Genomic DNA, 56486 nt, shown 5'->3' on the forward strand with positions numbered 1-56486 from the left:
CAACGGGCCTAAGGTGGCGTGATCGTGCAGCCGGATCTTTCCAACCGGCTCGATCGCATAATCGATCTTCTGCTGGTGCGGCAAAGGCAGGGCATGGTCAGAGTGGTGATCACGGGAACGGATCCACGCGTCCTGCCGGAAACGCTGGCTGCGCTGGAGGCGCTGAGCCAGGCCGGATACGGCCTGCGGGTCACGCTTTCCCACAGCGCCAGCCTGTCTGCCGTTTACGGGGCATTTCAATGCTGGCGGGAAGGGTTCGCGCCTGAACTGCTTTACGACACGCGAATGCCGCAGGCGGAAGAAGAGTACGGCGAGCTGTTTCTCCCGGCGATCTCAGGCAACAGCCTGGCGAAAATCGCGTTATGCCTTAGCGACAACGTTGCCAGCGCCTGGGCTTTTCATGCGCTGTGCCACAGCCGGAAAATCATCGTCACGCTGGGCGACGAGTTTACCCATGCGGCGCTGCCGGAGGCGATGCGGGAGCAGCTGCATCGCTATATCGCCACGCTGGAAAGCTTGGGGATTGTTTTTCCCGGCGCGACGGCGCGGAGCAAGGGTAAGCAACTTATTTCACTGGCGGATATCCGTCAGCAGCCCGCAGGCACGGCGCTGCGGCCAGGCCGAAACGTACTGATCACGCCAGCCGCTCAGGACGAGATACGGCGGCGGCACATCATTTTATACAAGGACTGACTATGTATCTGGCTAAAGTCACGGGCGCGCTGGTATCGACCAGCAAGCATCCCTCGCTGAATGGCGCCAAGCTGCTGATCGTGGCCCGCCTGAACGAGCATCATCAGCCCACGGGCAGCGCCCAGGTCGCGGTTGACTGCGTGGGCGCCGGCAACGGGGAAACGGTTATCGTCAGCTCGGGAAGCTCGGCACGCATGAGCAACGGCGAGCATTCGGTGATCGATGCGGCAGTGGTTGGCATTGTCGATGCGCTGGATCTCAATGGATAGCAAAAGGAAGCGCACTTATGTCGGTAAGGGAGAGTCTGGACAGCCTGATCCAGCAGGCCATTAATTCGCATCCGTCGCGGCATCACTCGCTGAGCCTCTCTGCGGCAGCGGCGCTGGCGGCGATAGCCTGTGAGGTCGCGCAGGAATATGAAGTGCCAATCGTGTTCAGCCTGGTAGATACGGCCGGACAGCAGCGCTGGTTTTTCAGCATGGATGATGCGCTGCTGGTCAGCCACCGCCTGGCGACGGAAAAGGCCTGGACCGCCGTGGCGCTGAGGATGGCGACGCACGAGCTGGCGCAGCAGGTACGGCCGGGCGCGAGCCTGGAGGGCTTACCGCAGCAGGGGATCTGCTGTCTTGGCGGCGGTTTACCCTGCTGGTCGCAGACGCGGCTGCTGGGCGGAATAGGCATCAGCGGCGGCAGCGTCGCGCAGGATATCGCCATCGCCCGCGAGTCGCTTGCCCGCTTCAGTCAGGCGCACTTTTTACTCACGCCTTCCCGACCCTAAAACGGATTTCAGAGGTCATTATGTCTACAACAACAGTTTTGGTTATCAACTGCGGCTCTTCTTCGTTGAAATTTTCTGTGCTGCCGCTGGAGGGCGAAACGCCGCTGCTTTCCGGGCTGGCGGAAAGGCTGGGGTTGGATAACGCCGCTATCACCTTTAAGGATGAGGCGGGAAAAACCACCCAGCTTCTGGCGCAGCCAACGCACCATTGCGCGCTGCAAACGCTGTTTGCCGTGCTGGCAGAGAAAGCGCTGCTCTCCTCGCTGTGCGCCACCGGGCATCGCGTCGCGCACGGCGGCAGCGAGTTTCAACGCTCGGTTCTGCTGACGCCAGCGGTTATCGACCAGATCCGCCAGCTGGCGCCGCTGGCGCCTCTGCACAATCCCGCCAACCTTATCGGCATCGATACCGCGCTGGCTTTGCTGCCCGCGCTGCCGCAGGTGGCGGTGTTTGACACGGCTTTTCACCAGACGCTGCCGCCGGAAGCCTTTACCTATGCCATTCCGCTGGAATACCGCGAACGCTACAAAATCCGACGCTACGGTTTTCACGGCACGTCGCACCGCTTTGTCGCCGCCGAAGCGGTCAGGCTGCTGGATCTCGATCCGCAGGATCACGGCCTGGTGATTGCCCATCTGGGCAACGGATCTTCGCTCTGCGCGGTACGCAACGGGCAAAGCGTGGATACCACAATGGGCATGACGCCGCTGGAAGGGCTGGTGATGGGCACGCGCTGCGGCGACGTCGATTTTGGCGCGATGGCTTACCTGGCGACATGCAGCGGGCAGCCCATCGAGGCGCTGGGCGAGATGGCTAATAACCGTTCAGGCCTGCTGGGGCTTTCCGGGCTGTCCAGCGACTGTCGCACCTTGCAGGAAGCACGCGCCAAAGGCGATGCGCGGGCGACGCTGGCGATTGACGTCATGGTGCACCGGCTGGCGCGGCATCTGGGCGGCCAGTTTGCCGCGCTGCACCGGCTGGACGCGCTGATCTTTACCGGCGGCATTGGCGAAAACTCGGTGCTGGTGCGCGAGCTGACGCTGGCCAGGCTGGAGATCTTCGGCTTCCGCCTGGATCGCAACAGGAATCAGGCGATAACGGGCGGCGCCGCGGGCACGATTTCCGCCGACGATTCGCCGACCGTGATGGTCATTCCCACCAATGAAGAAAAAATGATTGCGCAGGATGCGGCCAGGCTTGCCGCCGCGCCCGAACGATAACGCGCAAAATAATCTTACTGGCGGACAAAATATTTTTTCGCGTCCGCCTTAACATCGCAATCGGGCGTGGCCCCAGAGGCGCGTCTTTTTATCAGTCAAACAAACGAGGTCATTATGCAGCAGGAAGCGCTGGGCATGGTTGAAACAAAGGGGCTGGTTTCCGCCATTGAAGCGGCAGATACCATGGTGAAATCGGCCAATGTGACGCTGGTCGGCTACGAGAAAATCGGTTCCGGGCTGGTCACGGTGATGGTACGCGGCGACGTGGGCGCGGTAAAAGCGGCAACCGATGCCGGTTCCGTGGCGGCGGCCAAGGTCGGCGAGCTGGTCTCGGTTCACGTGATCCCCCGCCCGCATGTTGAAGTAGAAAAAATATTAAAAACGGCCACGGAGTAACGGCCTGAGGACAAGCCATGCAGGACAATCTTGTCGAACAGATTATTTCCAGGGCTATCGGCCAGCCAGAGAAGCGCAGCGGCTGCGGCCTTACCGAGTTTGTCGGCACCGCGCTCGGCCATACCATCGGCCTGGTGATCGCCAATGTCGATAGCCAGCTTCATGAGGTGATGGCTATCGACGGCCGGTTCCGCTCGCTGGGCATTATCGGCGCCAGAACCGGCGCAGGCCCGCATATTTTCGCTGCGGATGAAGCCGTTAAGGCCACCAACAGCGAGATCGTCGCCATTGAGCTGGCGCGCGATACGGAAGGCGGCGGCGGACACGGCTGCCTGATCCTGTTCGGCGCGGCAGACGTCTCGGATGTGCGTCGGGCGGTGGAGGTCACGCTGGGTGAAATCGAACGGACGATGGGCGACGTTTACGGCTCGCCGGCCGGGCATCTGGAATTTCAGTACACCGCCCGCGCCAGCCACGCGCTGAATAAAGCCTTCGGCGCGCCGGTTGGCAAAGCGTTCGGTATGACCTGCGCTTCGCCAGCGGCGATAGGCATCGTTATCGCCGACGTGGCGGCCAAGGCGGCGGTTATTGAACCTGTCGGCTACGCCAGCCCGGCCAAAGGCACCAGCTTCAGCAACGAGGCGATCTTTACTTTCGCTGGCGATTCCGGCGCGGTGCGCCAGGCGGTCACGGCCGCGCGCGAAGTGGGATTACAGCTGTTGGCCACGCTCGATCCGGCGCCCATCCACTCAACTACCACACCCTATATCTGATCGCGCGGTAAGGAAGGGAAGCATGAATGACAGCGAGATCGCTCAGGCGGTGGAAAACGTCCTGAGCAAATTTACCCGCACCACGCCCGTTGCCGATGCCGAAAATCCGGCGCTGGCGGCCATGGTCGCCCGGGCGCTGGCGCAGAGCAGCGCAAACCCGGAAGACGTGAAAAGATCCGCCGTCACGGAGACGGAGGAAGCAGGCGTTTTCGCCACGATGGACGAGGCGATCGGCGCGGCCGTGCTGGCCCAGGTGCAGTATCGCCATTGCTCTATGCAGGATCGCACGACCTTTATCAACGGCATCCGCGAGGCGTTTTTACAGGAGGAGGTGCTGCAAACGCTCTCCCGCATGGCGGTTGAAGAAACCGGCATGGGCAACGTGGCGGATAAGGTGATTAAAAACCGCCTTGCCGCGCTAAAAACGCCCGGCCCGGAAGACCTGCCGACCTGCGCGCAAAGCGGCGATGGCGGCCTGACGCTGACGGAATATTCGGCCTATGGCGTTATCGGCGCTATCACGCCGACTACCAATCCGACCGAGACGCTAATCAATAACAGCATCAGTATGCTGGCCGCCGGCAATGCGGTGGTCTTCAGTCCGCATCCTCGTTCCCGCAAGGTGTCGCTGTATACGGTGGCGCTTATCAATAACAAACTCGCCGCGCTGGGCGCGCCGGATAATCTGGTAGTGACGGTTGCGCAGCCCTCTGTAGAAAATACCAACGCGCTGATTAAGGATCCGCGCATCGCTATGCTGGTGGCGACCGGCGGCCCGGCCATTGTGAAAACGGTGATGTCCTCCGGTAAAAAAGCCGTTGGCGCAGGCGCGGGCAATCCGCCTGCCGTCGTGGATGAAACGGCCGATATCGAACAGGCCGCCCGCGATATCATCAACGGCTGTAGCTTTGACAACAACCTGCCGTGCACGGCGGAAAAAGAGGTGATTGTAGTCAGCCAGGCGGCGGATTATCTGATCCACTGCATGAAGAAAAGCGGCGCTTACCTGCTGAGCGACAAAAAGCTTATTCAGCAGCTGCAAACGCTGGTGCTGAACGACAAAGGCAGCGGCCCGAATACGGCGTTTGTCGGCAAAGACGCGCGCTATATCCTGCAACAGCTGGGCATTGATGCGCCGGCGGAAACCAGAGTCATCCTGATTGAAACCGAAGCGACGCATCCTTTTGTCGTGCATGAATTAATGATGCCGGTGCTGCCGCTGGTGCGCGTGGATAACGTTGACGAAGCCATCGAGCTGGCCGTTTGCGTGGAGCAGGGCAACCGTCATACGGCGGTGATGCACTCTACCAACGTAGAGAAGCTGACCCGCATGGCGCGGCAGATCCAAACCACCATCTTTGTGAAAAACGGGCCGTCTTACGCCGGGCTGGGCGTCGGCGGCGAAGGCCACACCACCTTTACTATCGCCGGGCCAACGGGCGAAGGACTGACCTCGGCGCGCACCTTCGCCAGAAGGCGCCGCTGCGTCATGGTCGAGGCGCTGAATATCCGCTGATGAAAACGCGCATTATCAACGCCCCCACGCCGGAAACGCTGGCGATGCTCAGGCGCCGGATGCCGTCGGAATTCAGGACGCGGCTGGATCTGCTACGTGTGGACGCCGTCGCGCTGTTAATGCTGCCGGTGCCCGATCTCTATTTCTGTGCCGACCTGGCCAGTAAAGGCGCCGACGTCATGGTTTCGGAAATTTTCGGCAGCTGCCCTCAGCATATCACTTCGCTGGCGATCTTCGGCGAGGTCGCGGCGGTGGCGGAGGCGATGCGGCTGATTGAACAGCACCTCGGCGCTTAAGCCCCAGGGCCATAAACAAAACGCTTTTTCGGGAGTTATCACTATGTTGGAAAAAGGCTTTTCCAGTCCGACCGATCGTATCCTCAGGCTTAAAAACACGCTCCTGCAGGTGAAGCCGTACGTGGAATCGGAGCGCGCCACGCTGGCGACGCTGGCTTATCAGCAGTATGAGCATCTGCCCGCCATCATGCGGCGCGCCAGAGTTATTGAAAAAATCTTTCACGAGCTGCCGATCACCATCCGCGCGGATGAGCTGATTGTCGGCGCAGTCACCATCCATCCGCGCTCTACCGAAATCTGCCCGGAATTTTCCTTTGAATGGGTGGAAAAAGAGTTCGAAACGATGGAGCACCGTCTGGCCGATCCCTTTATTATCGAAAAGGAAACTGCGCAGGCGCTGAGCGAAGCCTTTAAATACTGGCCGGGCAAAACCACCAGCTCGCTGGCCGCGTCCTATATGTCTGACGCCACCAAAGAGAGCATGGCGGGCGGCGTCTTTACCGTCGGCAACTACTTTTATGGCGGCGTGGGGCACGTCAGCGTGGATTACGGCAAGGTGTTGAAGATCGGTTTTCGCGGCATTATCGCAGAGGTAAACGAGGCGCTGGCGAAGCTGGATCGCAGCCGCCCCGACTACCTGAAAAAAGAGCAGTTTTATCAGGCGGTGATTATCAGCTATCAGGCCGCTATCGCTTTTGCCCATCGCTATGCGCAGGAAGCGGCGCGGCTAGCGCAGGCGGAAAACAATCCACAGCGCAAACGCGAGCTGGAGCAGATTGCGCAAAATTGCCGACAGGTGCCGGAGCAGGGCGCGACCACTTTCTGGCAGGCCTGTCAGACCTTCTGGTTTATTCAGAGCATGTTGCAGATTGAATCCAGCGGCCACTCGATTTCGCCAGGCCGCTTCGATCAGTATATGTATCCTTATCTGGCGGCGGACAGCAGCATTACGCCGGAGTTTGCTCAGGAGCTGGTGGACTGCTGCTGGATCAAGCTTAACGACATCAATAAAACCCGCGACGAAGTCTCCGCGCAGGCTTTCGCCGGTTATGCTGTGTTCCAGAATCTTTGCGTCGGCGGCCAGACGGAAGAGGGGCGCGACGCGACAAATCCGCTGAGCTATATGTGCATGGAGGCCACCGCGCACGTTCGCCTGCCGCAGCCCTCTTTCTCCATTCGCGTCTGGCAGGGTACGCCCGACGAGTTTTTATTCCGCGCCTGCGAGGTAGTGCGTCTGGGGCTGGGCGTTCCGGCCATTTATAACGACGAGGTGATTATCCCGGCGCTGCAAAATCGCGGCGTTTCGCTGCAGGATGCCAGAGATTACTGCATTATCGGCTGCGTGGAGCCGCAGGCGCCGCACCGTACCGAAGGCTGGCACGACGCGGCCTTCTTTAACGTGGCTAAGGTGCTGGAAATCACGCTGAACAACGGACGGGCAGGCGGCAAGCAGCTGGGGCCGATAACCGGCGAGATGACCAGCTGGCGCGGCATGGACGACTTTTACCAGGCTTTTCAGCAGCAGATGACGCATTTCGTCCATCAGCTGGTAGAGGCCTGCAACAGCGTCGACCTTGCGCACGGCGAACGTTGCCCGCTGCCGTTTCTCTCTGCGCTGGTGGATGACTGTATCGGGCGGGGCAAATCCTTGCAGGAAGGCGGCGCTATCTATAACTTTACCGGCCCGCAGGCGTTTGGCGTGGCCGATACCGGCGACTCCGTTTACGCCATCCAGAAGCAGGTGTTTGAAGAGGGCAAGCTGACGCTTGCTGAACTGAAAAGCGCGCTGGAAAGCAATTTTGGTCACGCAGCCGACAGCTCGCCTCAGGCATCGCTGAGCGAAAACGACCTCTGCGCCATGGTACAGCAAATTATCGATCGGGACGGATCGCTGGACGCGGCGGCGATCAAAGAAGAAGTTTATCGTCGGCTCTCCTCCACGGCGGCCCCGCAAGGCAGCCAGCGTTTTGCTGAGATCCGCCGCATTCTGGAAAATACGCCCTGCTTCGGCAATGACATTGACGAGGTAGACCTGGTGGCCCGGCGCTGCGCGCTGATCTACTGTCGCGAAGTGGAAAAATACCGCAATCCGCGCGGTGGCCAGTTTCAGGCCGGCATCTATCCCGTCTCGGCCAACGTGCTGTTTGGCAAGGACGTGGGCGCGCTGCCCGACGGTCGCCTGGCAAAAGCGCCGCTGGCAGACGGCGTGTCGCCACGGCAGGGCAAAGACGGCTCAGGGCCGACCGCCGCCGCCAGCTCGGTAGCCAAGCTGGATCACTTTATCGCCTCTAACGGCACCCTCTACAATCAGAAGTTTTTGCCTTCCGCGCTGGCGGGGGAGAAAGGGCTGCGCAACTTCGGCAGCCTGGTACGCAACTATTTTGATAAAAAAGGGATGCACGTGCAGTTCAACGTAGTGGATCGCGACACGCTGCTGCGTGCGCAAAAAGATCCGCAGCAGCATCAGGATCTGGTGGTGCGCGTGGCGGGCTACAGCGCGCAGTTTGTGGTGCTGGCCAAAGAGGTTCAGGACGACATTATCAGCCGTACCGAACAGCACTTTTGATGCGGCCGGCGCGGTTGCCAGCCAGCAGGACACAGGATGAAAGTCGACTACGAAACGGAAGGCGTGCTGTTTAATATTCAGCGCTATTCGCTGCATGACGGGCCGGGCATTCGCACTATCCCGTTTTTTAAAGGCTGCCCGCTGGCCTGTAAATGGTGCTGCAACCCGGAGTCGCAGCGCCCCGGGCCAGAGCTGCTTTTTAAAAACCGTGACTGCATCCGCTGCGGGAAGTGCCTGAGCGTGTGTCCCACGCAGGCGCTGTCGCCGGACAATCCTTTCTTTGTGGATCGCACGCGCTGCACGCAGTGCGGCGACTGTACGCAGGTTTGTCCGACCGGCGCGCTGGAGATGAAAGGAAAGCGTATGACGGTCGGCCAGGTAATGCGCGAGCTACAGAAAGAGGAAAATTTGTTCCGACGATCCGGCGGCGGCATCACGCTCTCGGGCGGCGAGCCGCTGGCGCAGCCTGAGTTCGCTCGCGAATTGCTGAAAGCCTGCAAGGCGAAGGGCTGGCATACCGCAATAGAAACCACCGGTTTAACCAGTAAAGAGGTGATTGATGAGGTATTTCCGTGGGTCGATCTGGCGCTGACGGATATCAAAGCTATTCATCCGACGGTGCACCGGGAAAATACCGGCGTGGATAACCGACGTATTCTGGAAAATCTGCTGCGCATCTCTTTTATTACCAAAACGGTGGTGCGTGTGCCGGTGATCCCCGGCGTTAACGACAGCCCCGAAGAGGTTCGGCGCATCGCGGAATTCGCCCGACTGATGATGAACGTCACCGAGATCCATTTGCTGCCCTACCATAATTTTGGCGAAAACAAATATGCTCTGCTGGGCCGTGACTATCCGCTGCGGGAAAGCGCCGTTAAGGTCGACATCGGGCCGCTGAAAGCGGTAGTGGAAGGGCTGGGATTTACCTGCCATACCGGCGGCTAGCGATGGTGATTGGGCGATCGCAACAAACGGACAGCGTTGGCCGACGGCCAGGGCGCGTGGTCGCCGGTGATCAAAGCAGAGGGGCAATCGGGGTAAAGGAGATGACACGGTTGGCCGGAGGTAAAACACAGGGTCAATTGGGGTAAAGGAAAGCTGGTGATAAAGAGACGGGATCGACTGCGGTAAAGGAAAGGTATACGGTTTGGCTGGTGATAAAGACACGGGAGCGACCGCGGTAAAGGAAAGGTATACGGTTTGGCTGGTGGTAAAGATACGAGATCGGCTGCGGTAAAGGAAAGACGCACGGTAGGCTGGTGATAAGGAAAAGCGCGGCGCCACCACCGCCTATTTTTTGCGTTGACCGGAACGACGTGCCGACTTATTACCTTTAGTTACAGCATCCTGAACAGGAGATATCGCATCGGAAGACGGCTCGTTGGCGTTGATATCCGCTCCGTTATTGACCGGATCTGTCTCTGCTTCGGATCTGGGTTGTACTGGTGCATCACCAGGCGAAACCGGCTGCGTTAAGGTGACGTCAGGCACAACAGCTTTCGTCGTTACATTGCCAGGTAAAACCGGCATTGATGTATCGTCAGGCATAACAGCTTTCGCCGTTACGTCGTTTGATATATCGTCAGGCACAACAGCTTTCGCCGTTACGTCGTCATGCAAAGCAGTCTTCGCGCCTGTGTCGGCAGGCAAAGCAGGCCGCGTTGGGGCTACCGATTTACAGGTAATTTGCGTCATCGCCCCAATGCCCTCTGCCGCTCTGGCTATGACCCGATGGGCGTAAAGCTTGCCCATGCGGCTGGCTGCTGCCGCGCCTGCTTCGACGGCAGCATTCACCGCCGACACCTCTCCCGTTAATCTCACCAGTATCAGACCGTTTCCTTTGGTCTGCTCGCAGCCTGCCAGCGTCACGTTGGCCGATTTCAGGGCCGCATCGGCGGCTTCCACCGCGGCGGCCAGCCCCACGGTTTCAATCAGCCCAAGGCTTTTTCCGGGCATAGCGTTCTCCTTAATGTTATCCCGCTATTTTACCGGCCTCCCTGACGGAGCCAGGGAAACTATTTTGCCCGTTACAGAGACTTTTTTGTCTGGTCTTTATTGTTTCCGGTCGCCGTCATCTGACGACAGTAGTCTGACGGCGCCATGCCCGTTTCCTTTTTAAAAATGCGGCAGAAATAGTTGGCATCCTGCCAGCCAAGCTCCAGTGCAACGGTATGAATATTCAGATCGCTGAACTGTAACAGGGCGCAGGCAAACTGCATTTTGCGATGGCTAACGTAAGCGGAAAAACCTGTGCCCGTCTCTTTTTTAAACTTTCGGCTCAGGTAGCAGGCGCTGATAAAAGATTTGGCGGCAATACCATCCAGCGTGACATTTTCCGTTATGCCTCGTTCAATATGAAATTTTGCCCGGGCGACAAAGGACTGCGTGCTTGTTTTCAGGGCTGCATCAAATATTTCCCGGCTTGCCTGCAACAGCAGCAGAACCAGACGCCGATAACGCGCCTGGCTTACGCCGTCCTGCCCGACCTGTAGCGCCAGCATGCCGATTTTCTCCCGCATCGGCGGCCTTAATGACGCCTGCCGACATATCAGTTCCAGCAGCAGAACCAGCTCGCGGCTTGCCTGGTTGTCCCCAAGAAAGGCGCGTTTGTGTACGTCCAACAGCAGGTCATGCCATTGTGGATAGTCACACCGGGCGATAAGCGTCTGAAGCCGCCGCTTCAGCGCTTCGCCACGGGCCATTCCGTGCGCATCAGCGCTCAGGCTACCGTTAACCTTATCAATGATGGCCTGCTTTTTTATCGGTTTCAGCAGATAATCTTCAATCTGCAAAGGCAGCATACTACGCAGAAGATCAAAGTCGTCGCTGGCGCTGGTGACAATAACGCGGGTAGCGCTGCTTTTGGTGCGCAGATACTGAATAACCTGCCTGCCGTCGGGGCGGGGAATGGTCAGGTCGACAAAAATCAGGTCGATATGCGGCAGTTCATCAATCAGCTGCATGGCTTTTCTACCGGTCGGAGCGTCATAAATCAGCACGCCTTGCTGACTGGCCGCTACGATGCGGCGCAGGCTTTCCGCTTCCATCGGTTCATCTTCAACTATCACCACGGTGGACATAACCGGCTCCTGTTTTACGACTGAGGCTGAAGAGGAAAACGAAGTTTGATGGTGGTGCCCATCATGGGACGGTGGGCGCTAAAGATCTCCAGCCCGTAAGCGTCGCCAAACAGCAGCTGCAGGCGCTGCATAATATTCCTGATGCCTATTCCCTGTTTATTGTCCGGTGGCCCGCTTAAAATTTGGGTTATCGTCTGTTGTGCGATGCCATCGCCGTTATCGCTGACCTCAATAATAAGATCGCGACCATCGTCGGTTGCGCGAATATGGAGTACGGCAGGTATTTCCCGCGGTTCAACAACGTAATTAAAGAAATTTTCCGCCAGCGGTTGCAGCGTTAAAAAAGGGCAGGCGACGCCATAATATTTTTCCGGAATAGCGCAAAGATAAGTGAAACGGTCCGGCATTCTGACTTTCTGCACTGCCATATAGCTGTTGACGTAATGGATCTCTTGTTCAAGCGTGATAACGGCATGATTATTTTTGCGTAGCAGATAGCGCATCATATCGGAGAAATCATGCACCATGGCTTCCGTCCGCGGCGCTTCTTCCAGAAAGGCGAGCCGACCAATGGTATTCAGCACGTTAAATAAAAAATGCGGATTAAGCTGGTAGCTCAGCGCTTTAAATTCCGCCTCGTGCAGCAGTTTTTCCGTTTCCACTCGCCTGCGCAATTCACGGGTCAGCTGCCGTTCTTTTTTATGCAGTTCGCGCTGGATGGTGGTGGCCCAGGCCTGTTCCACCAGGCAGGAAGCCATATGCAGCAGGGTTTCAGCCAGTAGCTCAAAGCGGCGATAGGGGGTAATCGGTATTGCCTGATGAAAGCGCTTCAGAGAGGGGGTGATTTTTCGACGCGGGCGATTGGGCAGAATGCAGGGGATCGTTTTTGCCTTTTCCGCTTCAACTCTGACCTGACCCGCAATAAAAGCGCCCAGATAATGCTCGTTAATAACCACAGGTACGGCAAACTCAACCATGCCGCAGCAGCAGCGGTAGATGACCGGTTTCCGCGCCTGCATGGCCGCCCGACCGCCGGCATTGTCGCAGGCGTGGCAGCGTTCCGCCTGGTCCGGGTTTTGGCGGTAGCGGGCGCAAAAGTCAGAAAAGCCGCTTGGCCTGGTGACGGGGAGACCAGCGGCGTCCACCACTACCAGCGCAATTCTCATTGTCTGGCTGAAGTTGTCCTGTAGCTTTTGCAGCCTGTGCGTATCCAGAAACTCCGCGATCTTATATTCAGCTTCCATGCTAAATACCTTATGCAAGTCGATATCAGGGTAATGTAACGTAAGCAATACGCTTTAATAGTGCACGGCTTCACAGCTGACAAATATTTTTTATACAGATGGAATGCCGCCGCGCTGCCTGAGCCTGCTTTGGTCGTGCGGCGATATTCAGATCGGCGATCGTCTCCTTTTTGGCGCTTCCTGACCCTGGCCGATGTTTGATAAATAGCAAAAGCTGCTGCCGGTAGAAGATAATTACAGTGTGCTGGCAGAGATGACGAGATTTGGCTGAGCGGAGAGGCCGACGGAATAATAAAGCCCGGTTTTAATTTTTTTAGTCTGCAGCGTATATGTCTGTCTGATATTTACGCTGCAAAATTGCCTGTAGCTACAGTCAGAGCTGTCCGGCTTGCTATTCAAAGGCATTACTACCTAAAACCTTACGCCGCCGCTAATGGCTGAGTAAATAAAGCGATTCGCGGCGGTGCCCGCCTTACGCTTCGTTTCTCCCCAGCCAGCGCTCTTTCAGCAGCGAGCCAGCAATGGCCGCATCCAGCAGCGGGGAGGGCGGCAGGTAATTTGCTTCGCCCAGCGCCAGCATCGTGGCCGTCAGCGGATTATCATAGCCTAGCGCATAATCCGCCAGCAGCGATCCCGCGATAGTCTGCTTAGAGATCCCCGCCCCGTTGCAGCCGCTGGCGGTGTAAACAGCGCCGCTCAGCGCGCCCCAGACCGGCGCGCCGTTGCGGGTTACGCTGATGGTGCCCGACCAGCTGTGGGTCAGGCTGACGTCCGTGAGCTGGGGGAAAATTTTGTTGAACGTGGCTCTGTGCAGCCGCGTGGCGGCATAAGTTTGCGTAGCAGTTACGCGGCCGTGCAGGGCCGGCACCACGTGTTGACGAATTAAAATGCGGCGATCGGCGGTGTAGCGCAGCGTGGCGCCCGCGATGGCGTTAACCGGCGTCAGGCCCCAGCTCTTCATGATCGGCAGCCGCTGGCGCTGTTCATCGGTTAGCGGCGCGGTCAGGCTGGCGAAAGTCGCCATGGCCGCCTGCTTGCTGATGCCCGGCGCCAGTTCGCGGGAAAGGGCAGCGGTTGCCAGCATCACTTTCGGCGCACAAAGCGTGCCGAAAGGCGTGACAAGGCGATTTATTTTGCCGTAGTGAATGGCCATCACCGGCGTCATATCATAAAGAGTGACGTTTTCCGGCAGCGTTGCGGCCAGCCCGATCGCCAGGCTTGCCGGGTTGAGCAGCACCGCGCCCGGCGTATAGATGCCCTTGTGATAAAAATGCGTGCCCAGCTTTTGCGACAGCGTCTCGCGGTCAAGCACCTCATAAGCCTCGTCCATCAGCTCAAGATTATCGCGATACTCCTGCAACACGCTTTCGCTGCGTGCATCGGCCTGGCAGTGATACTTCCCGGCCTTCTCCCATTCGCAATCGATCCCTCGATCCGTCACGATCGTTTTTAATTCGTCGATCCCGGCCTGTAATAAGGATCGATAATCCTGCGCCTTTTTCAGCTCCGCCGTCGAGCTGCCAATATTATGCGGCAGGCCGATCGCAAAGCCGGAGTTTCTGGCTGAAGAGCTTTCCGCCGCGCTGGCGGCATCAACCACCACAATTTTCAGGTTCGGATTGTGACTGGCCAGCCGACGAGCGAAAGCCAGACCGGCAAAGCCTGCGCCGACGATCGCCCAGTCCGCTTCGCAGTCGCCGCGCAGCGCAGGACGGCTTGCAGGCGTCTCGCGCAGCCAGCCATTGTGATTCTGGTTAAAAGGTATTGAGGCGTATTTCACTGTAACCATCCCTGAACGAGCCGTTCGTTAGCAAAGCAGCAAGGGGCACACCGCATCTGCTTACTCTTTTTTGTCATGTATCAAGCCATGACGCCGCCATCAGCTATCTTGTGCCTGGCCGATTGCGGCATCAATCATTCAGCAGCGTTCCGGCAGGCGGCTTCACTGCCTGCGCAACATGCAGGCGCAGCGGCCTGCATAGCGTGCGATCAATAGATTTTGCGGTAGAGGCTGGCGATATCGTCCAGCGTTGCTTCTCGTGGATTGCCGCCGGTGCAAACATCGTCCAGGGCGGCCTGCGCCAGCGCCGGAATATCTTCTTCTTTCATGCCCACATCGCGCAGGCGGGCAGGAATGCCGACGTCGACAGAAAGCTGTCGGACGGCTTCCACAGCGGCTTCTCTTGCCTCGCCCAGACTCATGCTGCACACCCTGGTGACGCCCATCGCACGGGCGATATCACGGTACTTCTCGCCGGTGAAATCGGCGTTCCACGCCATAACGTGCGGCAGGATAATGGCGTTGGCGACGCCGTGCGGCACGTTGTAGAACGCGCCCAGCGGGTGAGCCATACCGTGCACCAGGCCCAGCCCGACGTTGGAAAAGCCCATGCCTGCCACGTACTGGCCCAGCGCCATATCCTCTACGCCCTGCTTGTCGCCAGCTACGGAAGCGCGCAGCGAACGGTTGATAATCTGAATCGCCTTCAGATGCAGCGCGTCGGTCAGCTCCCAGGCGCCCTTAGTGGTGTAGCCTTCGATAGCGTGGGTCAGCGCATCGATCCCCGTGGCGGCCTTGAGTGAAGGCGGCATACTCGCCATCATGTCCGCATCGATAATAGCGACGACCGGAATGTCGTGCGGATCGATGCAGACAAATTTACGGCGATTTTCCTCATCCGTAATCACGTAGTTAATGGTGACTTCCGCCGCCGTGCCTGCCGTGGTCGGAATGGCGATAATCGGTACGCAGGGATTTTTGGTTTTGGCAAAGCCTTCCAGACTGCGAACATCGGCGAATTCAGGGTTGTTGATAATGATGCCGATAGCTTTTGCCGTATCCTGCGGCGAGCCGCCGCCGATGGCGATCAGATAGTCCGCCTGTGCGGCTTTAAATGCCGCCACGCCTTGGGTAACGACGGCGATAGTCGGGTTCGGCACCACCTCGTCATAAATGACGTAAGGAAGATGATGCCGATCCAGCAGCGCGGTGACCTTTTCAATTACGCCCGCTTTAAGCAGTGTTTTATCCGTAACCAGCAGCGCTTTTTTAAGGCTGCGCTGGCTGACCTCATGGACGATTTGCGAGATAGCGCCGGGACCGAACCAGGAGGTCTCGTTCAGAATCATTCTTTGTAGCATCATCTTCTCCACTCGTTTCAAATTTTTTAAAATCACAAACGTTATTATCACTGGCTGGAAATATGCGGAGGAATGCCCGGACGAGTATTGATTAAGATCAGGTCACGGCGAGTCTTCAGGATGGAGTAATGACTATCAGGGCTTATCTTTACGGTAGGGTTTGTTAAGCTGCGGGTCCGTTAATTTTATAAGGTAGAGCTATGTTACGTGCAATCACGGCCGGAGTTTTGATGGTTTCCCCAATGATGGCCTTTGCCGATGCGGATCACCCTGAAATCGACTGTATGAAAATTAAGAACTATGCCGCAGCAGGCGATAAAGCTTATAAAGCAAAGCAGTATGAAAAGGCACGCTACAGCTATACAGAACAGGTAGCCTGGAGTGAAAGTTGCCAGCTTCCAGATAGCGCTATTGCGGTAGCTTATAATAATGTGGCGCTCACCTGGATACGTCAGGGAGACTATCGTAAGGCAAAAGCCTGGCTGCTGATTGATGAGAAAGACGCCAAATCGCAATATAATCTGGGGTTAATAAAAGAGAAACTTGCTGCCTTACCGCAGCCTGCTTCGCCCGCTGGTGAATACTGGGAATACGCAGGAAAAGGGATGTGGAATAGCTACAGCATCTCGGCAGAACAGGACCACTACAAAATTAACTTTGATGGCGTCTCGCCAGGGCTGATGGCGATGTATTACGGCCCGAATATCGGCAGCCTTGAAGGAAAGGCCACCATCCAGAACGGCAGAGGCGTACTGCAACAACGTGAGGAAGGTGACTGGGGCAACTGTGATGTCACGCTGCTCTTTACCCCAATGGATTTAACGACTCAGGTTAACGGTGACTGCGGGTTTGGTCATAACGTTTCTGCGGCTGGCCATTACATTCGCGTTGAATAGCATCGTTGGGCTGAACGCTCGGCAGCCCGGCCGAAATAAAGGAAAAGGCGTCCTGGCGGCCGATGTCTTATAAGCACAGCCGCGACGATATTCTCTGCCTGATTTTATTTATGCCTGACGTAATCCGCTTTTTTGCGCCGGTCCATCCGCTTTTTTCAGAGCAAGGCGTGGCGTCAGCTTTGGTCTGACGGGGCTCGTGCGGTTCTTCTGATGGGCGAGGTTCTCGCGGTGTACAGGTCTTTTCTGGCATGCGAGGCTCTTCTGATTCGCACAGCCCCTGTAGTGCACGAGACTCTTTTGGCGTGCAAGCCTCTGCTGATGGGCACAGCTCCCATAGTACGCTAGTGTCTCCTGGCGTATGCGACTCTCCTGACGTGTGCCGTTCTTCTGGCAAGCGTGACTGCCGTGGTGCGCGCGGTTCTCGGGGTTTACGCGGTTCTCGCGGCGTTCGCGGTTCCCGTGGCTCTCTTGGTTCACGCGGTTCCAGCGTTTCTCTGGGCGTGCGCGGCTGTCGCGGTGTACGAGGTTCGCGCGGTTTTTTCCCTGCCGGTTCTGTTTTTTCCTGCACGCTGGCTCCTGATAAATGAACTTTAAAGCCCAGCTTAACAAACGCCGGGGCGCTCAGGAAATGTCGGTGGAAAAGAGCGGGTTTCCCCGCTCAGACGAATACCGCCGCCACGTTTTCAATACGCTTATGCGGCAGGGCGGCGATAACCCAGCAAGACCATCGCCGTCGACAGCTACTCGCTTTCCATTATGGAGGCGGCCAGCTGCGCGCTGTCCGGCGTGTTGCCGATAAGCTCCGTCAGCAGGTTGTTCACCCCATCGCTCATTGGCGTGAAGCGGGTCTGCGGCGAGCGCGTCACCACGATAAACACGCCGACGCTATAGCGCGGCACCATCGCCATATAGGTAATAAAGCCGCCGCCGCCGCCGGTTTTCTGGATAATGCCCGGCCGGCCGCCCTGCGGCGCCATATAAACCCAGCCCATACCCAACGCGGAGGCTTTGCCCGGCACGTCCATTCCCTCGACGTTGGTCAGCTGGCCTCGCTGATAAATCATGGTCTGAATGCGATCGGCCTGAGGCGAACGCGCCTGCAGATCGGAAGACAGGAATTGCTGCATCCAGCGTCCCATATCGTCAGGCGTCGAATAGACGCCGCCGCTGCCGATAGCGGCCAGCGTATTGGTGCAGGGGCTGGCGCCTTTTTCCGCGATCATCAGACGCGAACACTGCTCGGGCGAGGGGGTAAAAGTCGTATCCTTCATGCCTAAAGGGCGCGTAATTTCACGCTGTAGCAACGCCGGATAGGAGGTGCCTGCGGCGCGAGCCAGCGCATCGCCCAGCAGATCGAAAGCCAGATTGGAATAGGCGGCGCGGGTGCCCGGCGCGGCTTTCAGCTGCGCATGTTTCAGCCAGTTCCAGCGCTGGCTGGCGGTTGGCCAGACGAAAACAGGCCGGTTCGGCTTGCCGCCGGGCTGCTCGCGGGGCAAACCGCTGGTATGCGTAGCCAGATTAATCAGGCGGATCGTCTGGCCTGCATAGGCCGGTACCGCGCTGCCCGGCGGCGCATATTTGCTTAGCGGATCGTCAAGCCGCACCACGCCTTTCTCCGCGAGCTTAACCAGCAGCTCGCTGGTCATCAGCTTGGTCAGCGAAGCAATACGGATAACGGACGTTTTCTGCGGCCTGACGCTGCTGCCGGGACGCACCGAGCCAAGACTGGTAAAGACGCGCTGGTTGGCGTCAATCGCCACCATCGCCATGCCGGTCGCTTTGGTGTTATAGAAGATATTCTGCGCGTAGCGATCGACAATCTGCGAGGCCAGTAAAGGATCGGGAGAGGTTCTTGCGGCCAGCGCGCCGAGCGGAAAAAGGACGCAGAGCGCCAGCAGGTGGAGTGGTTTCAACGTGCGTATATCCATCGGGAGCGGAAAAGTGCCCTTATACTAATCTTTTTCCTGGAGAGGAAAAAAGAGCGGCGGCCCTCTTTTTTACGGGCCGCCGTTAGCCGTCAGGCCGCGTTGTGGCTTACTTTGAAGATGCCGATGGCGCGGGAAAGCTGTTCAGCCTGTTCCTGCAGCGATTGCGCGGCGGCGGCGGATTCATTCACCAGCGAGGCGTTCTGCTGCGTAACCTGATCCATCTGGGTAATCGCCATATTGATCTCATCAATGCCGGTGCTCTGCTCGTGGCTGGCGATAGAGATTTCGCCCATGATTTCCGTCACGCTTTTCACGCTGGCCAGCACTTCTTCCATCGTGGTGCCCGCTTTGGCGACCTGCTTGCCGCCTTCGTCCACTTTATTCACGGAATCCTGGATCAGCTGCGCAATTTCTTTAGCGGCGGAGGCCGAACGCTGCGCCAGGTTGCGGACTTCTGAGGCGACAACGGCGAAGCCGCGACCCTGCTCGCCCGCGCGGGCGGCTTCCACGGCGGCGTTAAGCGCCAGGATATTGGTCTGGAAGGCGATGCCGTCAATCACGCTGATAATGTCGACAATTTTCTTCGACGAGGTGTTGATCATTTCCATGGTGCTGACGACCTGATTCACCGCCGAGCCGCTCTGCACGGCTACTTTCGAGGCCAGCGCGGCCAGCTCGTTAGCCTGACGAGCATTGTCGGCGTTTTGCTTCACGGTAGAGGTCATCTGCTCCATTGCGGAGGCGGTCTCCTCCAGCGAGCTGGCCTGCTGCTCGGTACGGGAAGAAAGATCCATATTGCCCAGTGAAATTTCGCCGGAGGCGGTAGCGATTAGCTCGGTGCCGGAGCGAACTTCGGTCACGATACGCAGCAGGTTTTCATTCATGGTTTTCAACGCCTGCATCAGCTGACCGGTTTCATCAGTTGAATTTACACGGATCTGCGTACGCAGATCGCCCGCCGCCACGTTTTCAGCAATACGTACTGCTTCGCGCAGCGGGGCAACGATAGAGCGGGTCAGGAAATAGCCCAGCACGACCGCCAGCAACGCCGCCAGCGTGGAGAAAATCAGCGTAATGCGGATTGCGGTAGCGCCATCGGCAACGGCGTTAGCGCCTTCCGCCTGCAGCTGTCCGGACTGTGAGTCGGCAAAACGCTTTACGATATCCAGATAGGCGGTTTGGGCAGGCGTCATTTTCATCAGAGCATAGTCGGCGGCGGCATCCTGATTACCGGCGCGCACTAAAGTAAGCAGCTCACTTTTGGCCGCTTCAAACTGCTGCGCCGCCTCTTTTACTGCCTGGATTTTCTTGATGCCGACTTCGGTTGTTTGCAGTTTGGCAATCTTGTCTATCGTCTGGTTGGTTTGCTGCGTCACGCTGTCCAGCTGGCCGTAACGCTTCTGGTTTTTCTCCGGATGCGAAGTCTCAATAACCATCCCGCGCAGATATTTAATCTGATCGTTAACCCCGTCGCGCGCGTCAAAAGCCAGCCTCACCTTGATATAGCGATCGTTAACAATGCGATCCACCGCGCCGTTAATGCTGCCGATTTTTACAATAGCCGTTACGCTGACCACGATTAATAACAGTATTACCAGGGCAAACGCCGCGCCGAGGCGCACGCCGACTTTCAAGTTTTTTACAGAAATCATCCGGATTGTTCCTTGCTGTTTAAAAAAGAGTCACTGAGGAAACCTTTAGCATTACAGGGGCATTAAATCGGCAGCAGGCGTGAAAACTTGATGGCATTGTGAGCGAAATCGCGCATAAGGTATGGACGGAAAAGAAAAAATGCGGCGGGCTTCCCCGGCCAGGGCGGCCGGGGAGAGGACAATTTACTGAACAGGCACGACTTTTAAACTTACCAGCCCGATGCCAAGCTGACGGGCGGTGAAACCGGCTACCGCGCCTTCGGCAGTGGTTTCCGGCACCGGCGCTCTGATAACCAGCGTGCGTTCCCGTGTCGGGTTGGACAGGCGAATGCTGACCGTACTGTCGCTATGGCTCAGGCGGAACGTCTGCTCGCTATCGCCAATTTTAACAACGAAAGGCCGCTGGCTGTTGGCGCCAAACGCGCGGGCCGTCAGCAGCAGATCGAAGGTTTCCGGCAGCGGCTCCAGCCAGGTAAGGGTGACTTCAGGCAGCAGTCCGGCATCCGACCAACGTCCGCCCCAAGGTTCGATATAGGAAAGGCCGGTGACCTTCTGCACCTGTTTTGGCAGGCCAGGCAGGGCAAACAGCAGCGTGTCGGAGGCATAGCGTAAATCCTCATCGGCAATGCGCAGCCGGGTCACGGTTTGCTGATAGCGTTCCTCGCTTTGATCACCAATCTGGCGGAAGCCCACGCGGCCCTGAGTCACGCCGGGGTTGATCTCGCGGATAGTTGGCGGTGAATTCAGCGTGCCGTCGGCAATGCACAGCTGCCTGTTAAGCGCCAGTTTCTCATCCCAGACATCGCCCATTTTAAAGCAGCTATCGATCCAGACGAACTTCTCATCCGGCGCAAAATTAGCCAGCTGCTGTTTTAACGGCGGCGCCAGATAGACATCGAACTTCGGCTCGATTTTGCCCGGTTTAACGGAGAGTAGCAGCGGCAGTTTGAAATGCACGCCGGCAAAGCTGAAAGTGTTATTCACCGTATCCGTTTTATAATCGGCAATCGCCTTCGGAAAATTCCACAGTTTAATCACGTCCGGCTTCCACTCGTTGATCTTCTCTTTGATATTCAGGTAAGTCGCGGCAAGAGAAGAAGACGAAAGGCTGCTGCGCCCCAGGCCGATAAAGTTATCGCCGCCCAGCGCGTCCAGCACCGTCGCGCCGTTGTCCAGCGTGCTGCGCTTAACCGCAATGACTTTACCGTCGTCGTTATCGCCACGCAGCATAAAGAAGAGATTGCTGCGGTCGTGCTGGTTAAGGAATTTCCAGGCGGTATTGTTCATTGCCAGATGATCGGAGCTGACCACGATAATCGTATTTTTAAACCACGGCGTGGCGCGGATCCGCTCTATCAGATGCGCAATATGCTGCTGGCTGCAGGCGACAGCGGCGAAAGATTTGTTTTGTTTGCCTTCCCACAGATAGCTGTTGCGCTGGCAGCTGCGCGAAATAAAACCGTCAGGGTGGTGCGTATCCACCGTCAGAGCAAACAGCGAGAAAGGCTGACCCTGCTGCGCCAGCTCGACATATTTATCGTAAACGCTATCCAGCACCGTATCGTCATACCAGCCCCAGTCGTTACGGTAGCTCGGATCTTTCACCACGCTTTTCAGTTCGTTAAATCCATACAGATGGTCGAACCCGTGCGAGGAGAGGAACAGATCTTTACCGGCAAAGCTCAGGCTGGCGCCCTGGTAGAAGTAGTTTTGATAACCCGCCGCTTTCAGAATGTCGCCCAGGCAGACATTCTGCGGATAGAAAGTTGAAAGCGAGCTGGAGGCGTTGCCGTCGAAAGGCGCGAACAGCGGGATACCGCACTGCGAGGCGACCATTCCCGCAATCGTATATTCGGTGCCGGGCAGCTGCTGGGTGTTGCTGAAATCCAGCGAACCCGCTTTGACGGCGTTAAGTTCCGGCGCAAGATGGGGAAAGGCTGCTTCGTCAAAGTAGGTGCGCTCCAGGCTCTCGGCATAGATATAAACCAGATTCGGTTTATCGCCGCGTATCTGCGTGCCGGGCACCTTATAGTGCGCGTAAAAATCGGAGTCGCCTTTGCCCAGCTGCGATTTCAGCAGATCGGCCACCTGCTGATAAGCGGGCGTGGTTTTGATCGAGGCCAGCGCCAGCACAATCGCCAGCAGGCCGCAAAGCTTGCTGCCGCTACGCTTTTGACCGCGTCGTAAGATCCAGGCAAGCAGGGCAAACAGTACCAGCAGCGCCAGCACCATGCCTGCGGCCGGCAGCAAATATTTACCGATGCCCGCGCCGCTCAGGCTGTTGGTGAGGGTATAGATAACCGCGTCATTAATGCCTTCGCCCGTAAAGTAGTTGCTGGCAAGCAGCGAAGCATTCAGCACGATATAAATACCCAGAAGTAAAACAATCGCGGAAAAGCCCAGCCTGTTTTTTCCAGCTTTCCAGCTGTACAGCGCGGCCGAGGCGATAAAAAGAAGCAGTGAAAGTGATTCAGATCCCATTATTTTTTATATTCCCCGAAAAAGGCAGTCCCTGCCGGTATTCATCACCAATTTGTAGCGAATCTTCCAATTTAACGCAGCCGGTTAAGGCTGGCAATAAGCGGCCAGACGAGAAAAATGACCGCCGTCACGGGGATAAACTTTCGTTGAGGTTCTGTTTAACTTCGCGTTTAACGAGGCTCAGGGACGCTGGCAAATCGTCAGGGCTAAAAATAAATTAATTAAAGATTAAGGCCTTCGCTGCCGAAAACCTGGTCAGGCTCTCCAGCGTTATCGGGAAACAGGGGCACAATGTGGACAGGGAATGAGAAACGTGTCGCCTCGGGCGTTTATTGGCAGGCGCTCTTAGCAATTCTAAAACAAAAATAGATAAGAGATTTTACAAAAGCCTTTTTTATCCGCTGTACTGCCGCGCTTAATCCCTATAATCGCGCGCAAAATCGGCTTTATGTGACGTTTTTTTGCTTTTTCGTTCTCTCTTTTTTTAGCAATGCTTTACAGGGCTACATAATGTTAACAAAAATGCGCGTGTTAAGTCAGGCTGTCGGCCTGGCGCTGGTGATGGGCGGAGCGTCTTTTGCCGCAAACGCTGAAGTAACGTTGATCAAACAGGATCCGCAGGCGGGCGATCCGCTGAGCCGTCTGAATTTCACCGTTGGCGGCAGTATCCGTCCCCAGTTCAATAACCTGACCGGCGACGACGGTAAAAATGCCTATAAGCGTAACGGCTTTGATGGCGGCACTCGTTTCCGTTTCCTGGCCGATTACTACCTGTTTGACGATGTCAGCTGGGTGGGGTATTACGAGCTGGGCGTAAATATTCCGGCGCTGTTCGACTGGGACAACCATTATGCGGCCAAAGCGCATGACACCAGCCGCCGTATGCTTTACACCGGTTTCCAGAGCAAGACCTGGGGTAAACTGACCTTCGGTCAGCAGAACAGCGTGTATTACGATGTGGTCGGCGCGAAAACCGATATCTGGGACTACGACATGCTGGCGCAGGCGCCGGGCAACGGCATCAACGGCGACTACGACGGTTCTTACCGTTCACGCAAAATGCTGAAGTATAAAAACACCTTCGGTAATGCGGACGTGCTGGCTTCTTATCTGTTTGCCGATAACGAATATTTGCCGGGTGATGGCCTGCGCTACAAGCGTCAGGGCGGCGGCTCGCTGGGCGTGGATTACCATCTGAGCAAAGAGCTGACCTGGGGCGCGGCGTGGAACTATACCCGTGCTGATATGCGTAATCCGGGCACCGGCGACGATAAAACCTGGAACCAGAACATTTACGGGACTTCCCTTAGCTGGAAGCCAGACAGCTGGACCTTCTCGCTTGGCGGCGGCTATTACCAGAACTATCTGCTGAGCAAGAAAAAAGGCGTGGATAACTACTTTGCTGGCGATGCGTGGGGTATTGAGTACCTCGCGGGCTACACCATCCCGGTTGGCAACTACGGCCTGAAAACCTTTATGCCGTATGTGATGGGCGACCGTCTGGAATACGTTAACGATCGCGACTATCAGCGTATCGATAACGGCGTGGGGATCACCTTCCAGCTCGACTACGGTTTCCGCGTGGATTATGAACACGTCTTTACCTCAAGCAGCGATAACCTGGGCGATATGAACCTGGTGCGTCTGCGTTACGACTTCTGATGCTCGCTTTCCCCGGCTTCGGCCGGGGATTGTTTCACGGCCCACGCCTCAAAGCTCGCCTGTCATATACTGCGCCACGCCGTTACCGAAGCTCCAGTCGCCCTTGCTGTTAGTGATAAAGCTGATCATCACGTCGGCCGGTGAAATACCGCAGCTTTCTTGTAGTTCACGACACAGTTCCGCCATAAAAAATTGCTTCTGCTCATCGCTGCGTGGACTGGTAAACACCCGTACCATCACCAGGTTATCGGTGCGCGTCAGCCCCAGGCCGGTATCCTCAAACACCATCTGATAAGGCTTGTTTTCGTGAACAATCTGGTAGCGATCGCGCGCCGGTACTTTAAAAGCGGCCAGCACGGCGCGGTGCGCGGCATCCAGCAGCGTTTTCAGTTCCGATTCCGAGCGACCCTGAATGACGTCAAATTGCAGTAATGGCATGGTTTTCCCCTTAAAATATAGTGTAATGGCACCTGAGCGGCAGAAGTTACTTTAGGGACATTAGCGCGCGGGAAAAAGCGCTATAGTTGAAATGATTATTTATTATAGTGAACAATGACGATGGCTATAAAAACCGATGCGTTATGGCTACATCTTCACTGGCTGACCGTGCTGGCTGAGCAGGGCAGCTTTACCCGCGCGGCCGAAAGGCTGGAAGTCAGCAAGGCCGCCATGAGCCAGAAAATCAAAGAGCTGGAGCAGCAGGCGGGCGTGCCATTGGTAACCAGAACCACCCGTACCCTGCGGCTGACCAGCGCGGGCGAAAAACTGGTTGAGGAGCTGCGTGCGCCTTTCGCTCAGATAGAACAGAGTTTTTTCAGTGTGCGCGATTCGGCCGGGCCGCTGCGGGGATTGATCCGCGTAACCGCGCCGGTCGCTTTTGCCCGGCAGCAGCTGGTGCCGCATATCACCGCTTTCCTGAAAGAACATCCCCAGGTTCGTGTACAGCTGGAAGTGTCCGATCGGCTGGTTTCTCTGGCCAGTGAAGGGTTCGATCTTGCCATTCGCCACAGCGATACGCTGCCCGATACGCATGTAGCGCTACCGCTATGCGCTACGCGCGCGCTGGTTGTGGCATCACCGGTTTATCTGCGCCAGTACGGCCAGCCGCAAACGCCGCAGGCGCTAAGCGAACATCAGTGCCTCTACTATCCGCGCGGCACGGAAACGCCGCAGTGGACTTTTTGCCGGGAAAACAGCAGCGAAAAAGTCGTGGTTAATGTCAGCGGTCCCTTCGCGACCAATAATAGCGAATCGATAAGGGATGCCGCGCTGGAAGGATTGGGCATCGCGCTGCTGCCTGATTTCAGCGCGCAGGGTGCCCTTGCCGACGGAAGACTGGTCGAGGTTTTGCCGCAGTGGCGAACGCCGGGCGCTTTTGCCGAACATCTTTACGTCGTCCGTCCCTGGGCTGCTCAGGTCCCACGGGCCGTAAGCGGATTCGTACACTGGCTGCGCGATGCTTTCGAGCGCCAAAGCAAAAGCGCCATGGCGCCGTAAGCTACCTTTAAAGCTATTGATCACGAAGATGAAGACACGCAGGGCGGCCGCCCTGAAAGTGATTGCCGCTTTGTCAGCAGGAAGAGGCTGTGAAGCGCTGAGCTATTTTACTCTTCCCTGAACGACAGGAGAAAACGTATGGAAGCCGAGATACATGGCATCAACGATATTCTTGCGCCCGACCTTAGCGTGATTTTTTGCGGCATTAACCCGGGGAAATCTTCTGCGCATACCGGGTTTCATTTTGCGCATCCCGGAAACCGCTTCTGGAAAACCATCTGGCAGGCGGGTTTCACCAAGCGTCAGCTAAAGCCGGAAGAGGAAAAGCTGCTGCTGACCACGCGCTGCGGTATCACCATGCTGGTGGAAAGGCCCACCCGTGAGGCTACGGAGCTTTCCGCTACGGAGCTACGCGAAGGCGGCAAACTGTTAGTCGATAAGATCATGCGCTATCAGCCCGAGGCGCTGGCGGTATTAGGCAAGCAGGCCTACAGGCAGGCTTTCGGCATCAGTAAGGTGGCATGGGGCAGGCAGCCGCATAAGCTGGGTGAAACGGAAGTCTGGGTGCTACCCAATCCCAGCGGGCTGAACCGTGCTTCGCAAGAGGAGCTGGTGGCGGCCTATAAAGAATTGGTAATGGCTTTAGCTGCTCGTTGAGACGATTTACATCGGCGTTGCAGGAAAATCAGAGCCAGCGCCAGCTTTAGTGAATTGCATCAGCGCGGGGAGAGGAAGGGCGTTACACTGCGCGACGGGTGCTCAGGATCTTTTTGTTCCGGGCAGCCGGGACAGAAAGAGAAAAGCCCCACCCGACGTCAGTCAAAGTGAGGCTACTTTCTACATCCAACAGTGTAAAGGTAGCCTTTTACCCGCTGTAAAGCAATGGAAAAGGAGGCCTGGGATGGCGCAAAAATTGTTCGCGCTCTGTTTAATAGTGGTCTGTGTAACGGTGATAGCCGTTATCTGGATCACCCGCGGCTCGCTCTGCGAGCTGCACGTTAAGCAGGGAGGTACAGAGGTTGTGGCCAGCTTAGCCTGCAACGCCGCAGGGTAGGGCAAACCGCCGGCGGACAGGACGTCTGCCGGCGCATTGTTGGGAGGATCCTTGAGCACCCTTCTTAAGGCACCTTAAAAACGCCTTCATTCAATCCGCTACATATTCCCTGGTACGATCACCACGGTAGACGGCCTTAGGCCCTGCCGTTTTCACGCTTGTTGCAGGAAAATCAGATCCAGTATCAGGTTTAGTAAATTGCGCCAGCGGAGGGAGATAAAGCGCGCTACACTGCGCGACGGGTGCTCAGGATCTTTTTGTTCCGGGCAGCCGGGACGGAAAGAGAAAAGCCCCACCCGACGTCAGTCAAAGTGAGGCTACTTTCTACATCCCACAATGTAAAGGTAGCCTTTTACCCGCTGTAAAGCAATGGAAAAGGAGGCCTGGGATGGCGCAAAATTGTTCGCGCTCTGTTTAATAGTGGTTTGTGTAACGGTAATAGCCGTTATCTGGATCACGCGCGGCTCGCTCTGCGAGCTGCACGTTAAGCAGGGAGGTACAGAGGTTGTGGCCAGCTTAGCCTGCAACACCGCAGGGTAGGGCAAATCGCCGGTGGACAGGACGTCTGCTGGCGCATTGTTGGGAGGATCCTTGAGCACCCTTCTTCAGATAGAAAAAAGCCCCGGCCTGGGCCGGGGCTTCTTGTCACACAGGCTGGATTAATCGTCCAGGAAGCTGCGCAGTACTTCGGAGCGGCTTGGATGACGCAGCTTACGCAGCGCCTTGGCTTCAATCTGACGAATACGCTCACGGGTAACGTCAAACTGCTTGCCGACTTCTTCCAGCGTATGGTCGGTGTTCATATCGATACCAAAACGCATACGCAGCACTTTCGCTTCACGCGCCGTCAGGCCGGCCAGCACGTCGTGAGTCGCTGAACGCAGGCTCTCGGAGGTGGCGGAGTCCAGCGGCAGCTCCAGCGTAGTGTCTTCGATAAAATCGCCCAGATGCGAATCTTCATCATCACCGATCGGCGTCTCCATGGAGATTGGCTCTTTGGCGATCTTCAGCACCTTGCGGATTTTATCTTCCGGCATCAGCATCCGCTCGGCCAGCTCTTCCGGCGTAGGTTCGCGGCCCATTTCCTGCAGCATCTGGCGGGAGATACGGTTGAGCTTGTTGATAGTCTCAATCATATGCACCGGGATACGGATGGTGCGCGCCTGGTCAGCGATAGAGCGGGTGATAGCCTGACGGATCCACCAGGTAGCATAGGTCGAAAACTTATAGCCACGGCGATATTCAAACTTATCTACGGCCTTCATCAGGCCGATGTTGCCTTCCTGGATCAAATCCAGGAACTGCAGGCCGCGGTTGGTGTACTTTTTAGCAATAGAGATAACCAGACGCAGGTTAGCCTCAACCATCTCTTTTTTCGCACGACGCGCTTTCGCTTCGCCGATGGACATCCGGCGGTTGATATCTTTTACCTGTTCAATCGTCAGGCCGGTCTCTTCTTCAATCTGCGCCAGCTTCATCAGGCTGCGCTGAACGTCTTCCGACACGTCCTTGAGCTTCTCGGACCACGGTTTGTTCATTGCCAGCGCGGCGTTGAACCAGGTTTCGCTGGTTTCATTGCCGGTGAACAGCGTGATGAAGTTCTTTTTCGGCATCTTACAGATTTCAACACACAGTTTCATGATGAGGCGTTCCTGAGTACGGACGCGATCCATCATGGTACGCATGTTGTTCACCAGGTAGTCAAACTGCTTCGGCACCAGGCGGAACTGTTTAAAGACGTCGGACAGGTTTTGGATCTCGCTGACGGCGTCGGCATGGCTGCGGCCTTTGGCCTTGATCACCGTACGCGTTTTCTCGTACTGCGTGCGCAGCTCGGTGAATTTCTCACGCGCCAGTTCCGGGTCGATGCTGTTGTCATCGTCAGCGGTGTCGTCGTCGGACTCTTCGTCTTCGTCTTCGTCGTCGTCGCGCTCTTCTTCAGAGAGTTCAGAACCTACATGCGTTGCCGTAGGCGCAATCTCTTCTGCCGCGTTCGGATCGACAAAGCCGGTGATCATATCGGAAAGACGAGCTTCGCCAGCCTCGACGCGATCGTACTGCTCCAGCAGGTAGGTGATAGCCTCCGGGTATTCGGCAACGGAACACTGCACCTGGTTGATGCCGTCTTCGATACGCTTGGCGATGTCGATTTCGCCTTCGCGCGTCAGCAGTTCGACGGTGCCCATTTCGCGCATGTACATACGGACCGGATCGGTAGTCCGCCCGATTTCAGATTCAACGCTGGAGAGTACCTGAGCAGCCGCTTCGGCAGCATCTTCGTCCGTATCGCTGCTGTTTTCATTCAGCATCAGATCGTCGGCATCAGGCGCTTCTTCCACAACCTGTATGCCCATGTCGTTGATCATCTGGATGATGTCTTCGATCTGATCGGAGTCGACGATATCTTCCGGCAGATGGTCATTGACCTCGGCATAGGTCAGATAGCCTTGCTCCTTACCACGGGTGACAAGCAGCTTCAGCTGTGACTGCGGGTTTTGCTCCATAAGACGGTATCCACACTTCTGTTAAATTAGATTGGTGTTGGTCGGCTAAGTTTAAGCAGCCAACAATAACAGTGAGGGCGTTGGTTTATTGCCGCTGCCCATCGTGGCGGCTGCCAGGCTCAACCTGGCGGATAGTCGGCACTTAAGCCGCGGATATGCTGACAGAAGCTTTTTTCCTGCCGGTCTATTGCTGATAGCGTTTAAACCGGCTGCGACGATATGCGCTTCATCATGTTTCCATCGCCGCTGTTAATTCGTTTGTTACTGTTTTTTCAGGGCCTGGCTGAGCGTCCAAAATTCACGACGCTCTTCGGCATTCAGGCCGTGCGTGCGGTCGCGCGCAATTAACTCTTCCAGCCTGCGCTCCAGCGCCGCATCATACATGCTGGCCAGCGAGTCCTTGAACATGGTTTCCACTTCATCCTCAACTATCATGTGGTTCCATGTTGCCAGCGTTTCAAGGCTTTGGCTAAATTTTGTGCCGCGATAAAGTTCCAGTAACTGGCCCGTCGTCAGGCCAGGATGCGCCACGCAAGTACTCACTAACTCTACGAATAGCGGGAACCCGGGAAGCTCCGAATTATTCAGCCCTTCCAACGAAGGAACCATCGTCGCCAGCGCCGGATTCTGGATCAGCAATCCAATCAGTATACGCATGGTTGTGCGTTTTAGCTGGGGCTGCTGGGGCAACTTCGCGCCTTCGCTTTGTTTTGGCAGCAGTTTTTCCAGCTGGCTATCGTCCAGAATGCCCAACTTGTTGCCCAGTTCCTGACGCAGATAGATACGCAGCGTTTCCCCTGGTACCTGGCTAATCAGCGGCAGCGCCAGCGTACTCAGCTGGGCTCTGCCGTCCGGGGAACGCAGATCAACCTGCGGCATCAGCGTATCGAACAGGAAAGCGGAGAGCGGCATCGCCTGCTCCATCCGCGCCTCGAACGCGTCTTTTCCCTCTTTCCGCACCAGCGTATCGGGATCTTCGCCGTCCGGCAGAAACATAAAGCGTAGCTGACGTCCGTCATTCATGTAAGGCAATGCGGTTTCCAGCGCACGCCATGCTGCTTCCCGACCCGCTCTGTCGCCGTCGTAGCAGCAAATTACCGTATCGGTCGTGCGAAAAAGCAGTTGGATATGCTCGGGCGTAGTGGAAGTGCCGAGCGATGCAACGGCATAATCAATGCCGAACTGCGCCAGCGCCACCACGTCCATGTAGCCTTCCACCACCAGAAGCTTAGCGGGTTCTGGATGTTTCTTTTGCGCTTCATACAGGCCGTACAGCTGGCGGCCTTTATGGAATATTTCGGTTTCCGGCGAGTTAAGGTATTTAGGGAGTGCATCGCCGACAACGCGGCCGCCAAACCCGATAACACGTCCACGCTTATCGTGGATAGGAAACATAATGCGTTCACGAAAACGATCGTAGCTGCGTCCCTGATCGTTGGTGACCAGCATACCGGCATCGCTCAGAGACTGGCGGTCTTCCTGGCTGCGACCAAAACGTTTTAGCGCGTTATCCCAACCCGCAGGCGCAAAGCCAATCGAAAAATGCCGGATAACATCGTCGCTAAGACCGCGTTTGGTAAGATAATCGCGCGCGCCAGCCGCCTGGTTCTGCGTAAGCGACTGCTGGTAGAAATCATTCAGGCTGCCCATCAGCTGATAAAGACTCTGGCGCTGATGACGCTCTAACTGACTGGGGCCGGAACCGCTCTCATACGGCACTTCGAGGCCGTAAAGCGTTGCCAGTTCTTCAATGCTTTCGACGAACTCCAGCCGATCGTAATTCATTAAGAAATCGATCGCGTTGCCGTGCGCGCCGCAGCCGAAGCAGTGGTAAAACTGTTTTTCACCGTTGACGGTAAAAGAGGGCGTCTTTTCGTTATGAAAGGGACAGCACGCGTGATAGTTCTTGCCCTGCTTCTTTAGCTTTACGCGCGCATCGATAAGATCCACGATGTCCGTGCGAGCCAGCAAGTCATTGATAAATACGCGTGGAATTCGTCCAGCCATAGGCCTATCAGCTCATAAACGAGAACAAGCCGCGCATTCCTTTCGGAAAGCACGGCCTTGTATACTACTACTGGTCTGTGAAGCCTGAGGGCAAGCCCTCAATAATTAGTACAGACGAGTGCGGCGTGCGTTTTCGCGAGCCAGTTTCTTCGCGTGGCGTTTCACAGCAGAAGCTTTAGCGCGCTTACGTTCGGTAGTAGGTTTTTCATAAAACTCACGACGACGAACTTCAGCCAGAACGCCTGCTTTCTCGCAAGAACGCTTGAAGCGACGCAGTGCTACGTCAAATGGCTCGTTTTCACGTACTTTAATTACCGGCATGTAACTCTCACCTCGATAAATTCGGTTTTGTTGCTGACGTCAGTGCCAGCTTGTTTCAAAATGGTGCGGAATTTTACTCCAACACAGGCTGCGTTGTAAAGCACCATAGCATAATGTCTCACCAACAGATGCGCCTGTGCGGCTGCCGGTTTTTTCAGGGCAAGGATTATACCGCACTCGAAGAGGCGAGGCGATGAAATTTTCCTCTTATCGATCATGGCGATCGGTGGATAACGCGGAAATTTGCCGCAGCGCGAAGCGGCTTCATGTTACACTGCGCGCCGCAAGAATGAGGTAAATGCCATGCGTGTGCTCGGAATAGAAACTTCCTGCGATGAAACCGGTATCGCGATTTACGACGATAATGCCGGATTGCTCGCTAACCAACTTTACAGCCAGGTCAAACTGCACGCCGACTACGGCGGCGTGGTGCCGGAACTGGCTTCGCGCGATCACGTGCGTAAAACCGTGCCTTTAATTCAGGCTGCCCTAAAAGAGGCGGGCCTGCAGGCGCAAGATATAGATGCCGTAGCCTATACCGCAGGACCTGGCCTTGTTGGCGCGCTGCTGGTCGGGGCCACCATCGGTCGTTCGCTGGCTTTTGCCTGGAACGTGCCGGCGGTGCCGGTACACCACATGGAAGGGCATTTGCTGGCGCCGATGCTGGAAGACAATCCGCCTGCGTTTCCCTTTGTCGCGCTGCTGGTTTCCGGCGGTCATACGCAGCTGATTAGCGTCACCGGCATCGGTGAATACCAGCTGCTTGGCGAATCCGTGGATGATGCGGCCGGCGAAGCCTTCGATAAAACGGCCAAGCTGCTGGGTCTGGACTATCCGGGCGGGCCGATGCTGTCGAAAATGGCGCAGCAGGGCGTGGAAAAGCGCTTTATCTTTCCGCGTCCTATGACCGACAGGCCGGGGCTGGATTTCAGCTTTTCCGGTTTGAAAACATTCGCAGCGAATACCATTCGTGAAAACGCCGGTGACGATCAGACGCGCGCGGACGTGGCTCGTGCCTTTGAAGATGCCGTTGTCGATACGCTGATCATCAAATGCAAACGCGCGCTGGAGCAAACCGGCTTTACGCGGCTGGTGATTGCAGGCGGCGTCAGCGCTAACCGTACGCTGCGGGCAAGAATGGCCGACGTGATGCGAGCGCGGGGCGGAGAGGTGTTTTACGCCAGGCCGGAGTTCTGCACCGATAACGGCGCGATGATCGCCTATGCGGGGATGGTCAGACTTAAGGGCGGAACAAGCAGCGATCTGAGCGTTAGCGTCCGTCCGCGCTGGCCGCTGTCGGAGCTTTCACCGCTGGAAAGCCGCTGAGATAAAAGCGCCATTGCTCATGGCAATGGCGCGGTCTGTTAGAGACTAGTTGCCCAGCAGGCCATTCAGCCAGCCGCCGATCAGCGGAATACCGGCGATAAGGCTTTCGATCATACCGCCAGCCTGACTACCCAACGTTGAACCGATATCTTTGCCCAAATCGGGATAGAAAGAGCCTATGCTGACCTTACCGATTAGCGGCAGCTCCACGCCTGTATTAGCACCAGACCGTACAGGCCGTTGCCGACATAGCTACCTATGCTGCTCAGCGCTTCCTGAATATAGCCAGCGCCGCTGACCTGCATCACTTCATGCTGTGTTAATTCTTTCATCACGTTTCCTTGTAATAAAAAATAAACCCGCATCTTATGTGCGGGTTAATAATTTTATTAGATTAACGCGAAGGCCGTAAACCTGTTTTTTTAGAATTAACAGGATCTTACATGAATTTATTTGCGCTTTTTCTTCCAGATTTTAGTTTCCTGACCGCGCCAAAGGCGCTGGATATTGTCGTGATGGCGCAACAGCACCAGACAGGAAAGCATCGCTACCGGAAAAGTCAGCTGTGGTTTAAACCACCAGACATAAAACGGCGCGATTAGCGCGCTGATAATGGCGCCTAACGACGAATAGCCGCTCAGCAGAACGGTCAGCAGCCAGGTGCCGGTCATCAGGCCGGTGAGATCCCAGCCGATCGGCGCGATGGCGCCAAACGCCGTTGCCACGCCTTTACCGCCTTTAAACTGGAAAAAGATCGGATAGATATGACCCAGACAGGCCGCGATAGCGATCAGGCCAAGCCAGAAGGGCGAAAGCCCGAAATGATAAGCCAGCCAGACCGGCAGCATACCTTTCAGGATATCAAACAGCAGGACGAGCAGCGCAGGCGCTTTACCGCCGAGACGCAACACGTTAGTGGCACCGGGATTGCCGGATCCATTCTGTCGCGGGTCGGGTAATCTGAACAGTCGGCATACCAGGATTGCGCTGGAAATAGAACCGCACAGATACGCGAAAATAATCATACCGGGCGCGAATATGCTCATAACACCGTTCCGTCTTCAGGGGGTCGTTTTGTTCTCGTCATCCGTGGATAATACGCATAATCCGTCGGAAGTGGTATCCGGCAACCGCAAAAACAGAGACTCGCATCATGGATATTGTATTTATTGAACAGCTGTCGGTTATCACGACTATTGGCGTTTACGACTGGGAACAGACGATTTCGCAGAAGCTGGTGTTCGATGTCGAAATGGCCTGGGATAACCGCGTCGCGGCAGCCAGCGACGACGTCAACGACTGCCTGAGCTATGCGGACGTTTCCGAAGCGATTATTAACCATGTCGCAGGCGGCCGCTTCGCGCTGGTCGAGCGCGTGGCAGAAGAGGTTGCCACCCTGCTGCTGACGCGTTTCGGGTCGCCGTGGGTGCGGATCAAACTGAGCAAGCCGGGCGCGGTAGCGCAGGCGCTTCAGGTTGGCGTAATCATCGAACGAGGGACTATTCCGAAATAAGCGCAATGTGATTGCCATCACGATGAAACCAAACCACATTATGGGCTGTCTGAGGATTGGCCCGCCTTTCTGCGGGCACAATTTTGGCGGTGGCGTACAGCGACCGCCTTTTTAATGGCTTTGATACGGATAGGGGTAGATTTGATGGCAGATATTCATCAGCTATGGGTGGCAGCAATCCTTGGGATTGTTGAGGGGTTAACGGAGTTTCTCCCCGTCTCTTCCACCGGGCACATGATCATTGTCGGTCATCTGTTGGGCTTTGAAGGTGATAAAGCCGATACGTTTGAAGTAGTTATTCAGCTGGGATCGATCCTGGCGGTGGTAGTGATGTTCTGGCGTCGTCTGTTTGGCCTGATTGGCATCCACTTTGGCAAAGTGCCGCACGAAGGCACAGGCAAAGGGCATCTGACGCTGATCCACATCCTGCTGGGTATGGTGCCGGCCGTGGTGATTGGCCTGATTTTTCACGATAAAATTAAAACGCTTTTCAATCCCATTAACGTGATGTACGCGCTGGTTGTCGGCGGCGTTCTGCTGCTGGCGGCGGAATATCTCAAACCCAAACAGCCTAAAGCCGTAGGGATTGACGATATGACTTACCGTCAGGCCTTTATGATTGGCTGTTTCCAGTGTCTGGCGCTGTGGCCGGGCTTTTCTCGCTCCGGCGCGACCATTTCCGGCGGCATGCTGATGGGCGTGAGTCGTTATGCGGCCTCCGAGTTCTCATTCCTTCTGGCTGTGCCGATGATGATGGGCGCGACGGTGCTGGATCTGTATAAGAGCCTGGGCTTCCTGACGATGGCCGATATGCCGATGTTCGCCGTAGGTTTCCTCACGGCCTTCGTGGTGGCGCTGATTGCTATCAAGGTCTTCCTGAAGCTGATCCAGCGTATCTCCTTCGTTCCTTTCGCTATCTACCGCTTTATTGTGGCCGCTGCGGTCTACATGATTTTCGTCTAGTCAAAAAAAGCCGGACGTTTGTCCGGCTTCTTTTTAAAGCGGCTCTGCCCGCCAGGCTGCCAGTGCGGCAATACGCCTTCGCGTTAGCTCTTCCCTGACCTCCACGCCTTTGTAACCCGCCGCGACCACGTCTTTGGTCGACACGTTCTGCACAATCTCAAACGCCTTGCGCAGATAGTCGCCCTGCGGGTAAGCATTGTTCTCAAATCCGGTGCGGCCGCGCGCGTCCGCTTCGCTGGTCAGCGCAATTTGCTCCACGCGATGGGGCTTGCGCCAGGCGTCAATGCGATCGAAGAGGGCGACCAGCGTTTCCGGACTTTGCCGCTCGACGGTATGCACTAAATCGTGAAATTCCGTCACCAGCAGCGCCAGATCGCGAATGGCGTTCGGCACGCGCAGGCGCTGGCAAAGCTGCTCCACCAGCGGCACGCCCGCCGGGCCGTGACCATGATGGCTCGGCCATTTTTCCGGCGGCGTCAGCGCTTTGCCGACGTCATGAAACAGCGTGGCGAAACGCACGTCTACTTCATCGCTCAGCTCAGCGGCAATCGCCAGCGTCATCAGCGTATGCACGCCGGTATCGATTTCCGGATGCCATTTGGCCGGTGCCGGCACGCCGTAAAGATTGTCCAGCTCGGGAAAAAGCACGGCGAGGGCGCCGCAGTCGCGCAGCACCTGAAAATAGACCTGAGGCGTGCGGGTTTCCAGCGCCTTTTCGGTCTCTTTCCAGACGCGCTCGGGCGTCAGCGCGCTCAGTTCGCCGCTTTCCGCCATCGAGCGCATCAACGCCAGCGTTTCCCCGGCAATCACGAAACCAAGGTGAGCAAAACGCGCGGCAAAGCGCGCCACGCGCAGCACGCGCAGCGGATCTTCGTTAAAGGCGGCGGAAACATGGCGTAGCTGACGCTGTTCGATATCGGCACGGCCATTGTAGGGATCGTAATAGCGGCCCTCGTCATCCTGAGCGATGGCGTTAATAGTCAGATCGCGGCGCTGCAAATCCTGCTCCAGCGTCACGTCTGGCGCGGCATAGCAGACAAAACCGGTATAGCCGCTGCCGTTTTTGCGCTCGGTGCGCGCCAGCGCGTATTCCTGCTGCGTGTCAGGATGCAGGAACACGGGAAAATCACGGCCGACCTGCTGAAAGCCGAGCGCCAGCATCTCGGCAGGCGAAGCGCCTACCACCACCCAATCTTTGTCTTTGACCGGCAAATTTAACAGGGCATCGCGTACCGCGCCACCGACAAGATAACTCTTCACTACAGGCTCCCGAACTAAATTTTTCTGGCATCATACGTGAAGTGTAGAAGCTCTCCTACCGTTGTGAAGCGCCTGGCCGGTGGACAAAAAGATGAGAAGGGCACCGAAAGATGCCCGAAAAAGCGTCAGCTCATCCAGCGATCTTTTTTCTTGCGGCTGGGGATCATATGCGGCAAAAGCAGGCCCAGCAGGAGACCGACACCGGCTACGCCGCCGCCATACATAAACCACTGCATAATGATGGTGCGCTGCTTGTCATCAAGCTGCACGTTAGCGGCGCTGACTTTTTTCTGCGCCACGATTAGCTCGTTTTTCAGTTTCTGATTTTCCGCTTTCAGGCCGTTGATCACGTCATCACTGCCCGCGACTTTCTTCTGCATTTCCGCCGTGCGCTGATTCCAGCTGCCGTCGATATTGGCCAGCTTATCGGTCAAATCCTTTACCTGCTGTTCCAGCTGTGGAACGCGAGTGCGTAGGCTTGGCTGCTGACTCAGCTGCGCCAGCGGGATCCATGACGTCCGGCCGTTAGCATCCCGGATCTGGGCATAATGCGTATCATTGTTGGTCTGTACCAGCGCTACTTCTTCCCCCGCGTTCAGCGTGCCCGTCAGGCGGTAGCTGTCGCTGGGGCCGCTGCGTACCCAGGTGGAAAGTTCGTCTGAAATATAGCGCTTCTCTTCGGCATGAAGCGAGGCGGCAACGCTGAAAGTCAGTAAAGTGAGGCCAAGTAAATGCGTTTTTTTCATTCGGTATCTTTTTTGTGAGTGCGGAAAAAAAAGTAATGGCACAGTCTGGAGATGGCTCGCATAAAGCTGAATGAGAACTATCCTGGACTCGACCTGACGCGCAAAGCGCCAGGAAAAGCGGGACAACCAGGGCGATTGTGCATTACTCTTTTCGTCATCTCTGGCTTGCCCGTTACCCGCGGTTTTCGACTTCGCACTGCATAAAAGCCGAGGCCGCAAGGTATAATCTGGCCTTTGTTGACCGTGCCGCTAATCTGATTAAGAAAATATGACCATAGAAATTGAATTAAAGTTCATTACCACGCCTGAAGGCGCCGAAAAGCTGCCGGCTCGTCTCGCTGCCTGGCCAAACGTGCACAGCGCGCCGCAGAAACTGACCAACATCTATTTTGAAACGCCGGATCGCCAGCTGCGCCGCTGGGATATGGGGCTGCGTATTCGCGGCTTTGGCGACAGCTATGAAATGACGCTGAAAACGGCGGGGAAAACCGTCGGCGGTCTGCATCAGCGCCCGGAATACAATATAGCGTTGGAAAAGCCCGAGCTGGCCATCGCGCAGCTGCCGGCGGAAATCTGGCCGCAGGACTGTGATGTAGCGGCGTTACAGGCGCAGCTGCAGCCGCTGTTCAGCACCCACTTCGTACGGGAAAAGTGGGTGGTTACTTACCTGAACAGCGAGATTGAAGTGGCTTTTGACCACGGCGAAGTGCAGGCGGGCGAGCTAAGCGAGCCGCTGAACGAAATCGAGCTGGAGCTGAAAACCGGCGAGCGTGCCGACCTGATGGCTTTTGCGGCTGAACTGGCGGACATGGGCGGACTGCGTTTGGGCAGCCTGAGCAAAGCCGCGCGCGGTTACGGCCTGGCGCAGCGTCAGAGCCAGCGCGAGCTGCGCCCGTTGCCGATCCTGAAAGTGAAGCCGAAAGCCACGGTTGAAGAGGGGATGCTGGGCGCTTTTACGCTGGCGCTAAGTCAGTGGCAGTATCATGAAGAGCTGTGGCTGCGCGACACCCCGTCTGCGCTGCGTGGCATCAACGAAGCGCTGGAAACGCTGCGTCAGGCTTTTGCTCTGTTCGGCACGCTGGTGCCGCGTAAGGCCAGCAGCGAACTGCGCCAAAAGCTGAACGAGCTGGAAGAGGCGCTGGCGGAGCAAAAGCCGCAGCCGTCGCTCTGCTTTACGCCGCTCTGGCTACAAACCCAGTTGGCGCTTACTAACTGGATAGCCAGCGAAGGCTGGCGTCCGTTTATCGACAGCAAAACCGACAGCAAGCTGCAAGGCTCCTTCAAGCGCTTCTGCGACATCATGCTGGGCCGCGCCTCTGCCGATCTGAAAGAGACGTTTGCCCACGTGCGTCAGACCAATGAATATCAGGACAAGCTGACCCGTTTGCAGCGTCAACTGCTCGCCGCGCGTCTGCTGGCCGGCGCCTATGACGAAACCGCCGTGGCGGCCTGGCTGGGCGCATGGGAACAGCTGGCCCACGCGATTAAAACGCATCAGGAAGCCTGGCTGGAGTCGTATCGCCATCAGGCGCTGAAGCAGTCGGTTTTCTGGAAAAACGGCGGCGCCTGATTTCGACCGCCCTCACAGGGAGTTACCTATGTCGCCTTTAACTTTACCGCCTCTGCCGCCGCTGCTTGCCGCGCTACCGGTTACCGCTGACGATCCCGCGCTGCGTGCCGCTATGGCCTTCAGCGATTTCATCAGCGAAAACCTGACGCGCTATCCTGAATGGCAGCAGGAACTGCAGCAAAGGGCGCCGGAGCCGGAAGAGTGGCGACATTATGCCGACTGGCTGGCGGAAGAAATGGCGCAGGTCGCGGACGAAGCCGCGCTTATGCGCGAGCTACGCCTGTTTCGTCGCCATATGCTGACGCGTATCGCCTGGATGCAGGCGCTGTCGCTCAGCAGCACGCAGGCAACGTTACGGCAGCTGAGCGTGCTGGCGGAAACGCTGATCGTGGCGGCGCGCGACTGGCTGTGGCAGGCCTGCTGCCGCGAGCTGGGCACGCCGGTTAACGCGCAGGGCGAGCCGCAGCCGCTGCTGATCCTGGGGATGGGCAAGCTGGGCGGCGGCGAGCTGAACTTCTCTTCGGATATCGATTTAATCTTTACCTGGCCGGAAAACGGCGTCACCCAGGGCGGGCGCCGCGAGCTGGATAACGCGCAGTTTTTTACTCGCCTGGGCCAGCGGCTGATAAAAGTGCTCGATCAGCCGACCATCGACGGCTTCGTTTATCGGGTAGATATGCGCCTGCGTCCTTTTGGCGACAGCGGCCCGCTGGTGCTGAGCTTTGCCGCGCTGGAGGATTACTATCAGGAGCAGGGACGCGACTGGGAGCGCTACGCGATGGTGAAAGCGCGGCTGATGGGCGGCGCGGACGATCGCTGGAGCCAGGAGCTGGAGCAGATGCTGCGGCCCTTTGTCTATCGCCGCTATATCGATTTCAGCGTGATCCAGTCGCTGCGCAATATGAAAAGCATGATTGCCAGGGAAGTGCGTCGGCGCGGGCTGAAAGACAATATCAAGCTGGGCGCGGGCGGCATCCGCGAAACGGAATTTATCGTGCAGGTTTTTCAGCTGATCCGTGGCGGACGTGAGCGCTCGCTACAGCTGCGGGCCTTTTTACCCACGCTTCAGGCCATCAGCGATCTGCATCTGCTGCCCGCAGAGCAGGCGCTACGGCTACAGGAAGCGTATCTGTTTTTACGCCGCCTGGAGAATCTGCTGCAAAGCATCAATGACGAACAGACGCAAACGCTGCCCTCGGACGATCTTAATCGTGCGCGGCTGGCGTGGGCGATGGGCACCACGGGCTGGGCGGAGATGTACGGCCAGCTGGAACAGCATATGGCCGCCGTACGCGCTATTTTCGACGAGCTAATCGGCGATGACGCGCCGGAGGCGGGCGACAGCAAAGACACGGACGACTATGGCATCCTGTGGCAGGATCGCCTGGAGGAACCGGAGCTGGCGGCGCTGGTGCCTCATCTTACCGCCGAAGCGCAGCAGCGGCTGCTGCGCGCGATCGGCGATTTTCGCCAGGACGTGGATAAACGTACCATTGGCCCGCGCGGACGCCAGGCGCTGGATCTGCTGATGCCGGGCCTGCTGGCCGAGGTTTGCCCGCGTGAAGATGCCGACGTCACGCTCGGTCGTCTGACGCCGCTGCTGCTGGGCATAGTGACGCGCACTACCTACCTGGAGCTGCTGACGGAATATCCGGGCGCGCTTAAGCATCTGATCCGGCTCTGTGCGGCCTCGCCGATGGTGGCCGATCAGCTGGCGCGTTATCCGCTGCTGCTGGACGAGCTGCTGGATCCCGCCACGCTTTACCAGCCCACGGCCACGGATGCCTATCGCGACGAGCTGCGGCAGTATCTGTTGCGCATCCCGGAAGAGGACGAAGAGCAGCAGCTGGAAGCGCTGCGTCAGTTCAAGCAGGCGCAGCATTTGCGCATTGCCGCGGCCGATATTGCGGGCACGCTGCCGGTTATGAAGGTCAGCGATCATCTTACCTGGCTGGCGGAAGCCATTGTGGAGCAGGTGGTGCAGCAGGCCTGGCAGATGATGGTGCAGCGCTACGGGCGGCCTTCGCACCTTAACGAGCCGCAGGCGCGCGGCTTCGCGGTCATCGGCTACGGCAAGCTGGGCGGCTGGGAGCTGGGCTACAGTTCGGATCTTGACCTGGTGTTCCTGCACGACTGTCCGGCAGAAGCGGTGACGGACGGCGAGCGCAGCATTGATGGCCGCCAGTTTTATCTGCGGCTTGCGCAGCGCATCATGCACCTGTTCAGCACCCGCACGTCGTCCGGCATTTTATACGAGGTGGACGCCAGGCTGCGTCCTTCCGGCGCGGCGGGCATGCTGGTCAGCACCTTCGCGGCTTTTGATGATTATCAGCGTCATGAAGCCTGGACCTGGGAACATCAGGCGCTGGTACGGGCGCGCATCGTTTTTGGCGACGCGGCGTTAAGCCAGCGCTTTACCGGGATCCGCCGGGGCATTCTGTGTTTACCGCGCGAGCCGGAAAAGCTGAAAACGGAAGTCCGGGAAATGCGCGAGAAGATGCGCGCGCATCTGGGCAACCGACAAAAAGGGCGTTGGGATATCAAAGCGGATCGCGGCGGCATTACCGATATTGAATTCATTACGCAATATCTGGTCTTACGCTATGCCGCGACGGAGCCAGAGCTGACGAGCTGGTCGGATAACGTACGCATCCTGGCGCTGTTGGCGCGCCACGACAGAATGAGCGAGGAAGAGGCGCATTCGCTGACCCACGCTTACGTTACGCTGCGTAACGAGCTGCACAGGCTGGCGCTCCAGGCTTTACCGGGCCAGCTTGCGCCGGGGGCGTTCAGCGCGGAGCAATCCGTGGTCAACGCCAGCTGGCAGCGCTGGCTGGAGGCGTGATCGTGGCGCAATGGGCGCAATTGACGGCATGTGCTATCATCGCGCGCACTATTTTTTGACTGACTGCAGCCTGGAGTATCTGGAATGAAAATGACGCTGCCCGATTTTAACCGTGCGGGTGTTCTGGTTGTTGGCGACGTGATGCTGGATCGCTACTGGTATGGCCCAACCAGCCGTATTTCCCCTGAAGCGCCGGTGCCGGTGGTTAAGGTGGACAACGTGGAGGAGCGTCCCGGCGGGGCGGCCAACGTGGCGATGAATATCGCTTCGCTCGGCGCCAGTTCCCGTCTGGTCGGCCTGACTGGCGTGGATGATGCGGCGCGCGCGCTGAACGACGCGCTCACCGGCGTTAACGTGCAGTGTGATTTTGTTACCGTCGCCACGCATCCTACCATCACCAAGCTGCGCGTACTGTCGCGCAACCAGCAGCTGATCCGTCTGGATTTTGAAGAAGGTTTTGGGGGGATCGACGTTGAGCCGCTGCATCAGCGGATCCGCGAGGCGCTGCCGTCCGCAGGCGCGCTGGTGCTTTCCGATTACGCCAAAGGCGCGCTGGACAGCGTGGAAAGCATTATTGCCATCGCCCGCGAGGCGAAGGTACCGGTGCTGGTCGATCCGAAAGGGACCGATTTCGAGCGCTATCGCGGTGCGACCATCCTGACGCCAAACCTTTCCGAATTTGAAGCCGTCGTCGGCAAGTGCAAAGACGAAGCGGAGATTGTCGAGCGCGGCATGGCGCTGATGCAGCAGTTCGAGCTGTCGGCGCTGCTGGTGACGCGTTCTGAAAACGGCATGACGCTGTTGCAGCCGGGCAAAGAGCCGGTGCATCTGCCAACCCAGGCGCAGGAAGTCTATGACGTGACCGGCGCGGGCGATACGGTGATCGGCGTACTGGCCGCCGCGCTGGCCGCAGGCAATACGCTGGAAGAGAGCTGCTTCCTGGCTAACGCCGCCGCAGGCGTGGTGGTGGGCAAGCTGGGAACGTCAACGGTTTCGCCAGTCGAGCTGGAAAACGCCATTCGCGCACGGCCCGAGGCCGGTTTCGGCGTGATGAGCGAGGCGCAGCTGAAAGAGGCGGTGGCGCTGGCGCGTCGTCGCGGCGAGAAAGTGGTGATGACCAACGGCTGCTTCGATATTCTTCATGCCGGCCACGTCTCCTATCTGGCCAACGCGCGCAAGCTTGGCGATCGCCTGATTGTCGCGGTCAACAGCGATGCATCCACCAAACGGCTGAAAGGCGAGAGTCGTCCGGTCAATCCGCTGGAAAACCGGATGATCGTGCTGGGCGCGCTGGAAGCGGTCGACTGGGTGGTGGCCTTTGAAGAAGATACGCCGCAGCGGGTTATTGCCGATATCCTGCCTGATCTGCTGGTAAAAGGCGGCGATTACAAGCCGGAAGAGATCGCGGGCAGCAAAGAGGTGTGGGCAAACGGCGGCGAAGTGCGCGTGCTGAACTTTGAAGATGGGATCTCCACCAGCAATATCATCAAGGCCATTCAGGCGAAAAGCTGATGAGGACGCGGGCAAAAAAGGCCCGCCCTTAAACGACAAAAGGCGCCGGTTGAACACGGCGCCTTTTTTAAACGGTTTCGCCTTCGGCGTTACTGCATATCTTCCGTTTTCAGCACTTCTTTCGGCATATCCGCTTTCGGCGCATCCACGCCACGGCTTTCCAGCTCGGCGATACGGGCTTCCAGCGCGGCCAGCTTTTCACGGGTACGCAGCAGCACCTGCGTCTGCACGTCAAATTCTTCGCGGTTAACCAGGTCCAGCCGGGTCAGCTGTGACTGCAGGGTCTGGCGGATTTTCTTTTCGACATCATCGCCAAACTCACGGATCCCTTTTGGCATAGAGTCATGAACCTGACGAGCAAGTTGTTCAATTTTTTTCGGGTCAATCATGGCGGCTTCCTGATAGCGGCAAAGTTTCGTTAAGTGTAATGCCATAACCACAAAGGTTAAACCCAAAAACGTGAAAGCGGCAAAATGGCTAACGATTTGCTTATTTTGTTCGTTGCCCTGCTTTTTTTTCGGCGCTATAGTAATCAGGCTTATTCTCAGGGCGGGGCGAAATTCCCCACCGGCGGTAAATCGGCTACGGCTGAAAGCCCGCGAGCGCTTCAGATCTTCCTGGTCTGAAGGTCAGCAGATCCGGTGTAATTCCGGGGCCGACGGTTAAAGTCCGGATGGGAGAGAGTAACGTATCCTGTCGGGTCTACGCCCGCCACGCCGTTATTTTTTGTCGCTGCAAGACACTCCTAAGCTCGCCCTGGTTCTGGTAACCCATATTACACAAAGGATTATTTACCATGAATCAGACGCTTCTTTCTGAATTTGGCACGCCTGAACAGCGTGTGGAACGCGCTATCGACGCGCTGCGCAATGGCCGTGGCGTCATGGTGCTGGATGATGAAGATCGTGAAAACGAAGGCGATATGATTTTCGCCGCAGAAACCATGACCGTCGAACAAATGGCGCTGACCATTCGTCACGGCAGCGGCATTGTCTGCCTGTGCCTGAACGAAGAACGTCTCCGCCAGCTGGAACTGCCGATGATGGTAGAGAACAACACCAGCTCTTTTGGCACCGGCTTTACCGTTACCATTGAGGCGGCGAAAGGCGTGACCACCGGTGTTTCCGCTGCGGATCGCATCACCACCATTCGTGCGGCCGTGGCCGATAATGCTAAACCAAGCGATCTGCACCGCCCGGGCCACGTGTTTCCTCTCCGCGCTCGTGAAGGCGGCGTGCTGACGCGCGGCGGCCATACCGAAGCCTCTATTGATTTAGTGACGCTGGCCGGTTTCAAACCTGCAGGCGTACTGTGCGAGCTGACCAACGACGACGGCACGATGGCCCATGCGCCTGAAGCCATCGCCTTTGCGAAACAGCACGCGATGCCGGTGGTGACCATTGAAGATCTGGTCGCTTACCGCCGCAGCCGTGAAACGCGTCAGGCAAGCTAAGCGCATTGCCGCGCTTCTGTACGCATAGCTAACGTCGTGCAGGCGCGCGGCGCGAGAGTTTTCGCGCTGCGGTTTTTTGCGCATCCGCTTCTCCGTTCCACTGGCCTGACAGCGCCCGCCTGGCCCGATAGCGACTGCTTTTGGCATAACTGGCCCAATAGGCGCTGGTTTCCACGTGAGGCAAAATTTGCCTCACCGTTCATCTTTAGCTCAGGCCGGCGCTTTCCAACAGCGTCAGGCTCAGCCCCATTACCGTCATACCGCAGAGTACGCCATAGCTGGGATTCACATCCGGCGCGATATCGCGCGCCAGCGGCATCAGTTCGTCAACGGACAGCGCCACCATGATCCCGGCGACGGCGGCCATAACCGCGCCCATTACCAGCGGTGACAGCCATGGCCCCATCAGCATGAAAGCTATAAGGCCGCCGGCGATCTCCGCCATGCCGGAAATCCCTGCCCAGAACAGCGCCTTCTTTTTCGATCCTGTTGCGGCGTACATCGGCCCGGCGACGGCCAGCCCTTCGGGAATATTATGAATGGCTACCGCCAGCGCAATGCCCATCCCCAGCTCCAGATCGCTGCTGGCGGTCACAAAGGTTGCGATACCTTCCGGGAAATTGTGCAGGCTGATGCCAAGCGTCAGCAGCAGCGCGGTACGACGTAGATTCTGCGGCGATTTACCGCCCATCAGATCCTGGGGATGGTGGTGCGGCAACAGCTTGTCCAGCGCAAAATAACCGAGCAGGCCAACGATAAACATGCCATAGCCCAACAGCGGCGACATTCCCTCCGCCTTCAGCGCGGCGGGCAGCATCTCCATCAGCGAAATCAACAGCATAATACCGGCGGCAAAGCCCAGCGCAAAAGCCAGCGCTCGCGCCGACGGCTTTTGGCCGATAACGCCCAGGAAGGCCCCGATAAAAGTGGCGCCGCCGGCCAGCAGAGTCAGCAGTAAAGGTATGGACACAAACGTCTCTCCTGTTCCCGAAAAAGTATAGCCTTTGCTATACATTAGCAGAGAAAAAGTACGCGTAACGTCAGGAAATGTCATTTCCGATCCATCAAAATTCCTGACGATCTTCATCATGCTTATCCGACTTTCCCGGCGCTAAAAAGAGCGTAACGTATTCGTTATCGCTTTAATGTCCGGAGAGAGTTATGAAATCACTGATGCCCGCGCTTTTTCTGGGCCACGGCAGCCCGATGAACGTGCTGGAAGAAAATGCCTATACGCAAAGCTGGCGCGAGCTGGGGCAGAACTTGCCGCGTCCGAAGGGAATTATTGCTGTCTCCGCCCATTGGTATACGCGCGGAACGGCGGTGACCGCGATGGAAAAGCCGCGCACCATCCACGATTTTGGCGGTTTCCCGCAGGCGCTGTTTGATACCCGTTACCCTGCGCCCGGTTCGCCTGCGCTGGCGAAAGAAATAGCGGACGCGCTGGCACCTGTCGAGGTGGTGCAGGATCAGGCGTGGGGGCTGGATCACGGCGCCTGGGGCGTGCTGATAAAAATGTATCCGCAGGCCGATATCCCGGTGGTGCAGCTTAGCGTGGACGGCACCAAACCCGCCGCTTACCACTTTGCGCTGGGCCGCAGGTTGACCGCGCTGCGCGAACGCGGCTATATGATTGTCGCCAGCGGCAACGTGGTGCATAACCTGCGGATGGCAAGCCGGGACGACAGTGCGAAACCGCACGGCTGGGCCGTCTCATTTAATCACTACGTGCGTGAGCATCTGGCGTGGGAAGGGCCAGTGGAAGATCATCCACTGGTTAATTTTATGCAGCATGAGGGCGCGGCGCTTGCTAACCCAACGCCGGAGCATTATCTGCCGCTGCTTTACGTTCTGGGCGCGCGGGAGCCGGGCGAAACCATTTCCGTGCCCGCAGACGGGCTGGAAATGGCAGCAATCAGTATGCTTTCGGTACGGGTAGGATAAGATCCGCCAGAACCTATTCGATAAAGGTATGCGGGTAGAATCGGGAGAGATCCTGGGTGATCAGGTCACGATCTTCGCGCAGGCCAATACCGGCTGGCCGATCGTCAATCAGCCAGCTGCCGATCAGCGTATAGCTGTCGCCAAACTTCGGCAGCGGATGGAACTGCTGCACGATCATGCCTTCCTCGCCATAAGGGCCGTCCACGCGGGCAATCTCTTTGCCGTTTTCCACGATGCGGATGTTAGCGCCCTCGCGTGAAAACAGCGGTTTGACCACATATTTATCCATCGCCGGCACGTTATCTTCTGCAAAATAAGCGGGCAGCAGATTAGGATGATTGGGAAACATTTTCCACAGCATCGGCAGCAGCGCCTTATTGGAAATAATGCTTTTCCACGCCGGCTCCAGCCAGCGCACGCCGGCATCGGCCAGCTTGGTGGAAAACGTCTCGCGCAGCATGAACTCCCAGGGATAAAGCTTGAAAAGGTTGCCGATTACCTGGTCATGCACGTCGGTAAACTGGCCTTTTTCGCCCAGGCCGATTTCGTCGATATAGAGGAACTCGCTTGGCAGCCCTGCCTCCGTCGCGCAATCCTGAAGATACTGCACGGTGCCGCGATCTTCATCCGTATCGCGGCAGCAGGCAAAGTGCAGCCAGCTAAAGCCGTGCTGCTGATGCAGCGCCGCAAAGCGGTCGATCAGCTTCTCCTGCAGGCTGTTGAACTGATCGCTACCGGCCGGCAGATTGCCAGCGCTAAGCTGATCTTCCAGCCAGATCCACTGAAAGAAAGCGGCTTCGTACAAGGAGGTCGGCGTGTCGGCGTTGTTTTCCAGCAGTTTGGCATCTGTCTGCCCATCCCAGGCCAGATCCAGCCGGGAGTAGAGCGAAGGCTGGCTGGTCTTCCACGAGGTGCGAACAAAATCCCAGGTATGTTTCGGGATGCGGAATTTCGCCAGCAGCTCCTCGCTGTTGACCACTTTGTCCACCACCTGCAGGCACATCTGATGCAGCTCGCCGGTTACCGCCTCCAGCTTCTCGATTTGTGCCAGCGTAAACTGATAATAAGCGTCCTCGCACCAGTAAGACTCGCCGTGCATGGTGTGGAAGCGAAAGCCATATTCGGTGGCTTTTTCACGCCAGTTGGGACGTTCTGCAATCGCCAGACGCTGCACGCTTAACCTCCGAAAGACCGGCTGGAGCCGGACGTTGCGCTGCTGCGCTGCATAGTGGACTGCTTCGCCACGCTTTCGCCAAAGCCGCCGCGCGTCACGGTGCTGGTGGTGGCCGGTTTCGGCGCCAGCGCGGTTTTCGGCACGGTCATGGTGCGGCCCGGCGTCGCGGTGCCAAAGCTTTTTCCGCTGGCGTCAACAAACTGGCCTCTGGCCGGGCTGTTTGGCGAGCGCGAGGTAAACAGCGGCTGCTGGGCAAAGCCTGCGCCCCCGCCCATCAGGCGACCCATCATATAACCGGCCATCAGCGGCATCCAGAAGCTGCCGCTCTGCTGGGATTCGGCGTTGGTGGTGCCGACGCCGGCCTGCGCGGGCGCCTGCTGGCACTGGCCTTCGCCAAACTCCGCCACGCAGTCTTCACGAGTCGCGTATTTCGGCGCGGTTTTTTCCGCCTCTTTTTTGGCGTTGTTGTAGGCCGTGGTGCACTGTTCGCTTTTGCCAGGATTGGCGCTGGAGCAGTCATCCGCATTTTGATAAAGCGAGACGGTTTCGTCCGATTGTTCGCAACCGGCCAGCATAAATACGGCGGTTACCGCCAGCGCTACCGGAGTGAGGTGGCGTGCGCTCCAGCTTTTGCGAAAGGAGGCATGATTAATTTTTTTTGTCCGTTTCATGACATTCTGTCCTGAGCCCAAAGGTAATGCTTAGAATAGGGGAACGGCGGTGGAAATTGAAGCAACGAGCGGCAATGTGAAGGGGATCTTTACTTAGCTATACGTTTGAAAGTAAAAGGGGCAGCCAGGCTGCCCCAAAATGCTTAATGGCGGAACGGATTACCGCTGGCTGGCGCGGAAGCCTGAGCCGCCGCCGGTGCCGCAGCACGCTGCACGGCAGGCGAGGCCGCCGTTTGCGCGCCGTTTGCCGCTGCATCCTGCTGGGTGTTTTCCGGCGCTACCGCTTCTGGTGAAGTTGGGACTTCTTTACCCAGGCGGCTGTTCAGCATCTGCAGATCCTGCTCGTTCAGCGTACCCAGAGCCGATTTAATATTCAGCTCGTTGATCATGTAGCTGTAGCGCGCGTTGGAAAGCTGCTGCTTGGCGTTATATAATGTGGTGGTCGCATCCAGCACGTCAACGATGGTGCGCGTACCTACCTGATAACCCGCTTCCATTGCATCCAGCGAGCTTTGCGCCGAAACCACGGCCTGCTTGTAAGCATTGATGCTGCTGATGGACGCATTCACGTTGTTAAAGGATGAACGCACGGTCTGTACCGCGGTACGGTGTGCGCTTTCGAGCTGCTCGCTGGCGGAAACAAAAGCGTACTGCGACTGTTTCACCTGCGAGGTGACCGAGCCGCCGCTATACAACGGCAGCGTGAAGCTCAGGCCCACCTGGTTGTTGCCGCTGATGCTGTCCTGATAGGCTGCGCTGTTGGCGCGGCTGCCGCCATATTTGTTGTTCGACAGGCCGCTTTGCGCAGTCAGATCCAGCGTTGGCATATGGCCGGTTTCCGACAGGCGGATCTGCTCACGCGCCAGATCCTGGTTCAGACGAGCGGAAAGCAGGCTAAGGTTGCGGCTTTCGGCTTCCTTCAGCAGCGCGTTGACCGGCTGCGGTTTTTCCGTCTGGAAGCTGTCGACGTTCAGCGAAGCCAGGCTCAGATAGTAGTTGCCCGTGACCTGACGCAGCGTTTCCAGATTATTATCCAGATTGTTGCGGGCCGTCACTTCGTTGGCCAGCACGCTGTCGTACTGCGCACGCGCGTTTTGCACATCCGTAATCGCCACCAGGCCGACGTTGAAACGCTGCGTGGTTTGATCCAGCTGACGGTAGATCGACTGTTTCTGCGCTTCGGTATAAGAAAGCGTGTCGATGGCGTTTAATACGTTAAAATAAGCGGTAGCGGTGTTGAGGATCAGATTCTGCTGTGCGACCTGGTAGGTAACATCCTGTACGCCTGCCGTTTTTTCCTGCAGCGTCAGCGCGCGCCATTTCGACATATCGAAAATGGTTTGCGTCAGCTGCAGTGTGCCGCTGGTCGTGGTGCTGTGCAGACCGCTGCTGTCGCGATAGCCGTTGCTGTAGGTATAATCCGCACCCAAACCTAACTGAGGCAGTAAAGGGCTGCGCGCTTCGTTGATTTTCTCAAACGCGGCATCGCGATCGGCTGCAGAACTGCGAAGATCGGGGTTAGACAACCGGGCCTGCTGGTAGATCTGCAACAGGTTTTCCGCCTGGCTGGCGACGCTGAAGCCGCCCAGGCCCAGGCCGATAAGTAAAGGGAGCAGTTTCTTCATTTGCATTCCTTGTTATGCAGCAATATTGCTATGGTAGCGCTGTCGTAAGCCAAAAAAATTATCGCCGATTCTACCAGAGTAAATGAAAGAGATAAGTTGGCTGAAAGTGCCATGTTGCCACAATTTACTCAATTTAATCATTAAGAACTACACTCTGGGCGGATTTCAGCACTCTTTTCCCGCTTTCGCCACCACCCTTACAGGAGCGTAAACCGTGAGCAGCGACAAAAAATACCCGGTGACTTTCACAAAAAACGATGTAGAAATTATTGCACGTGAGCCGTGTTATAAAGGTTTTTTTTCACTCACTCGTTATCGCTTTCGCCATCGGCTGTTTAACGGCGGCATGAGTAAAGAAGTCACCAGAGAGGTTTTTGAGCGCGGCCATGCCGCCGTCCTGCTGCCTTACGATCCGGTGAGCGATCGGGTGGTATTGATTGAACAAATCCGCATTCCCGCTTTTGACAGCAGCCCGACGCCCTGGCTGTTAGAATTGGTGGCCGGTATTATAGAGCCGGGCGAAACGCCGGAAGACGTTGTCCGGCGCGAAGCGGTAGAAGAAGCCGGGATCAAACCCGCCCGCGTGAAGCCGGTGCTTAGCTACTTAGCCAGCCCCGGCGGCACCAGCGAGCGGCTGGAGATTCTGGTAGGCGAAGTGGATGCCAGCGTGGCGCAGGGAAACCACGGTCTGGAGGAAGAGAATGAGGATATTCTTGTGCATGTGGTCAGCCGCGAACAGGCTTACCGCTGGGTGGAAGAGGGGAAAATAGACAACGCGGCCTCCGTCATCGCTTTGCAATGGCTGGAGCTGCATCATAAAAAACTAAGAGACGAGTGGAAAAACGAATGATAAAGCGCTACGTGCCTGATTTCCCTGAAATGATGCGGCTGTGCGAGACCAATTTCGCGCAGCTGCGTCGGCTGCTGCCGAAAGAAGATCGGGCGGGCGAGTCAGTCACCTGGCAGGTCAACGATGCAAGTTATACGGTGACTATCCAGGAATCGACGCGTTACACTACGCTGGTGGAAATCAAACAGACCGCGCCCGCCGTCAGCTACTGGAGCCTGCCCGCCATGTCCGTGCGGCTCTACCATGACGCAATGGTGGCGGAAGTGTGTTCGACACAGCAGATCTATCGCTTCAAAGCGCGCTATGATTATCCGAATAAAAAGCTGCATCAGCGTGACGAAAAGCATCAGATAAACCAGTTTCTTGCAGACTGGCTGCGCTACTGTTTAGCGCATGGCGCAATGGCCGTTCCGGTGTGGTGAGCCTCTGCCGCGACGGCATTAACCCTAAGGATTGTGATTGGATAGCCTGTTAAAACTTCCTGTGGCGAATGGTCGGGCAAGGGTATTACAGATAACGGACACCCATCTTTTCGCCGGTAAACATGAAACGCTGCTGGGCGTGAACACCTGGGCCAGTTTCGATGCGGTGCTGCAGGCGATTTCCGCCTGTGAAGAGCCGTTCGATCTGATCGTCGCGACCGGCGATCTGGCGCAGGATCACAGCGTGGAAGCCTATCAGCATTTCGCTGAGGGCATCGCGCGTCTGCCCGCGCCGTGCGTCTGGCTGCCGGGCAACCACGATTTTCAGCCTGCGATGTTCAACACGCTGGCCGAAGCGAAAATCGCTGACGAAAAGCATGTACTGCTGGGCGAGGAGTGGCAGATCGTGTTGCTGGACAGCCAGGTTTTCGGCGTGCCGCACGGCGAGCTGAGCGACTATCAGCTGGAATGGCTGGACAAAGCGCTGGCGAAGGCGCCGGAGCGCCATACGCTGGTGCTGCTGCATCACCATCCGCTGCCGTCGGGCTGCACTTGGCTCGATCAGCACAGCCTGCGCAATTCGCATATGCTGGAGGCCGTGCTGCAGCGCTATCCACTGGCGTCGACGCTGCTCTGCGGGCATATTCATCAGGATCTGGATTTGAACTGGAACGGACGCCGCCTGCTGGCGACGCCGTCGACCTGCGTGCAGTTCCGACCGCACTGCACCAACTTTACTATCGATTCCGAAGCGCCGGGCTGGCGCTGGCTGGATCTGTATGCGGATGGCCGGGTGGAAACCCGCGTTGAGCGCCTGACGACGCGCGCCTTCAGCCCCGATCCCGACTCCGAAGGATACTGAGATGGCCACGCTGATCTACCTGCACGGTTTCAACAGCTCGCCGCAGTCGGCTAAAGCGACGCAGTTCCGGCAGTGGCTGGCCACGCGGCATCCGGAAATCCAGGTTATTGTGCCGCAGCTGCCGCCTTACCCGGCGGACGCGGCGCTGATGCTGGAAAGCCTGATCATGGGATTATCGGGCGAAGCCGTGGGGATCGTCGGCTCGTCGCTGGGCGGCTACTATGCGACGTGGCTCTCGCAATGCTTCATGCTGCCAGCGGTGGTGGTCAATCCTGCGGTGCGGCCTTTTGAGCTGTTGGTGGATTATTTGGGTCTGAATCAGAACCCGTACACCGGGCAGCAATATGTGTTAGAGTCACGCCACATTTACGATCTGAAAGTGATGCAGATTGACCCGTTAGAGTCGCCGGATTTGCTCTGGCTGCTGCAGCAAACGGGCGATGAAGTGCTCGATTACCGCCAGGCTGTAGGCTACTACAGCGCCTGCCGTCAGACGGTTGAAGAGGGCGGAAATCATGCTTTTATCGGATTCGAACGCCATTTCTCCCCGATCCTGGACTTTTTAGGCCTCGCTGCCTGAAGCGGGACGTGGGGCTCACTCATTTACAGCCATCAAGATTGATACAATGACTCAGTCCAGCTATAACGCTGATTCCATTGAGGTACTCAGCGGCCTTGAACCCGTTCGCCGCCGTCCGGGCATGTATACCGATACGTCGCGTCCTAACCATTTAGGTCAGGAAGTGATCGACAACAGCGTGGATGAAGCGCTGGCGGGCCATGCCAAACGCGTCGAAGTGATCCTGCACGCCGATCAGTCGCTGGAAGTGATTGACGACGGTCGCGGTATGCCGGTCGATATCCATCCCGAAGAAGGCGTACCGGCCGTTGAACTGATCTTCTGTCGTCTGCATGCGGGCGGCAAATTTTCTAACAAGAACTACCAGTTTTCCGGCGGCCTGCACGGCGTGGGCATCTCGGTGGTAAACGCGCTGTCGACGCGCGTGGAAGTCACCGTGCGCCGTAATGCCGAAGTGTATGAAATGGCGTTTGAAAACGGCGACAAAGTGCAGGATCTGCACGTCACCGGCACGGTCGGCAAACGCAACACCGGTACGCGCGTACGCTTCTGGCCGGACCCGTCGTTCTTCGACAGCCCGCGCTTTTCGGTATCGCGCCTCAGCCATCTGCTGAAGGCGAAAGCGGTGCTGTGTCCGGGCGTGGAAATCGTTTTTAAAGATAAAGTGAACAACACCGAGCAAAGTTGGTGCTACGCCGACGGCCTGACGGACTATCTGGCGGAAGCGGTTAACGGCCTGCCGACGCTGCCGGAAAAACCTTTTGTCGGCTCTTTCGCCGGCGATATCGAAGCGGTGGACTGGGCGCTGCTGTGGCTGCCGGAAGGTGGCGAGCTGCTGACGGAAAGCTACGTCAACCTGATCCCGACCATGCAGGGCGGCACGCACGTCAACGGCCTGCGTCAGGGCCTGCTGGATGCGATGCGCGAGTTCTGCGAATACCGCAATATTCTGCCGCGCGGCGTGAAGCTGTCGGCGGAAGATATCTGGGATCGCTGCGCCTACGTGCTGTCGGTGAAAATGCAGGATCCGCAGTTTGCCGGTCAGACCAAAGAGCGACTCTCTTCCCGCCAGTGCGCGGCCTTCGTCTCTGGCGTGGTGAAAGATGCCTTCAGCCTGTGGCTGAACCAGAACGTGCAGGCGGCGGAAATGCTGGCCGAGCTGGCGATTTCCAGCGCCCAGCGCCGGATGCGTGCGGCGAAAAAGGTGGTGCGTAAAAAGCTCACCAGCGGCCCGGCGCTGCCCGGCAAGCTGGCGGACTGTAGCGCGCAGGATCTGAACCGCACGGAACTCTTCCTGGTGGAAGGAGACTCCGCAGGCGGATCGGCCAAGCAGGCGCGCGATCGTGAATACCAGGCGATCATGCCGCTGAAAGGTAAGATCCTCAACACCTGGGAAGTCTCTTCGGACGAGGTGCTGGCATCGCAGGAAGTACATGATATTTCCGTCGCTATCGGTATCGATCCCGACAGCGAAGATATGAGCCAGCTGCGCTACGGCAAAGTCTGTATCCTGGCCGATGCGGACTCCGACGGTCTGCATATCGCTACGCTGCTTTGTGCGCTTTTCGTGAAGCACTTCCGCACGCTGGTGAAAAACGGGCACGTCTACGTGGCGATGCCGCCGCTTTACCGCATCGATTTGGGTAAAGAGGTTTACTACGCGCTGGATGAGGAAGAGAAAGCGGGCATTCTGGATCAGCTGAAGCGTAAAAAGGGCAAGCCGGGCGTGCAGCGCTTTAAAGGCCTGGGCGAGATGAACCCGCTACAGCTGCGTGAAACCACGCTGGATCCCAACACCCGTCGCCTGGTGCAGCTGACCATTGACGACGACGACGTGGAACAGACGCTGGCGGTGATGGATATGCTGCTGGCGAAGAAACGCTCGGAAGATCGCCGCAACTGGCTGCAGGAAAAAGGCCATATGGCGGAAATCGAGGTTTAATCCTGCCTGAACTCGGCCCCGAAGCGCAACGCTTCGGGGCTTTCCGTTACCCTTCCAGCCAGCTTGTAATCTGCGTAACCATCGCCGCCGTCGAAATACCGTAGCGATCGTGCAGCGTCGGCAGCGCGCCCGCCGCCAGAAAAGCGTCCGGCAGGGCAATCTGTCTGAATTGCGGCGTCACGCCGTGCCGCATCAGCGTCGCCGCTATCGCTTCGCCCAGCCCGCCGGTAATGGAGTGGTTTTCCGCCGTGATCACCAGCCGGTTCTCGTTCACCGCTTCGCCCGCCTCGCGCAGGATGGTGGCCTCGTCCAGCGGCTTGATCATCGGCGAATGCACCACGCCAACCTCGATGCCTCTTTTCTCCAGCGCTTCTGCGGCTTCCAGCGCGCGCATGGTCATCAGCCCGCTGCTGATAATCACCGCATGTTTGCCGCTGCGCAGCCGTTGCGCCTTGCCGTGGCGATACTGATAGCCATATTTATCCAGCACCAGCGGCACTTTGCCGCGCAGCAGGCGCATATAGACCGGGCCGCTATGCTCGGCTATGGCGGGCACCGCCTGGCTGATTTCCAGCGCGTCGCAGGGATCGATAATGGTCAGATTCGGCATCCCGCGAAAAATAGCCAAATCCTCGGTCGCCTGATGGCTCGGCCCGTAGCCGGTGGTCAGGCCAGGCAGCGCGCAGGCGATTTTGACGTTCAGGTTCTCTTCCGCTATCGCCATACAGATAAAATCGTAGGCGCGGCGCGAGGCAAACACCGCATAGGTGGTGACAAAAGGCGTAAAGCCTTCCCGCGCCATGCCCGCTGCGGCGCTCATCAACAGCTGCTCCGCCATGCCCATCTGAAAAAAGCGTTCCGGGAAGGCTTCGGCAAACAGATGCAGATCGGTGTATTTGCTCAGATCGGCCGTTAAGCCAACGATATCAGTGCGCTGGCGCGCCAGCTCTACCAGCGCATGGCCGAAAGGGGCCGACTGCACGGGCTGACCTTCTGCGGCGATGGAGGCGATCATAGCGGACGTGGTCAGGCGTTTCTTTGTTGCGGTAGTCATGTTATTCCCCTTGCTCAAGCGCGGTGAGGGCTTTGTCCCATTCGTCGGCATCCACGCGGATAAAGTGCGTTTTTTCGCGCGTTTCCAGGAAAGGCACGCCTTTACCCATTTTGGTATCGCAGATAATTACGCGCGGCTGCGGTTCAGCCCAGGCGCGCGCGGCGTCAAAGGCGGCGGTCAGCGCGGCGATATCGTTGCCGTCCACGCGCTGCACGTGCCAGCCAAAGGCCCGCCAGCGATCGACAATCGGCTCGAACGCCAGAATTTCCGAACTGTGGCCGTCGGCCTGTTGATTGTTGACGTCGATCAGGGCGATCAGGTTATCCAGCCGCCAGTGCGAGGCCGACATCGCCGCTTCCCAGGTCGAGCCTTCATTCAGCTCGCCGTCGGAAAGCAGGTTATAAACAAAGGAAGCGGAGCCTTTGCTTTTCAGCCCCAGGCACGCGCCAACCGCAATGCCTAAGCCGTG

The 56486-nt window shown here is 57.3% G+C and carries 54 protein-coding genes and 1 riboswitch (2 of these 55 running past the window's edge); of the genes, 30 read left to right on the top strand and 24 right to left on the bottom strand.

All coding sequences use genetic code 11. The features are described 5' to 3' along the window. The 11 genes from pduL to QZH36_RS08590 form a co-directional block, all read left to right on the top strand. Positions 1-22 carry the final stretch of a phosphate propanoyltransferase gene (pduL, locus tag QZH36_RS08540; RefSeq protein ID WP_301729984.1) on the top strand. It extends 647 nt beyond the left edge of the window, so the window shows 22 of its 669 coding nt (coding positions 648-669); its start codon lies beyond the left edge, outside the window; its stop codon occupies positions 20-22. A 2-nt stretch (positions 23-24) separates the two neighbouring features. Further along, positions 25-693, top strand: a complete 669-nt coding sequence (locus QZH36_RS08545; protein WP_301729985.1) for a hypothetical protein — start codon at positions 25-27, stop codon at positions 691-693. A gap of 2 nt (positions 694-695) precedes the next feature. Then, positions 696-962 carry a EutN/CcmL family microcompartment protein gene (locus QZH36_RS08550; RefSeq protein ID WP_301729986.1) on the top strand — a complete coding sequence of 89 codons (267 nt, stop codon included), beginning with the start codon at positions 696-698 and terminating at the stop codon, positions 960-962. A gap of 17 nt (positions 963-979) precedes the next feature. Next, a complete protein-coding gene (locus QZH36_RS08555) occupies positions 980-1471 on the top strand; it encodes a GlcG/HbpS family heme-binding protein (RefSeq protein WP_301250664.1) in 492 nt (163 codons plus the stop codon). Between the two features lie 20 nt (positions 1472-1491). Next, positions 1492-2691 (top strand): propionate kinase, encoded by a 1200-nt coding sequence (gene tdcD / locus QZH36_RS08560; protein ID WP_445235121.1) that lies wholly within the window; start codon positions 1492-1494, stop codon positions 2689-2691. A 114-nt stretch (positions 2692-2805) separates the two neighbouring features. Beyond that, complete coding sequence (gene grpH / locus QZH36_RS08565) at positions 2806-3087, top strand: propanediol utilization system shell hexameric protein GrpH (protein WP_253458125.1); 282 nt, start codon at positions 2806-2808, stop codon at positions 3085-3087. Positions 3088-3104: 17 nt separating this feature from the next. Continuing rightward, complete coding sequence (gene pduB, locus QZH36_RS08570; RefSeq protein ID WP_253458128.1) at positions 3105-3860, top strand: propanediol utilization microcompartment protein PduB; 756 nt, start codon at positions 3105-3107, stop codon at positions 3858-3860. Between the two features lie 22 nt (positions 3861-3882). Further along, positions 3883-5376 (top strand): aldehyde dehydrogenase family protein, encoded by a 1494-nt coding sequence (locus QZH36_RS08575; protein WP_301250663.1) that lies wholly within the window; start codon positions 3883-3885, stop codon positions 5374-5376. After that, positions 5376-5672: a hypothetical protein gene (locus tag QZH36_RS08580; RefSeq protein WP_253458133.1), complete on the top strand. Its 297-nt coding sequence runs from the start codon at positions 5376-5378 to the stop codon at positions 5670-5672. Before QZH36_RS08575 ends, QZH36_RS08580 begins: the two co-directional genes overlap by 1 nt. 43 nt (positions 5673-5715) lie before the next feature. Next, on the top strand, positions 5716-8238 hold the full coding sequence (grpM, locus tag QZH36_RS08585) for a glycyl radical diol dehydratase GrpM (protein ID WP_301250662.1): 2523 nt from the start codon (positions 5716-5718) through the stop codon (positions 8236-8238). Positions 8239-8274: 36 nt separating this feature from the next. Next, positions 8275-9183, top strand: coding sequence for a glycyl-radical enzyme activating protein (locus QZH36_RS08590; RefSeq protein ID WP_301250661.1), 909 nt, complete (start codon positions 8275-8277; stop codon positions 9181-9183). A gap of 345 nt (positions 9184-9528) precedes the next feature. Here the strand turns inward: QZH36_RS08590 and QZH36_RS08595 are convergent, their stop codons facing one another. The 5 genes from QZH36_RS08595 to fucO all read right to left on the bottom strand — a co-directional run bounded on the left by QZH36_RS08595 (position 9529) and on the right by fucO (position 15703). Next, a complete protein-coding gene (locus QZH36_RS08595) occupies positions 9529-10194 on the bottom strand; it encodes a BMC domain-containing protein (protein WP_301729987.1) in 666 nt (221 codons plus the stop codon). Between the two features lie 71 nt (positions 10195-10265). Then, entirely contained in the window at positions 10266-11318 is a 1053-nt protein-coding gene (locus QZH36_RS08600; RefSeq protein WP_301729988.1) for a helix-turn-helix domain-containing protein, read from the bottom strand. A 14-nt stretch (positions 11319-11332) separates the two neighbouring features. After that, a complete protein-coding gene (locus QZH36_RS08605) occupies positions 11333-12562 on the bottom strand; it encodes a sensor histidine kinase (protein WP_301729989.1) in 1230 nt (409 codons plus the stop codon). 472 nt (positions 12563-13034) lie between these two features. Next, a complete protein-coding gene (locus QZH36_RS08610; RefSeq protein WP_301729990.1) occupies positions 13035-14342 on the bottom strand; it encodes an NAD(P)/FAD-dependent oxidoreductase in 1308 nt (435 codons plus the stop codon). A 209-nt stretch (positions 14343-14551) separates the two neighbouring features. Continuing rightward, positions 14552-15703: a lactaldehyde reductase gene (gene fucO / locus QZH36_RS08615; protein ID WP_301730156.1), complete on the bottom strand. Its 1152-nt coding sequence runs from the start codon at positions 15701-15703 to the stop codon at positions 14552-14554. A gap of 245 nt (positions 15704-15948) precedes the next feature. Between fucO and QZH36_RS08620 the strand changes: the two genes are divergently transcribed. Further along, complete coding sequence (locus QZH36_RS08620) at positions 15949-16599, top strand: tetratricopeptide repeat protein (protein WP_301729991.1); 651 nt, start codon at positions 15949-15951, stop codon at positions 16597-16599. Between the two features lie 740 nt (positions 16600-17339). Here QZH36_RS08620 and ampH read toward each other — a convergent pair. From ampH to opgB, 3 genes are all read right to left on the bottom strand, one after another. Continuing rightward, positions 17340-18527 carry a D-alanyl-D-alanine-carboxypeptidase/endopeptidase AmpH gene (gene ampH / locus QZH36_RS08625; protein ID WP_253458157.1) on the bottom strand — a complete coding sequence of 396 codons (1188 nt, stop codon included), beginning with the start codon at positions 18525-18527 and terminating at the stop codon, positions 17340-17342. Between the two features lie 89 nt (positions 18528-18616). After that, positions 18617-20179 (bottom strand): methyl-accepting chemotaxis protein, encoded by a 1563-nt coding sequence (locus QZH36_RS08630; RefSeq protein ID WP_301250653.1) that lies wholly within the window; start codon positions 20177-20179, stop codon positions 18617-18619. 183 nt (positions 20180-20362) lie between these two features. After that, entirely contained in the window at positions 20363-22660 is a 2298-nt protein-coding gene (gene opgB, locus QZH36_RS08635; protein WP_301729992.1) for a phosphatidylglycerol--membrane-oligosaccharide glycerophosphotransferase, read from the bottom strand. Between the two features lie 510 nt (positions 22661-23170). On the opposite strand from opgB, the gene QZH36_RS08640 reads away from it, so the two are divergent. Beyond that, a complete protein-coding gene (locus QZH36_RS08640) occupies positions 23171-24322 on the top strand; it encodes a porin (protein ID WP_253458166.1) in 1152 nt (383 codons plus the stop codon). A gap of 48 nt (positions 24323-24370) precedes the next feature. Here QZH36_RS08640 and QZH36_RS08645 read toward each other — a convergent pair whose 3' ends face one another. After that, positions 24371-24760 (bottom strand): tautomerase family protein, encoded by a 390-nt coding sequence (locus tag QZH36_RS08645; RefSeq protein WP_253458169.1) that lies wholly within the window; start codon positions 24758-24760, stop codon positions 24371-24373. 120 nt (positions 24761-24880) lie between these two features. Here QZH36_RS08645 and QZH36_RS08650 point away from each other — a divergent pair, with 120 nt between their 5' ends. From QZH36_RS08650 to QZH36_RS08665, 4 genes are all read left to right on the top strand, one after another. Continuing rightward, a complete protein-coding gene (locus tag QZH36_RS08650) occupies positions 24881-25819 on the top strand; it encodes a LysR substrate-binding domain-containing protein (RefSeq protein ID WP_253458172.1) in 939 nt (312 codons plus the stop codon). A 138-nt stretch (positions 25820-25957) separates the two neighbouring features. Beyond that, on the top strand, positions 25958-26476 hold the full coding sequence (gene mug / locus QZH36_RS08655; protein ID WP_301729993.1) for a G/U mismatch-specific DNA glycosylase: 519 nt from the start codon (positions 25958-25960) through the stop codon (positions 26474-26476). A gap of 244 nt (positions 26477-26720) precedes the next feature. Beyond that, complete coding sequence (locus QZH36_RS08660; RefSeq protein ID WP_253458178.1) at positions 26721-26873, top strand: Hok/Gef family protein; 153 nt, start codon at positions 26721-26723, stop codon at positions 26871-26873. Positions 26874-27242: 369 nt separating this feature from the next. Next, positions 27243-27413 carry a Hok/Gef family protein gene (locus QZH36_RS08665; RefSeq protein WP_301729994.1) on the top strand — a complete coding sequence of 57 codons (171 nt, stop codon included), beginning with the start codon at positions 27243-27245 and terminating at the stop codon, positions 27411-27413. 119 nt (positions 27414-27532) lie between these two features. Here the strand turns inward: QZH36_RS08665 and rpoD are convergent, their stop codons facing one another. The 3 genes from rpoD to rpsU form a co-directional block, all read right to left on the bottom strand. After that, entirely contained in the window at positions 27533-29377 is a 1845-nt protein-coding gene (gene rpoD / locus QZH36_RS08670; protein ID WP_125287187.1) for an RNA polymerase sigma factor RpoD, read from the bottom strand. 261 nt (positions 29378-29638) lie between these two features. Then, positions 29639-31384: a DNA primase gene (gene dnaG / locus QZH36_RS08675; RefSeq protein WP_253458182.1), complete on the bottom strand. Its 1746-nt coding sequence runs from the start codon at positions 31382-31384 to the stop codon at positions 29639-29641. A 105-nt stretch (positions 31385-31489) separates the two neighbouring features. Then, entirely contained in the window at positions 31490-31705 is a 216-nt protein-coding gene (gene rpsU, locus QZH36_RS08680) for a 30S ribosomal protein S21 (RefSeq protein WP_001144069.1), read from the bottom strand. 303 nt (positions 31706-32008) lie between these two features. Between rpsU and tsaD the strand changes: the two genes are divergently transcribed. Next, on the top strand, positions 32009-33031 hold the full coding sequence (gene tsaD, locus QZH36_RS08685) for a tRNA (adenosine(37)-N6)-threonylcarbamoyltransferase complex transferase subunit TsaD (RefSeq protein ID WP_301250647.1): 1023 nt from the start codon (positions 32009-32011) through the stop codon (positions 33029-33031). Positions 33032-33076: 45 nt separating this feature from the next. Here tsaD and QZH36_RS08690 read toward each other — a convergent pair whose 3' ends face one another. The 3 genes from QZH36_RS08690 to plsY all read right to left on the bottom strand — a co-directional run bounded on the left by QZH36_RS08690 (position 33077) and on the right by plsY (position 34077). Next, positions 33077-33241, bottom strand: a complete 165-nt coding sequence (locus QZH36_RS08690) for a hypothetical protein (protein ID WP_301729995.1) — start codon at positions 33239-33241, stop codon at positions 33077-33079. Further along, the gene (locus QZH36_RS08695; protein WP_301729997.1) at positions 33226-33363 is read right to left on the bottom strand and encodes a hypothetical protein; all 138 of its coding nucleotides are present in this window, start codon (positions 33361-33363) and stop codon (positions 33226-33228) included. The genes QZH36_RS08690 and QZH36_RS08695 overlap by 16 nt, the downstream gene beginning before the upstream one ends. Before the next feature lie 117 nt (positions 33364-33480). After that, on the bottom strand, positions 33481-34077 hold the full coding sequence (plsY, locus tag QZH36_RS08700) for a glycerol-3-phosphate 1-O-acyltransferase PlsY (RefSeq protein WP_253458189.1): 597 nt from the start codon (positions 34075-34077) through the stop codon (positions 33481-33483). A 107-nt stretch (positions 34078-34184) separates the two neighbouring features. Between plsY and folB the strand changes: the two genes are divergently transcribed. Both folB and bacA read left to right on the top strand, forming a co-directional pair. Beyond that, complete coding sequence (folB, locus tag QZH36_RS08705; protein WP_253458192.1) at positions 34185-34544, top strand: bifunctional dihydroneopterin aldolase/7,8-dihydroneopterin epimerase; 360 nt, start codon at positions 34185-34187, stop codon at positions 34542-34544. A gap of 144 nt (positions 34545-34688) precedes the next feature. Beyond that, positions 34689-35507 (top strand): undecaprenyl-diphosphate phosphatase, encoded by an 819-nt coding sequence (gene bacA, locus QZH36_RS08710; protein WP_125287192.1) that lies wholly within the window; start codon positions 34689-34691, stop codon positions 35505-35507. A 33-nt stretch (positions 35508-35540) separates the two neighbouring features. Here the strand turns inward: bacA and QZH36_RS08715 are convergent, their stop codons facing one another. After that, on the bottom strand, positions 35541-36767 hold the full coding sequence (locus tag QZH36_RS08715) for a multifunctional CCA addition/repair protein (RefSeq protein ID WP_253458195.1): 1227 nt from the start codon (positions 36765-36767) through the stop codon (positions 35541-35543). A gap of 125 nt (positions 36768-36892) precedes the next feature. Further along, positions 36893-37513, bottom strand: a complete 621-nt coding sequence (locus QZH36_RS08720) for a TIGR04211 family SH3 domain-containing protein (protein ID WP_253458197.1) — start codon at positions 37511-37513, stop codon at positions 36893-36895. A 268-nt stretch (positions 37514-37781) separates the two neighbouring features. Here QZH36_RS08720 and QZH36_RS08725 point away from each other — a divergent pair, with 268 nt between their 5' ends. From QZH36_RS08725 to hldE, 3 genes are all read left to right on the top strand, one after another. Next, the gene (locus QZH36_RS08725) at positions 37782-39083 is read left to right on the top strand and encodes a CYTH domain-containing protein (protein ID WP_301729999.1); all 1302 of its coding nucleotides are present in this window, start codon (positions 37782-37784) and stop codon (positions 39081-39083) included. A 28-nt stretch (positions 39084-39111) separates the two neighbouring features. Continuing rightward, on the top strand, positions 39112-41928 hold the full coding sequence (gene glnE, locus QZH36_RS08730; protein ID WP_301730000.1) for a bifunctional [glutamate--ammonia ligase]-adenylyl-L-tyrosine phosphorylase/[glutamate--ammonia-ligase] adenylyltransferase: 2817 nt from the start codon (positions 39112-39114) through the stop codon (positions 41926-41928). Positions 41929-42012: 84 nt separating this feature from the next. Continuing rightward, positions 42013-43440, top strand: a complete 1428-nt coding sequence (gene hldE / locus QZH36_RS08735; RefSeq protein WP_253458203.1) for a bifunctional D-glycero-beta-D-manno-heptose-7-phosphate kinase/D-glycero-beta-D-manno-heptose 1-phosphate adenylyltransferase HldE — start codon at positions 42013-42015, stop codon at positions 43438-43440. 89 nt (positions 43441-43529) lie between these two features. Here the strand turns inward: hldE and ubiK are convergent, their stop codons facing one another. After that, entirely contained in the window at positions 43530-43829 is a 300-nt protein-coding gene (ubiK, locus tag QZH36_RS08740; RefSeq protein ID WP_253458205.1) for a ubiquinone biosynthesis accessory factor UbiK, read from the bottom strand. A gap of 147 nt (positions 43830-43976) precedes the next feature. Further along, positions 43977-44129: riboswitch (FMN riboswitch) on the top strand. 107 nt (positions 44130-44236) lie between these two features. Between ubiK and ribB the strand changes: the two genes are divergently transcribed. Continuing rightward, positions 44237-44893: a 3,4-dihydroxy-2-butanone-4-phosphate synthase gene (ribB, locus tag QZH36_RS08745; protein ID WP_253458206.1), complete on the top strand. Its 657-nt coding sequence runs from the start codon at positions 44237-44239 to the stop codon at positions 44891-44893. Positions 44894-45098: 205 nt separating this feature from the next. Here the strand turns inward: ribB and zupT are convergent, their stop codons facing one another. After that, on the bottom strand, positions 45099-45863 hold the full coding sequence (gene zupT / locus QZH36_RS08750; RefSeq protein WP_253458209.1) for a zinc transporter ZupT: 765 nt from the start codon (positions 45861-45863) through the stop codon (positions 45099-45101). A gap of 191 nt (positions 45864-46054) precedes the next feature. Between zupT and ygiD the strand changes: the two genes are divergently transcribed. Beyond that, positions 46055-46837, top strand: coding sequence for a 4,5-DOPA-extradiol-dioxygenase (gene ygiD / locus QZH36_RS08755; RefSeq protein ID WP_253458212.1), 783 nt, complete (start codon positions 46055-46057; stop codon positions 46835-46837). Between the two features lie 13 nt (positions 46838-46850). On the opposite strand, the gene QZH36_RS08760 is transcribed toward ygiD, so the two are convergent. The 3 genes from QZH36_RS08760 to tolC form a co-directional block, all read right to left on the bottom strand. Further along, the gene (locus QZH36_RS08760; protein ID WP_301730001.1) at positions 46851-48011 is read right to left on the bottom strand and encodes a glutathionylspermidine synthase family protein; all 1161 of its coding nucleotides are present in this window, start codon (positions 48009-48011) and stop codon (positions 46851-46853) included. A 2-nt stretch (positions 48012-48013) separates the two neighbouring features. Then, complete coding sequence (locus QZH36_RS08765; RefSeq protein ID WP_253458220.1) at positions 48014-48682, bottom strand: DUF1190 family protein; 669 nt, start codon at positions 48680-48682, stop codon at positions 48014-48016. Between the two features lie 143 nt (positions 48683-48825). Next, positions 48826-50307, bottom strand: coding sequence for an outer membrane channel protein TolC (gene tolC, locus QZH36_RS08770; protein WP_253458223.1), 1482 nt, complete (start codon positions 50305-50307; stop codon positions 48826-48828). A 214-nt stretch (positions 50308-50521) separates the two neighbouring features. On the opposite strand from tolC, the gene nudF reads away from it, so the two are divergent. The 5 genes from nudF to parE are packed head-to-tail and all read left to right on the top strand — an operon-like array spanning position 50522 to position 54963. Beyond that, positions 50522-51157: an ADP-ribose diphosphatase gene (nudF, locus tag QZH36_RS08775; RefSeq protein WP_253458226.1), complete on the top strand. Its 636-nt coding sequence runs from the start codon at positions 50522-50524 to the stop codon at positions 51155-51157. Continuing rightward, positions 51154-51579, top strand: a complete 426-nt coding sequence (locus QZH36_RS08780; RefSeq protein ID WP_253458229.1) for a DUF1249 family protein — start codon at positions 51154-51156, stop codon at positions 51577-51579. Before nudF ends, QZH36_RS08780 begins: the two co-directional genes overlap by 4 nt. A 37-nt stretch (positions 51580-51616) precedes the next feature. Next, positions 51617-52441, top strand: a complete 825-nt coding sequence (gene cpdA, locus QZH36_RS08785) for a 3',5'-cyclic-AMP phosphodiesterase (protein ID WP_253458233.1) — start codon at positions 51617-51619, stop codon at positions 52439-52441. Between the two features lies 1 nt (position 52442). Then, positions 52443-53021 carry an esterase YqiA gene (yqiA, locus tag QZH36_RS08790; protein WP_125287208.1) on the top strand — a complete coding sequence of 193 codons (579 nt, stop codon included), beginning with the start codon at positions 52443-52445 and terminating at the stop codon, positions 53019-53021. A gap of 46 nt (positions 53022-53067) precedes the next feature. Beyond that, positions 53068-54963 (top strand): DNA topoisomerase IV subunit B, encoded by a 1896-nt coding sequence (gene parE, locus QZH36_RS08795; RefSeq protein WP_253458236.1) that lies wholly within the window; start codon positions 53068-53070, stop codon positions 54961-54963. A gap of 46 nt (positions 54964-55009) precedes the next feature. Here the strand turns inward: parE and QZH36_RS08800 are convergent, their stop codons facing one another. Further along, the gene (locus QZH36_RS08800) at positions 55010-56017 is read right to left on the bottom strand and encodes a transketolase family protein (protein WP_253458239.1); all 1008 of its coding nucleotides are present in this window, start codon (positions 56015-56017) and stop codon (positions 55010-55012) included. Position 56018: 1 nt separating this feature from the next. Beyond that, positions 56019-56486: the 3' portion of a transketolase gene (locus tag QZH36_RS08805; RefSeq protein WP_253458242.1), read on the bottom strand. 366 nt of this gene lie beyond the right edge of the window; 468 of the gene's 834 nt are visible here — the last part of the coding sequence; its start codon lies beyond the right edge, outside the window; its stop codon occupies positions 56019-56021.

It is taken from the genome of Erwinia wuhanensis (assembly GCF_030484085.1).
GTDB lineage: Bacteria > Pseudomonadota > Gammaproteobacteria > Enterobacterales > Enterobacteriaceae > Erwinia > Erwinia aeris.

Bases quoted from the DNA above. Each gene is read 5' to 3' on its own strand.
- pduB (WP_253458128.1), top strand. From the start codon at position 3,105: ATGCAGGACAATCTTGTCGAACAGATTATTTCCAGGGCTATCGGCCAG.
- ampH (WP_253458157.1), bottom strand. From the start codon at position 18,527: ATGGATATACGCACGTTGAAACCACTCCACCTGCTGGCGCTCTGCGTC.
- QZH36_RS08575 (WP_301250663.1), top strand. From the start codon at position 3,883: ATGAATGACAGCGAGATCGCTCAGGCGGTGGAAAACGTCCTGAGCAAA.
- tdcD (WP_445235121.1), top strand. From the start codon at position 1,492: ATGTCTACAACAACAGTTTTGGTTATCAACTGCGGCTCTTCTTCGTTG.
- ribB (WP_253458206.1), top strand. From the start codon at position 44,237: ATGAATCAGACGCTTCTTTCTGAATTTGGCACGCCTGAACAGCGTGTG.
- plsY (WP_253458189.1), bottom strand. From the start codon at position 34,077: ATGAGCATATTCGCGCCCGGTATGATTATTTTCGCGTATCTGTGCGGT.
- mug (WP_301729993.1), top strand. From the start codon at position 25,958: ATGGAAGCCGAGATACATGGCATCAACGATATTCTTGCGCCCGACCTT.
- QZH36_RS08555 (WP_301250664.1), top strand. From the start codon at position 980: ATGTCGGTAAGGGAGAGTCTGGACAGCCTGATCCAGCAGGCCATTAAT.
- QZH36_RS08720 (WP_253458197.1), bottom strand. From the start codon at position 37,513: ATGAAAAAAACGCATTTACTTGGCCTCACTTTACTGACTTTCAGCGTT.
- opgB (WP_301729992.1), bottom strand. From the start codon at position 22,660: ATGGGATCTGAATCACTTTCACTGCTTCTTTTTATCGCCTCGGCCGCG.
- QZH36_RS08725 (WP_301729999.1), top strand. From the start codon at position 37,782: ATGACCATAGAAATTGAATTAAAGTTCATTACCACGCCTGAAGGCGCC.
- QZH36_RS08630 (WP_301250653.1), bottom strand. From the start codon at position 20,179: ATGATTTCTGTAAAAAACTTGAAAGTCGGCGTGCGCCTCGGCGCGGCG.
- hldE (WP_253458203.1), top strand. From the start codon at position 42,013: ATGAAAATGACGCTGCCCGATTTTAACCGTGCGGGTGTTCTGGTTGTT.
- QZH36_RS08620 (WP_301729991.1), top strand. From the start codon at position 15,949: ATGGCCTTTGCCGATGCGGATCACCCTGAAATCGACTGTATGAAAATT.
- bacA (WP_125287192.1), top strand. From the start codon at position 34,689: ATGGCAGATATTCATCAGCTATGGGTGGCAGCAATCCTTGGGATTGTT.
- parE (WP_253458236.1), top strand. From the start codon at position 53,068: ATGACTCAGTCCAGCTATAACGCTGATTCCATTGAGGTACTCAGCGGC.
- QZH36_RS08595 (WP_301729987.1), bottom strand. From the start codon at position 10,194: ATGCCCGGAAAAAGCCTTGGGCTGATTGAAACCGTGGGGCTGGCCGCC.
- QZH36_RS08665 (WP_301729994.1), top strand. From the start codon at position 27,243: ATGGAAAAGGAGGCCTGGGATGGCGCAAAATTGTTCGCGCTCTGTTTA.
- fucO (WP_301730156.1), bottom strand. From the start codon at position 15,703: ATGCTACAAAGAATGATTCTGAACGAGACCTCCTGGTTCGGTCCCGGC.
- tolC (WP_253458223.1), bottom strand. From the start codon at position 50,307: ATGAAGAAACTGCTCCCTTTACTTATCGGCCTGGGCCTGGGCGGCTTC.
- ygiD (WP_253458212.1), top strand. From the start codon at position 46,055: ATGAAATCACTGATGCCCGCGCTTTTTCTGGGCCACGGCAGCCCGATG.
- QZH36_RS08580 (WP_253458133.1), top strand. From the start codon at position 5,376: ATGAAAACGCGCATTATCAACGCCCCCACGCCGGAAACGCTGGCGATG.
- dnaG (WP_253458182.1), bottom strand. From the start codon at position 31,384: ATGGCTGGACGAATTCCACGCGTATTTATCAATGACTTGCTGGCTCGC.
- glnE (WP_301730000.1), top strand. From the start codon at position 39,112: ATGTCGCCTTTAACTTTACCGCCTCTGCCGCCGCTGCTTGCCGCGCTA.
- QZH36_RS08800 (WP_253458239.1), bottom strand. From the start codon at position 56,017: ATGACTACCGCAACAAAGAAACGCCTGACCACGTCCGCTATGATCGCC.
- QZH36_RS08600 (WP_301729988.1), bottom strand. From the start codon at position 11,318: ATGTCCACCGTGGTGATAGTTGAAGATGAACCGATGGAAGCGGAAAGC.
- QZH36_RS08780 (WP_253458229.1), top strand. From the start codon at position 51,154: ATGATAAAGCGCTACGTGCCTGATTTCCCTGAAATGATGCGGCTGTGC.
- rpsU (WP_001144069.1), bottom strand. From the start codon at position 31,705: ATGCCGGTAATTAAAGTACGTGAAAACGAGCCATTTGACGTAGCACTG.
- QZH36_RS08645 (WP_253458169.1), bottom strand. From the start codon at position 24,760: ATGCCATTACTGCAATTTGACGTCATTCAGGGTCGCTCGGAATCGGAA.
- QZH36_RS08695 (WP_301729997.1), bottom strand. From the start codon at position 33,363: ATGAAAGAATTAACACAGCATGAAGTGATGCAGGTCAGCGGCGCTGGC.
- grpH (WP_253458125.1), top strand. From the start codon at position 2,806: ATGCAGCAGGAAGCGCTGGGCATGGTTGAAACAAAGGGGCTGGTTTCC.
- QZH36_RS08590 (WP_301250661.1), top strand. From the start codon at position 8,275: ATGAAAGTCGACTACGAAACGGAAGGCGTGCTGTTTAATATTCAGCGC.
- QZH36_RS08550 (WP_301729986.1), top strand. From the start codon at position 696: ATGTATCTGGCTAAAGTCACGGGCGCGCTGGTATCGACCAGCAAGCAT.
- tsaD (WP_301250647.1), top strand. From the start codon at position 32,009: ATGCGTGTGCTCGGAATAGAAACTTCCTGCGATGAAACCGGTATCGCG.
- QZH36_RS08650 (WP_253458172.1), top strand. From the start codon at position 24,881: ATGGCTATAAAAACCGATGCGTTATGGCTACATCTTCACTGGCTGACC.
- rpoD (WP_125287187.1), bottom strand. From the start codon at position 29,377: ATGGAGCAAAACCCGCAGTCACAGCTGAAGCTGCTTGTCACCCGTGGT.
- QZH36_RS08765 (WP_253458220.1), bottom strand. From the start codon at position 48,682: ATGAAACGGACAAAAAAAATTAATCATGCCTCCTTTCGCAAAAGCTGG.
- folB (WP_253458192.1), top strand. From the start codon at position 34,185: ATGGATATTGTATTTATTGAACAGCTGTCGGTTATCACGACTATTGGC.
- QZH36_RS08640 (WP_253458166.1), top strand. From the start codon at position 23,171: ATGTTAACAAAAATGCGCGTGTTAAGTCAGGCTGTCGGCCTGGCGCTG.
- QZH36_RS08660 (WP_253458178.1), top strand. From the start codon at position 26,721: ATGGCGCAAAAATTGTTCGCGCTCTGTTTAATAGTGGTCTGTGTAACG.
- yqiA (WP_125287208.1), top strand. From the start codon at position 52,443: ATGGCCACGCTGATCTACCTGCACGGTTTCAACAGCTCGCCGCAGTCG.
- ubiK (WP_253458205.1), bottom strand. From the start codon at position 43,829: ATGATTGACCCGAAAAAAATTGAACAACTTGCTCGTCAGGTTCATGAC.
- QZH36_RS08605 (WP_301729989.1), bottom strand. From the start codon at position 12,562: ATGGAAGCTGAATATAAGATCGCGGAGTTTCTGGATACGCACAGGCTG.
- grpM (WP_301250662.1), top strand. From the start codon at position 5,716: ATGTTGGAAAAAGGCTTTTCCAGTCCGACCGATCGTATCCTCAGGCTT.